The sequence below is a fragment of the Christensenella tenuis genome (genome assembly GCF_014287795.1).
GTDB classification, from domain to species: Bacteria; Bacillota; Clostridia; order Christensenellales; family Christensenellaceae; genus Christensenella; species Christensenella tenuis.
In genome coordinates, this window is record NZ_JACOON010000006.1 from 230,687 (window position 1) to 288,357 (window position 57,671).

Below are 57,671 nucleotides of genomic sequence, written 5' to 3' on the forward strand. Positions count from 1 at the left end.
CGTCCGCCGCGAGTTCAAAATCGAATACTTGGGCGTTATCTGCGATTCTCGACGGCGTGACAGATTTGGGCAGCGGCAGTACGCCGTTTTGCAGCACCCAACGGATGCAAATCTGCGCCACGGATTTACCATACTTCTCCGCGATGCCCTTCAATGTTTCGTTGCCGAGCATTTTTCCCGTGCCAAGCGGGCTGTATGCCTCAATCAACATGCCTTCCTTTTGTGAATAGTCTGCGGCCTCTTTTTGCATCAGGCCCGGATGGTATTCAATCTGGTTCACCATCGGCATGATTTCCGCCGTTTTTTTCAATTCCTCTACATGGTGCGGCAGAAAGTTGCTGACGCCGATCGCGCGGATGCGGCCTTCCTTGTACAGCTCCTCAAAAGCTTTCCAAGTCTCCGCATTTTTTTTCTGCCAGTCGTTTTTGAACTTTGCCGGAACGGGCCAGTGGATCAGGTATAAATCCAGGTATTCGAGCTCAAGGTCTTTCAGCGTTTTATCGAACGCGCGCAGCGTACTTTCATATCCATGCTCGTCGTTCCAAAGCTTGCTGGTTACGAACAGTTCGCCCCGCTTTACGCCGGAATTCGCGATCGCTTTCCCCACGCTCTCTTCATTTCCGTAAATCGCCGCCGCATCGATGTGGCGGTATCCGTCCGCAAGGGCCGCCTCAACGGCTTTTACCGCCGTTTCGCCGTCGGGCGTCTGCCATGTGCCAAACCCTATGCACGGAATCTGAACTCCGTTTGAAAGGGTAAACGTATCTGCTAAACTTTTCATTTGAATCCCTCCTTTTATGTACGGTCATTCGGATAATAAATGCCCGGTTGTTTTAATCATAAACGTTTTTCCAAAAGAAATCAATGACAATCATAGCAGGCAGCATGTATAATAACAAAGGAACTTATTTCAGGAAATACGGGAGTATTACTTTATGCAAAAGCAGAAAACAACGCAGTTTTATATCATCGTTCTTCTGGCTACTTTTATTTGTTATGCGCTGTATGTCGTGCTGTTTGGCACGCTTTCCACTACCATGATGGATTTTTACAGCATCGGCACCAGCGCCCAGGGCGTATTCACCATGGTTGGCAGCATTGGCGGAATTGCGGCGGCGCTTTTCTGCGCGCTGCTTGGCGAACGGTTTTTCAAGCCGCGCGTCGTTGCATTCGGCGTGTTGATCCTCGGCGCGGCAACCATGCTCGTCGGGTTTGCGCCTCCTTATCTTATCGTGTGCGCGGGCGCGCTGCTGGCCGGCATCGGCTATACGGTAATCGATGTGATGGGCCAGGCGACCATTACGGAATACTTCCCGCAAAAAAACAAAACCCTGCTGCCCATGGTGCAAATTTTCTTCGGCGCGGGAACGATGGCGGGCCCCATTATGATGGCCGCCATGCTCGTCCCGGGGGACTCGCGCAGTTTTGTGAATCCGTTCCTGTTTGTGGGAATCCTTTCTCTTGCCGTAACGCTTGTTTACGTGCTTTCCCTGAAAAAAACAGCGCCCGAACTTTCCAAAGTGGACCTGACCGCCATTGCGCAAAACGCAAAAGAAAATCCGGCGGAAATCTTTAAATCCCCAAAATCATGGGTGATTCTTTTGGGCTGCGGCCTGTTTTCCTGTTTCACTACGACTATGGCGGCATGGTATCCGGCGTTTTTCTCCACCGTCCGCGGATTCTCCGTAGACAGCGCGGCGCTTATGCTCACGCTTTATTATGTGGGGACGCTTGCCATGCGGCTTTTGGGGCCCCTTATCTTCCGCAAAATCCAGCCGCAGCGCGTGTATGTCTTATTCAGCATCATCAGCATCGCGTGCATGTTCGGCGCGGTTAACGTCGCATCCCAGCCGGCCGCCATGGTGCTCACCACCCTCGGGGGCGCGTTCTGCGCGCTCAATGTGGTAAGCGTTGTGATGATTTCCACCGCGCTTTTCCCTACGCGCAAAGCATCTGCAACTTCCCTTGCCGTATTCGCCTACAATATCGGCGGTATGACAGCGCCTGTGCTCGTGGGTGCAATCGCCGAAACGTCCGGCCTGCTGCTGCCGCTGAACGGCCTGATTGCCATTTTTGCCGCAAGCGTCGTGGTTATGGGTATCCTGTGCGTCCGGTGCAGGAAAGAGCTTGCGAATGCATGAGGCGAAATAGATTCGCAGAGTATTGTCTTAAACGGCAAACACGAAAGGCAAATGCCTTTCGTGTTTTTTGATACTTATTTTTTGCTTCGGATATTTCATATTCCCCGCCGGTTAAAGCCATAGGGAGGACGGCAGGGCCTGTGTCATAATCCAAAATATACTTTTTTATTCGCTGAACACATATTCCGGCTGATTCATCGGCATGGGCTCGGGTCTTTCAAATGTGCTTTCCATTTCATGATATGTCCCGCTTTCAGCCGCGTCGTGAATCCCTTGCATGATTTCAAGCGCGTGCAGGGCCATGTTCCCGTTCGCCCTGTGCTGCCTCCCTGACTCAATGGCGGCGCACATATCCGCAAGCCCAAGGATACGGCTGTTTTCGTTATAGCCGAACGCGGCAGGGATCTCCCGCCATGCGGTCGCTTCCTTCCTCGGCAGTGTGCTTGGGAAGTCATTCCAGTCGGCTTCGTCGCTCCGTCTGAGAAGGATCGGCCCCTCGAAAAGATTCGGACCTGCGAGCGGATCGGCATCCGGAAGTGTAAGTGTTCCTTCCGTTCCATATAGCTCAAGCCGTGGGAGGTGGGAATCCCAGATATCGAAACTCGTGATGATCGTCGCAATCGCCCCGATATCAAATTCTACCGTTCCGGCGATGTGCGTAGGCACTTCGACAGCAACGATCTCGCCAAAGCACGGCTCGCTTGTGATGCGCCTCTGCTCAAATGTCTTTTGTACAGAGCCGCAGACCCGCCTCGCAGGTCCCAGCAGTGAAAGTAATGCCGTTACATAGTACGGGCCCATATCAAACATAGGGCCGGCCCCGGTCTTGTAATAAAACTGCGGGCCGGGATGCCATATTTCATGGCCATGGCAGGTCATAAACGCCGTTGCCGCAATCGGTTTTCCGATCCATCCTTCGTCTATCAGCTTGCGGCAGGTTTGCAATCTCCCGCCCAGAAAGGTATCCGGCGCCGCGCCAACCCGCAGACCCTTTTCCTTTGCCAGCGCAATAATCTCTTGTCCTTCCTGGGTTGTAATGGCAAGTGATTTTTCCGTATAAACATGCTTTCCGGCTTCAAGGGCCATCATATTGACCGGGTAATGCGCATTCGGGTTGGTAAGATTGAGTATGACCTCGATCTCGCCATCCGCCATAATATCCGACACAGTATCATATACTTTCCCGATTCCATATTTCTCAGCCTGCGCTTCGGCCCTTTCCCGGATCTGGTCGCAGACAGCGACGATCTCAAGCACGTCGTACTTTTTGCCGTTTGTTAAATAAATGTCACTGATATTGCCGCAGCCGACAACACCAACCTTTACCTTTTTCATTTCTCTTTACCTCGTTACTATTTTGCCGTCCAAAGCAGCGCGCGCCTTGTCACTTCCAGATTCGGTTTTTCCATGAAGTGGCTGATGGAATGTCCGCAGGAATTATAGAAGACCCTTCCCTGTCCAAAGTATTTCGTCCACATAACCGGCATATCGAAAACCCCGTTTGTAATATGCGGCCCAACCGCTTCCATGGAATCGTTGAACTCATTCTCGTCGAAATTCCATACGCCGTAGGTTGAATCAGGATCAATGGACGTATCCCCAATATTTGTGTAAGCTCCTTTCCCAACCGGCATCCGCGTTGTCGCAAGGACATGTACCGCCGGATCGACAAGCAGGTAATAATGCTCGGAAACCGTTTCAAAATCTTCCAACCCTTGTGTGATCGGATGGGTCTTGTCTACATAGTGCACCTGGAACCGCACATGCTGCCCATTGGGGTGGGCTACCCACTGGCCGCCCGTCATAAGCTGCCAGTCCATGCAGTCATGGAAGGAGTCGCACATCCCGCCGTGGCATCCGGCAATTCCCACACCGCTTGCTACGGCCTTGATAACCGGGCCGTGCTGCTGCGGCGTGATCTCGCCATGGCTCCAGCACGGAACAATAATGTTAAGGCCCATCAGTTTCTCTTCATCTTCGAAGGCGGAAAGCGTATCCGCCATCTCTACGTCAAAATTTTCCGATTCAAGAATGTCTTTATATGCGTGCGCAACCTGTTCCGGATCATGACCGTCCCAGCCGCCCCACACGATCAGCGCTTTCTTTTTCATGATTCATTTCTCCTATCTTTTCTTTTGAGCAAATTATTTATATGTCTTTTTGTCTTCGGTGTAATAAGCAACCAGGTCATTCTATTTTTACACTGAAGTTACTCTAAATAATTGTCTACATTGTCAATCGTCACCAGTTGGAAAGGAACGTATGTTTCCGATTCTACTTCTTCTCCCTTTACCATCTTATATGCCATTTCTACCGCCATCGTCGCCTGGCCGTAAGCGTCCTGGAATACGGTAGCGTCAAGCCTCCCGTCCTTTACCGCCTGAAGCGCATCGGGAATCGCATCCACTCCTACGATAATCATGTTTTCCTTCATATTGTTGTTTTCCGCAGCCTTGAGCGCACCCATTACCATTTCGTCGTTCTGTGAGAAAATAGCGTTGATTTGGTCTCCATAGGACTGAATCCAGTTTTCTGTAAGAGCCATCGCTTCTTCCCTCGACCAGTGCGCCGTATCCTCCGCGAGCAACGTCATATCCGGATATTGTTCCAACACCGCATATGCCCCGTCGCTTCTCTTGATTTCAGCGGACTGCCCCGGATTTCCATGGATCATGCAGATATTTCCCTTGCCGCCCAATTTCTCGGCGATAAATTCAATCGCGAGTTCCGAGGATTCTTCGTCTCTCGACCCGACAAATACATCCGGCGCGGCAGTTGTGACCGAGTTCACATTGATAATCGGGATCCCGGCTTCCTGTGCCTTTGTGACTGCGGGCGAGCTTGCATCCGCATCGCAGGGATCCATGATGATCGCGTCAACTCCCTGGGCGATAAACGATTCTACCTGTGAGATCTGTTTATTCGCATCCATATCCGGATCGTTGCAAATGACTTCAATGCCAAGTTCGGCACACTTGTCTTCAATTCCCTTCTGGATTTTTACCATAAATTCATTCGAATTCGTTATGGTTGTAAATCCAAAGACCAGCCCTTCCCCGTCTTCCGCAGCGGCAGTATCTTCCGCCCCGGTTGCCGCCGATGCGCTTTCGGTCGCCGTCTCCGGCTCCGCCGCAGGCGCGGCGCACGCCACGCATCCTACTACTGCAAATATAACAGCCATTACCAATACTACTATTTTTTTCATATTACCCTCCGCTATTTTTTATCGTTTCGTTATCCTGGTTACTTGGATTGCTTATCATAAATGATTCCCTTACCTCTTTTGCTTTGTTTTTACATCCAGCAGAACCGCGCCGATGATAATCAGTCCCTTAATAATCTGCTGGTAGTACGACGATACGTTGAGCAGGTCCAGCCCATTGTTGATGAAGCCAATAATCAATGCGCCGATCAGTGTCCCGACTACTGTTCCAACCCCGCCGGAAAGGCTGGTTCCGCCTATAACCACGGCGGCAATCGCATCCAGCTCATATCCAACGCCAATGCTTGGCTGCCCAACTTCTATGCGCGCGGCCTGCATCACGCCGGCAAGCCCCGCAAGCCCGCTGCAAATCACATATACAGACATCTTCACCCGGTCGACCTTAACGCCCGATGCGTAAGCCGCATCTTCGTTTCCGCCGATCGCATATACATACCGGCCGTATTTCGTCTTATTCAGAACAAACCACACGATCAGGAACACCGCCAGCATAATTAATATCATCACCGGGAACCCTATTTGCCCTTCGGCCCCGCCGATTTCCCCATTACCAATCCAGTTAAAGGCCGGATCAAGGTTGGAGACCGGGCGGCCATCCGCAATGAGCAGCGCGCCGCCGCGGGCGATTGTCGTCACGCCCAGCGTTACGATAAAGGAAGCGACATTTGCCTTTGCAACGATTACGCCGATAAAAAGCCCGAAGAGGACGCCGACGCCAATACCGACCAGAACCGGTACGACTATGGGATATTCCCCCGGATGTGCAAACATCGCCGCGGATACGCCGGTAATCGCCACCACCGCACCCAGCGAAAGATCGATCCCGCCGGTCAGCACCACAAAAGTTGCCCCGATTGCCAAAATCGCGCTGATTGAGATTTGCCTGAATACGTTCAGGAAGTTCTTTACTTGCAAAAAGTTTGGCGTAGCAATGGATAAAACTACGATAAGAACGACAAGCGCGATCAATATTCCATATTTTGACAGCAAACTTTTTGCGTCATTTCTTTTTAACATATTGCTCTTGGCATCTAAATTCTGAAACATTTTTTATCCTTTCGTCTTATTACAAGATATTTTTACTGGGCGAATGCCCACTTCATGAGCGTTTCCTGGTCAAAGTCTTCCCTTTGGACTTCCCCCATCATCTCCCCTTCGTGCAAAACGATGATTCTGTCGCACAGCCCCAATAGTTCGGGCATTTCAGAAGAAACCACGATAACCGCTTTTCCTTCCTCCGCCAGCTCGCAGATCAATTTATAAATCTCTGCTTTTGCGCCGACATCGATTCCACGCGTGGGTTCGTCCATGATGAGTATTTCCGCTTCATCCAGGAGAAGTTTTCCCAGCACCACCTTTTGCTGATTGCCGCCCGATAAGTTTTTGACAAGCTGTTCTTTCGATGGGGCTTTGATAGCCAGCATCTGCATCATCTTGTCCGCAAGCTCCGCTTCCTTTTTATTTCCGACAACAATTCCATTAAAATATTTATTCAGGTTTGATAATGTGAGGTTTTTTTTGATCGACATCGGCAGGACGAGGCCCACTCCTTTTCTGTCTTCATTTACAAGCCCGATCTTATTTTTAATTGCATCTCCGGGATTTCTGATTGTGATTTGTTCGCCCCGGACATAGATCTCGCCTTCATCCAGTTTATCGATCCCATAGATCGCACGCATAATTTCCGTCCGTCCCGCGCCCATCAGTCCTGCAAAGCCCAGTATTTCGCCTTTTCGCAGTGAAAACGAAATGTCATGGAATACGCCTTCCCGCTTGAGCCCTTTCACCTCAAATACCTGTTCGCCGATCTCATTGTTTTTTTCAGGATATACCTGCGATAACTCCCGCCCTACCATCGCAACGATAATCTGGTCGATATCGATATTCTCTGTTGGAAAAGTATCGATAAAGGTTCCGTCCCGCAAGATCGTTACTTCGTCTGAGATTTTTAGAACTTCATCCATTTTGTGCGAAATATAGACGATTGCTACCCCTTTTGCTTTCAGATCGTTCAGCACCGCGAAGAGCTGGTCCACCTCTTTGTCCGTTATTGCGGATGTAGGTTCGTCCATGATTACGATTTTGGCGTTATAGGAAACGCATTTTGCAATTTCAACCATTTGCCTCTCGGAAACGCTGAGATCTTTCATCAGAACTTTGGGATCCAAGCTGACGCCGACGCGTGCAAGAAGCTCTTTTGCTTTTTCGCACATCGCGGTTCTATCGATTATCCCGTTTTTCAGTATTTCCCTCCCAAGGAACATATTTTCTGCAATCGTCATATGGGGAATGTATGAAAGTTCCTGATGCACCATGGTGATCCCCATCCCGATCGCCTGCCCCTGGCTGTACCTGGAGATTTCCCTGCCGTCATAAATTATCTTTCCGCTATCCGGTACGTACATCCCCATGAGAACCTTCATCAATGTTGATTTTCCGGCGCCGTTCTCTCCCATCAGCGCGTGGACCGTCCCACATTTTAATTTCAGGTTTACATTTTCAAGTGCCTTTACTCCCGGAAATGATTTACAAATATCAACCATTTCCAAAATATACTCATTAGCCAATTTAATTTACACACCACCTTTTAATGAAAAAAATTTTATACGTCTTGAAATGATTGTAAATGCTCTTTAATATGTTTCACATTTTACCACCGTTCTACCCATTAGTCAAGTGGCTTTTTAAAGTCATTTTAATTTAAATCAAAAAAATAAGCCTCTCTTTCTTCGAAAGAGAGGCCCGGCGTCATAAAATCAATACACTTTTTCCACTTCCATAAAAAGGTTGAGCGGTATGATGGCGGCCCCCATCACAGAGGCGTTCATCCCCAGTTCAGAGACTACAATCCTGACATCTTTTTCGGAAAAAAGCTTCTCGCCGTTGAATGTGCGCTTTCTTACCTTTTCAATAAAGCTTTTCGCATAATTTGCCATTTCTCCGCCAAGAACAATATAGCGCGGATCAAATATCAAAATAATATTCCTCAGGCCAGCTGCCAGAAATTCGATATATTCATCCATGACTTCAGCGGCAGTCTCATTTTTTTGGTCGTACATTTCAAAAAACGCCCGCACAGATGAAGCTTTTTTCCCAGCTTTTTCGCGGTACAGGTCCAACAGGGCACGTTCGGAAATATAGGAGTTCCAGCACCCTTTGTTTCCACACACACACATAGCTCCATCCTTCACGATTGTCATGTGCCCCAATTCTCCGGCCCGTTTGTTATATCCCTTGTAGACCTTGTTTCCGGAGATAATTCCCGCGCCAATACCTTCATTGATAGAAATATAGACCATGTCATTCTTATTATGGCATACGCCGATTTTATATTCTGCAACTGCAGCGGCATTGGATTCATTTTCGACATAGATCGGAAAATCAAACAGCGCTTCATATTTTCTGAAATCTATGTTATCGATGTTCAGATTAGCGGCAAATTCAAGAATTTTGTCCTTTTCATTCACAGTTCCGGGAAGCGATATCCCCATTCCGATAATCCGGGAGGAATCGATATTCATGATCTTCAGCATTTCGTCAATTTCGCTTTTTACATCGGACATCATTTTATCCATATCGCGAAGAACATCGAATTCTATGAGCCGATCGCAGATAATTTCATAATTCATGTTAATAAGAACAAAGCGAATCCTGCCTATTTGAAAATCTACGCCAATCGAATATTTCGCATTTTTTACAAATTCGACAATCGTCGGACGGCGTCCGCCCGTAGAGCTTGCGACCCCAGCTTCTTTCAATACGCCAATTTCGATTAGCTCATTGACGTTAGAGATGACCGTGGGCAGGCTGACGCTGATCGCCTTCCCAAGTTCGCTCTTTGTCATTTTCTTTTTCCGCCGCAGCAGGCTCATAATTTTTCGCCTGTTAATATCTTTGATAACGCTTTGATCTACCTTCAATCATTTAGTCCTCCGCCTTAAGTTAATAACATTCTATAATATCCCCAATAATTTTTCAAGGCATTTAAGTAAGTTGTTTTAAAAACAAATGCCCATTTTTCACGAATCATTACGAATGCAATCGGCTGTATTTCCCGAGACGACACCTACCGCTTTCCATGCTTCATCATTCCGCAAATTCGTACGCAAAAAGGATTTGGCATGTCTGCCAAATCCTTTATCGCTTTTAAAGAAACCGGTGGAGCGAGGCATATGCGCCGCCCGAAAGCACCATAGATTCCATCCGGGATTCAAATTCACTGTTCCGTCCTTTCGCGGGCTGTTTCCTTTCCCTGCAAAATGATGGATTCCCGTTGCCCAACGGCAGCCCGCACCTTCGGCGCAGGGCGCATCCCGTCGCCTTCCTGCACGCCGGGCACGGCACAAAATTCCCCCAAGCCGCTGCACCGCGCACATATTCCGGCGCGTGTACGTCCGCAGCAGCTAGCAAAAGTATCTCCCAAGCTAAAAACCATTGCCGTACTTCTTACCTGAACCTGCATCCAGTATAAACATACTTATCCAAGCAGTTTCCTTTTTTTTCATAAAATGAGCCATTTTCCTTTCCATTCCGTATATTCTAATATCAAGGAGGTAACGATCATGGCAACTTTTACAGATGAAAACGGCAAAGTATTAACAGATGAGGAGCTTGAGCGGGCTGCGGGCGGATTTGGGATTTTTAATGGGAAAACAGGCCGGTCTAAAATGAGGTGGAAAGTTTGTCCCAAATGCGGCGGTACCGATTTCAAAGTCGATCCCGATCCCACTATAACAAAAACCGGCAGAGAGAATGGTCTTTATTACGCATGTAAAAAATGCGGTTGGACTGGCTGGATAGGCAATAACGAATAACGGCGCCTTCCGGGCAGCGGCAAGCGGTTCCACTGCCGCCATGTTAAGCGGCGGCTTTCTTTTTCTACTGGCCTTCCATTTCCGTATGCACGAATTTCCCGCCTTGTATCACCAAATATTCGTAATCATACGGATCACTGTAGGAAACATCCGGCAGGCCGGTGAGAAGATCCGGAACAATATTCCCGGCGATGCCCTCTGCGCGATCCGCGTTCGCGCGCAGATTGGCAGGCAGCGTTTCATTGCTGCCGTCGTAATTTGAGGCGATCAGGTTCACAATGTCATAACCCTGTACCGCTTCGTTTTCCGGCGCCTCCCCATACTTTTCTTCATACCGCCGCGCCCATTCCGTATATTCTTCGCTTTGGTCAACCGGGTACATCGCGGGCACAACCGTTCCATCGAGCCCGCCCAGGGAATCGACCGTCTCCTGGCTGCCGAGCGTGAAGCTGGCGAGCAGTTTCATTTCCGGAAACAGCTCTTTGATTGCCGCAAGAATATCCGCGGCCCAATAAGACCTATAATAGGGAACATAGGCCGTATCTATGCCGAGCGCCCTCCAGGCATGCATTTCGTCCGCGAATTCCTGCTGCGTAAAGGGTTCGGACAGCGAGCCGGCCGTACTTGCGCCGCCTGTCCCCGACAGCAGTCCGCGTTCGAACGCATTTGCCTGCGCGATTTCAAACGGCGTTCCGCTATGTATCACCCCGACGTTTTGCGCGTTCCCGGCATTTGCGTAAAGCCCCATTGCAAACCCGAGGTGGCTCGCCGGAAGCGAGAAGGGAAAGAAGGAGGAATATCCTTTTCCCACTGTTTCGTCATAATACCCCTGTACTGCAAAAAATGCTTTATGAAAATCGTCCATTGTCTTTGCCGCAGCATCGATGACCTCATAATCCTGCAAGCTGACGACGGCAGTGATATTCGGGTCCTCCGCAAGCTTGTTGTCCGTTTCCAGCGACCCTTCAAATTCCTGCGCATCGCCATAAGTTTCCACACTGATTTGGTAAGGCCCGGTATATTCTTCGATTGCCATCTGCATTCCTTTTTCGTAGCGGGAGGCGTTATATTCCATGCCGCTGCGGTAAACGAGCGCAATCCTGATTGCGTTTGCGTCCTGCTGCACCGGCTGCTGCGCGCAGCCTGCAAACAGAACGCCCGCCACAACCAGGATGCATACCAGAATAAATATTATTTTTCTCATATCATTACCACCATAGCCCGCCGCGCTTTATTTGATTTGGCGTGCGGCAAACTCATAAAACAGTCCTTTCTTTCCCATGAGCTCGTCGTATGTTCCTTCCTCCGCAATCCTGCCGCCGTCAATCATCACAATCCGGTCGCATTTTTTTACGGTGGACAGACGGTGTGCAATCACGATCCGCGTGCACCCGAGCTTTGCAATATTTTCAGCAACCTCGTTTTGCACAACGTTATCGAGGGCGCTTGTCGCTTCGTCAAACAAAAGCACTTGCGGCTTTCCGGCGAGAGCGCGCGCAATCAGAATCCGCTGCTTCTGGCCGCCGGAAATTCCGCCGCTGCCTTCGCTGATCATGGTATACATACCCATGGGCATCTGCCCGATGTCTTCCGCGATCCCCGCGAGGCGCGCGGCCTCCCAGGCCTCGTCCAGTGTGCTCCACGGCGCAGTCAGTGTAATATTGGAAAAAATATCCCCTGCGAACAGCTTTCCGTTTTGCAGGTCAACGCCGATCCTCTGGCGCATGCTTCGCAGGTCAAGCTCTTCGATGTCTTCGCCGTCGAAATAAACCGCGCCCGCTTCCGGCTTCTCAAAGCCGATCAGCAGCCGCATCAGCGTAGATTTCCCGCACCCGCTTTTTCCCACAATTCCAACGTATTCCCCCGGTTTGATGTGCAGGCTGAAATCGTCGAGAACAACGGGCAAATCTTCACGGTACCGGAAGGTCACGTGGGAAAGCTCCACCTCGCCCCGGAGCTCTGCCACCTGCTTTTTGTTTTCGCCGGTTTCCGGCTGCGCGTCATAAATCGGCTGGACCATCTCCAGCAGCGGCCCTATGGACGCAAGCTGGGCCGTAATGCCCGCAAGCGCCAGAAGCGCGGCAGAAACCGCTCCATAGGCGGTTGAAAAAGCAATATAGTCCGACTGTGAAACCTCGTTTTCTCCAGCAACGAAATAAAGGAGGATTGTGCCGCCGAGCGTGACAGCCGCTGAAATCGCGGTGCTGAACTTCAAAAACAGGGGCGGATTGTAGGAAAGCCTTCCCTCCTGCGAAAACAGCTTTGCCCATTTGGCAAACGCCCTCTTTTCCGCCCCGGCAAGTTTGATTTTCTGGATCCCGCCAAACAGGCTGAATACCAGGCCGTTCAGCTTGATGGAAATATCCGTTTTCCGCTTGGAAACATGAATTTGGACAATTGCCGTGAGGACAATGACCGCAAGCATAGCTGCAATGACGAGCATCCCCGGCCCCACGAGCGTAGGGGCAAAGGAGGCCATCTGGAAAATATACACAAATGAAAACAAAGCGGAAAGCCCGGTTGTAAGGACTGTTCCGGAAAGAATCTCCCCGATCGCGTTCATGCTGCCCACGCGTTCGGAAAGTTCGCCCGCCGAATAGTCTTTAAAAAAGGAAACGGGCAGGGAAAATACCCGTGACATCACCGCGTTTTGCGAAGCCACCGACATTTTATCCATAAACCGGCGCAGGATGAGGCTGCGCGATATGCCGAAAAGCAGGCTCCCGACCGTGGCCCCGACAAGAAGGGCCGTTACCGGAAAAACATCCGCCGTCAGGCCGCCGGGAATGATATTATCAAAAATCAGCTTGTTGATCTGCGGAAGGACCATCCCAAGGAGGCTTACGCACAGCGACGCGACAAGCACCCAGATGACATCCCCCACGGAAAAGGAATGCAGGCGGAACATCAGCGTATCGATGAGCTTCAGCGGTTTGGCGGGAAACCCGCGGTAAAAGCAGAGCGCCTGCTCCAGAAGCTCCCCGGCTGTTTTTTCGTTGATCCGTACTTTTCCGTTTTCGTCATGGTAAGCGTAGCCGCCAAAGGCCATAGGCAGCAGCGCCACCGGCGTTCCGTCTTTTTTTGCGCCAAGCAGCGGCCCTGTCGCGTCCTTCCACCATTTTCCGGTCAGCTCCACGCGCCGGTGCATGACGCCGGTCGGCCGCAGCACATATTCAACCCTTTCATATGGATCTTCAATTTTGTCCGGCACTTCCCCCGCTTCGATCTTCCAAAAACGAAGCACCTCCTGCAACGCGCCGTCGATTCCCTTTTTTCGGTCAGGCGCGCTTTTTCCCGCGTGCGGTTTCTCAAAAATCGAAAGAAGGTCCCGGAGCGCTTCGTCCATTGCCTTTTGTTCCTCTTTTCCCACGTTCCACTCCTCCTTCCTTCTTCAATCGTCCAACAATTTTTCGTAGGTTCCATGCCTCGCGAGCAGGCTTTCATGCGTGCCGCGCTCCGCCACGTTCCCATGATCCAGGACAATAATTTCCCCGCAGTCGCGGATCGTTGAAAGCCGGTGGGCAATGATAATGAGCGTGATCCCCTTCTCTTTCAGGTTTTCCATGATTTGCTGCTCTGTTTTGGCGTCCAGGGCGGACGTCGCCTCGTCCAGAATCAAAACGGACGGTTTCCTGACCAGGGCGCGGGCAATCTCAAGGCGCTGGCGCTGCCCCCCGGAATAATTTTTCCCGCCGTCCACCACCATATCGTCGTATCCGTCCGGACGCAGCATAATATCCTCATGGATTTCGGCGGTCTTGCATGCCTCGACCACATCCGAAAAGGGAATGCTCCGGTCCCACATTGTAATGTTATTCAGCACCGTATCCTCAAACAGGACGATTTCCTGATCCACCACGCTTACGGAATCCGTAAGAATGCTCCGCGGGATCTCCCCGCGCGGGGTTCCGTCGAACAAAATACGTCCCTCCCACGGCGGATACAGCCCGGAGATCAGTTTAGCCAACGTCGATTTTCCGCTACCCGAAGCACCGACGAACGCAATGCTCTTTCCGCATTCCACGTGCAGGCTGAATTCCGAGATCAGCGGCGGCGAAAGTTTCGCGTACCCAAACGTCACGCCTTCCATATCGACCGTCCCCCGCAGTTTTCCGTCCGCTTCCCCTTCTTCGGATACGTCCGGTTTATAATGGAATACGTCGTCGATCCGTTCCATTTGTGTGCGCATTTCAAAAAACGTCGTGCCTACCTGCACAATTTCGTTGACCGGCGCGAGGAAAGAAGACAAAATTCCCTGGAACGCAAGCAGGGTACCTATGGTGAAGCTGCCGTCCAGAATGAGGTATACGCCGAGCATCAGCACCGCGATATTCGCAAGCTGCTGCACAAACTGCGGAATCATATTATAAAACTGGTTTGCTTTTTGCAGTTGGATTTTTCCGTTGTTGGCGCGGGCATACGTCCCGCTCCAGCGTTCAAAATACCCGTTTTCCGCCCCTGCCGCCTTGATGCTTTCCGCCATATCGAAGCCTGCCGCGGTAACGCCCGAAAGAAGGCCCATATCCCGCTCAATCACCCGGCTGGCATTGACGCGTTTTTTGGCAATGATACGCATGACCGCCAAATTCACCGCAGCGGCGGCAATGCCCACAGCGGAAAGAAGGACGCTGTAGCGCAGCAGGACGATCAGGTACAGCACCAGCAGGCACACGTTGACGGCAAGCGGCGCGATCCTTCCGATCAGCGTAGAGGCGATTCCTTCATTGCTTGCCTGCCGCGCGGCAATATCGCCGATATAGCGCTGTGCAAAAAAACCGACCGGCAGCCGCAGCACATGCCACATGAAGGACGAGCTGGCCACCGTTGCCATCTTCCCCTGAATACGCATCCAATATACATTCTGGATGGACGCCGTTACAAACTGGAAAACCAGCACCGCCAGCATGACGGAAATGAGAGGCGTCAGCCATTCCGGATTTTTCCCGGATAAAATGTTGTCCATAAACACCTTGGAAAACAGGGGAATTACAATGGCAATGGCCGCAGCAATGAGCGACCACAGCATCACAAACACAACCGCCCCCCGGCTCCCCCGGAGTCTTTTCCTTGCAAAATCCATAACGCTCGCGGGCTTTCCTTCCCGCCGGAACGCCTCCGCCGGTTCGAAGCAAAGGACAATTCCGGTGAACGAGCGGTCAAATTCCTCCATGCCCACGGATATCCTTCCGCGCGCCGGGTCGTTTATCACAGCTTTGTCTCCTTTGAACCCGCACAGCACAACGAAATGGTTAAAATTCCAATGCAGGATAGCCGGAAAGCCACACTGTTTTACATCCTCGATTTCCATCCGGTAGCCCGCGGCCTCAAGGCCGTAGGCCCTCGCTGCCGTCACGAGGCTTTTCGCGCTGCTGCCGTCGCGCGATACCCCGCAATCGCCGCGCACCTGTTCCAGCGACAGCCATTTCCCATAAAAGGCAAGCACCATCGCCAGGCAGGCGGCTCCGCATTCAAGCGCCTCCATCTGCATAACCACCGGGACCTTTGCCACCTTCATATGCCGCCTCCTCACGAATTAAGCAAAAGCTCGTAAGGCTTCTGTTCGTCTATGACGACGAGGAGGTCGCAGACGGTTCCCGTTGAAAGCTCGAGCGTATTTCCTTTTGGGTTCGACCACGCCGCGGAATTTCCCGCACCGCTGTATTCCGCGTCAAGCGAAATAGACACCCTGACTTCGATGCTGTTGCCCTCTTCCATGATCTCCGCTACATATTGCTTGTTTCCCACGGCGGCCGTAATATCGTTATCCGTCACCGGATACTCCCCGATTTCGGAAATATAGCCTATCATATATCCATATTCCTCGCGCGAGACATAAGACGGGCAGGCCTGCACCTCCATCCCTTCCGAAAGCTTGCGCGCTGTATCCACAGGCACATAACACAGGATTTCATAACTGTTCGTGCCCTCCTCGATCCGCGCGAGGCTGGCAACCTGTTCGTTCTCCCCCACAATATCGTTCACGTGCACCGTATCCAGCACGATTCCATAAACCTCCGAACGGATGACCGAGGCGGCGGCATATTCATTTTGTTTTTGCATAATCAGCGTCTCGTCCTTTTCTTCCGCCGCCTGCAGCTGTTCGAGTTCGGCCGCGAGTTCCGGCTGCGGGATCACTGCCAGAATATCGTGCGGCATGACCATATCCCCAACGCTTACGCGCACGTCATGCACCTTCCCGCCGCCTGTCGAGAGCACGGAAACCGTGCCGTCCCCCGGGAACACTACTCCCTTCATTTCAAGGGTATCTGGAATCGTGCCGACGGCAAACCAGACGGCCGCCGCCACCACAACGGCAATGCAGGCAACCAGCACGCTCCATATGCCGGGATTTGTTATTTTCACATATTCATCCAGTTTTTCCGGGGAAGCTGCGTTTTCTAGCGATTTCTTCCGAAAAAGGTCTTTGGCCATAGCAATCTCCCAATTTGTTTTATCCATATTGCCCCGCCCGCGCCGCGGGCAGGGGAAGGGCTGCGTACAAACGCCCCTAATCCATTAAATCACGAATTTCCTCTGTACGCAATTTTTTTAACGTCCGCCCGAGAACTGTGCCTACCGTGCTTTCGTTCATGCCAAGCCGTTTTGCGATCTCTCTATTTTTATATCCTTCAAAGTAACGATAGTATAGGATCATGCGCTCCTTTTCTTTCAGGCCCATAAGTTCCCGCAGCAACGCCCGCCGCTTAGGCAAAGCGATCCTGTCAAACTGAACGTCGAAATCCACGGCAATTTCCACCCGTGCGTTTTCGTCGTCCAACGAGGCCTCTTTTTTCTGTTTCCGGTAAAAATCGGTCAGGGTATTTTTTGCGATATGGAATATCCAGGTTTTAAACGAAGCCTTCTTTTCATCAAACCGGTGCATATTTTTTGCAGCCTTCATGAAAGTTTCGCTTACCAGGTCTTCCGTATCCTCCCTGCGAAGGATGCGGTAAAAAATATAATTGTATATTTTGGGAAAATATTCTTCATACAGCTCTTCAAAAGCTTTGACGTGCGTCATTCCGAACTCCATTCATTCCTGCGTTTTATGCATTCGTATCCTTTGTTCGCGGCAGACCGCCCTGCCAAAAAAATTTTTGGCAGGAAAAACCATTTCCGCAGCTTTTTCAGGTCATATTGAGCTATCTTTTTTCTCCAGACGTATATCCTTTATGGAGGCGCAGAACCAAAGGGGTCTCCGTGGAAAAAGGAACCTCTGCGCGGCACAGGCGCGAAGCTTCAAAAAACCGCGGCTATACTCCGGCGGAGGGCCGCAACGGTGTGAAATTTCCGCATCCGCGGGCGGTTTTGCTATGCCGGAAAAATAAAATCCGGCCTTCCGGGGGCGGATGTTTTCCGTTCTGTGCAGCCGCTCCGTGGCTTTTGCACTCTTCAGCGCACGGTATCGTCCTTGTTCCTGTCCATATCTTCCATTGGGCAGGGCACACCCGCCGCATGGATCTCTTCCAGTTCGCTGTCCGCCAATTGACGGAAGCACTTTTTTTGAATCATCTGAAGCAGGTCTTTCTTCAGCCCGCTGTCCAGCGAAAAATCCGCAAAATCCGGAACCCCGTTCCTGCTTCTTTCACCGTCTGGAAAGGAAAACAGTTTTTCTCTCTTGTTCATCTGCTCAATCTCCCCCATTGCTATTTATATCCTATACGCGCGATGCAATGAAGCGGCTCATTTTCACAGGAAAATCCGGTTTTACCCGTGGGGATTCGTCCGGCCCGGTTTGCCTTTCCGGGTGCCGTTGCGGGCCTTGGCCCCGGCTTCTTCGCACGTTTGGCTGCGGCAGGGAAATAAAACGCGCATTTTAACATCGTTTATTATATGCCGGCCCGCCCCCTATTGTCCTTTTCCCGGATATCCGGTATTCGGAAAAGGGGCCTTTTTACCATCCCTCTTACAGCCAAACCGGCCACAGCCGCGCACAGGCCTTTTGCCCGCCGTCCGCTTTTTCCCGATGCGGGGAAGGCCGTCAGCCCATAACCACTCCCGAAGTTTCCATACACGCAATCACCGTGAACAGCACAATACTGATTACCGTGTAAAGCGCAAGGCTCGTCGCCACATAGGCGTTGTCTTTTTCCCCGCTGATAAAAAGCGGCAGGATATAGGGCGCGGGCAGGGAAAACACAAGCACCAGGCCCCAGAACAAATATTCGTTGAACGGAAGAAACAGGAAGATGACGTTTACCGCAAGGAAGCAAAGCAGCGCCATCACGCAAAAGCGCAGCCCGGCCGCGACCAGCGCATCCTTCATGTACTCCTTCGTCCACTCGAGTTCATAGCCCACTACAAACAGCATCAGGATGCCTGTCGGCGCGCTGATATACGCAAGCACCTCCGAAATGGCCGGCCCTATGGGCGACGCGTCGAGCATCCGCCCAATCCCGGTCGCCCCGAGGGCGATCCCTGCCACAACCGCCCAGATCATCGGCGTTTTCACCATAGACCGGAGGGAACTTTTAGCGTCTACTCCTTTGCGCGCATTCAGCAGCCCGATGTAAATCGTGAACGCAAATGCCGCCTCTCCAAGGTCAATCATGGCGAAATTTGAGACCTGCGCCTGGGAAAACAGCATGATGTAGAGCCCGTAGCCAAGCATTCCCGTTTCATATGAAGTGACAAGGAAGGGCAGCAAATCCTGCTTCTGGCGCAGCAGCCACCGCAGGAGTTTTCCCAACAGCAGCCCGGTGAGCCCACAGCAGAACATCGTAATCACGACGACGGCCATATCCGTATCTACCGTGACCGTATAAAACGCGCCGATAATAACGGCAGGCAGCGCAAAATTCATCACCAGGGCTTTCATGCCCTCTATCCCGCCGGGCGTGACGAGCCTTTTGCGTTTGGAAAAATAACCAATCAGAAGCGCGATAAATACGGGCGCAACAATAGGTAGCACTGAAAAAAATTGTTCCATTGCGGTTGTCCTCTCTTTTTACCTCTCCAGGATGGGACATGCATTTTATTTATCATATCATATTTCATTTTTGCTGAAAAGCTTTGCCCGGGCAGTCTTATTTGCGGGCTGCGCCGCCGTCAGGGCACGGCCAGGTATGCGATTACCGAGAATAACACAATACTGAACACTGTATAAAGCGCGAGGCTCGTCGCCACGTAGGCTTTGTCGTCCCCGCTGCGCGTAAATAACGGAAGCAGGTAGGTGGACGGGAGGGAATACATCAGGATAAAGGACCAGAATAAATATTCATTGAACGGGATGAACAGGAAGATAAGGTTTACCACCGCAAAGCAGAGCAGCGCCATCACACACGCGCGCAGTCCGAGGGCGGCAAGGCCGCTTTTGATATACCGCCTGTTGAGCTGCATTTCGTACCCCACGACAAACAACATCAAAATTCCGGTGGGCGCCCCGACATAGGAAAGCACTTCGCCCACGGTGGGTCCGGCAGGCGACGCGTCGAGCAGGCGCCCGAGGCCTGTCGCCCCGAGGATCAGCCCCGCGGCGGTCGCCCAAATCATCGGGGTTTTGAGCATGGCACGAAGCGAACTCTTCACATCCGTCCCCACGCGCATATTCAGCAGGATACTGTATACAGTAAAGACAAAAACCGCTTCCCCGATATCCGCCATTGCAAACCAGGAAAATTTTTCCTGTGAAAACAGCAAAATATAGAGCCCATACCCAATCATCCCCGTTTCAAAGGTCGTCATCAGGAAGGGCATTGCCTCGTGCCGGATGCGCAGGAGCTTTTTCAGCAGCTTCCCGGCCAGAAGGCCTGCAATTCCACTGGAAAAGATGATTGCCGCAATCACCAGAATATCTGTTGAAATATCGATATTGTAAAACGCCCCGATGATCACTGCCGGAAGCGCGAAATTCATGACCAGCGCTTTCATTCCCCCCACTCCTTCGGGGGAGACCAGCCCTTTTCTTTTAGAAAAATAGCCGATCAGAAGCGTAACGAAAACAGGGGCAATAATCGGTAAGATGGAAAGAAAACGATCCATACGCCACTCCTCACACGAAAAAAAACGATGTTGTACAGTAAATCATTTCCCGGCTGGAACCAAATCGGATATTGGTATTATAGCACGGTCAGCGCCTCTTTTCCCCCCAATGGCAACATCGGGCAATAATACGCCAAAAATTCGAAATTATACTGACTGTTTGTTCCTGTTTTTTGGAATTTGCGCAGTATTCTGCCGTATTGGCTCCCTGCAGTCCGGCAGCAAGAATCAGATATAAAATCCAAAACATGCCGCGGCCTGCATAGACCGTGAGCGCCAGCCGATCCGGCATCTGAGCAAAGTCCCGCCCGTTTGCCTTTTAGGTTCATCACGGTTCCGGCATCCGGCGCCAGGGCGCCTTGGATTTCCCATGCTGAAAAGCATCAAAAATGCCGCATCGTTTCCGATGCGGCATTTGAGAAGAACTTCATTGCAAAGCAAGCTTTTTCCGGCGGCAAACTCGCCGCAGCAGGTTACTTTTTGGCCGAGGCCACAATTCCCCATTCGATGATGCTGAAAATACCATAGATCGTCAAGCAGGTGCCGAGCAGCACGCCAAGCGCGTTCCCGCCCGCGATAATTCCTACGATGATTATAATACCGAGCACCAACTCCGCAAGGCCGCTGATGAGCGCCACCTTCCATGCGCCCGTGCTGTAGTCCTTCACCTGCGACGCTTCCATCAGGCTCATGACGCCCGTAATAACCGCCCATACGCCGATGATAAACGGCAGGATGATATTGGCTACACCTCCGCGGAAGATGATCAGCAGAACACCGATGATGATGGCGATAATCGGGACGGCAAGCCCCGCATTCGCGTCACCCCTGTTTCGTTTTGACAGGTTGATTAATAACTGGATTACGCCGTAGGCAAGCACCACGATGCCGATGATTACAACAATCACTTCCATTGCAAACTGCGGTGCGCCGAGCAGGATAAGTCCAATAATCAAAAGAACAATGCTCAGGATCAGCCGTATCATTTCCCTGGATTTCCAAGACTCAGAATTCATAACTTCCCCCTCCTGTTTTCATATGGATTATGTTTTAATAATACCCTGCAAACGCCTCTTCAAACCACTTTCATTAATCACATCTTATCATATTCTTTCGGGATAAGCAAAAGGCTCAGAACTGCGGCGACGGAAGTCAGTGCAAAGATTACCCAGAAGGCCATATCCATGGACGCCGCCTCGATCACGTTGCCCACGATGACCGGCCCGAGGAAGATCCCGATGGCAAAAATGGACTGCAGGATACCCGTTGCCGTAGACCGGTAACGCGGTTCCACCGCCTTAATGACAAAGCCCGCAAGCGCGCCGCACGTAATTCCGTAGCAAACGCCGGACAATGCCTGCATCACATAGATTACCCCAAGGTTCATGTGGTAGAACATGGGAATACACGAAACTGCGCCCAGCACAAATGAAATGGTAATGCACTTAATCCCGCCGATTTTTTTATATAGTTTGGTGCCGACAAACATGGACGAAAGGCTTGTTACCAGAAAATAAACAACCATCAAAAGACCCAGCTGCGAGGAGTCCGCGCCGAGATCCTGCGCCGCAACCGACGTGAAATAACTCGGCAGCGCAAAGCACAGCAGCTGGGAAAAAACAGCAAGGATAGAAAAAACGATCAGATGCTTGTTTTTCATCAGGGCCGCAAGCTCCCTGCCGCTCGGCGGAACGATCTTCTGTTCTTCCTTCGGCGTTTTAAACATCATAATACAGCCGATGCCCACGAGCGCGACCAGGAAGGCAAAGTAAAAGGGCGCGTGGAGGCCGAACGCCTGCGCAAGGAACCCGCCCACGAGCGCGGCGACCACCTTGCCCATATTGGACGACGCATTGAGGATGCCCTGCGCTTTCACTTGCTTGTCTTCATCGTTGTACTTGGAATAGGAGGCGCAAATCACGACCCACCACGCCGCAGCGGCTCCGCCCACACCGCGGGCCATCATCACCCAGAAGGTGTCTTTGGCCACAATGAACATCAATCCTGAGACTGCAAGAATCACAAAGCCAACCAGCAGCAACAATTTATCCTTGCCGATCTTATCTGAAATGATCCCAAGGGGCACACGCAGCGCAATCTGCATTACGCCATAGGCCCCGCCGATCGCCCCTACCACAGCGGCCGTCGCCCCTAGGGACGTCGCATATGCGGGCAGCGTCGGCACATAGGAATACATGGACATCCACAAAAATGCCGCTACAAGGTTGATGATGACGATATTTCTTTTCATAGCTGCGTTTCCACCTCGAAACTGCCCCACGGAATATTCACGTCTTTTCCGTTGTTGATGATATCGTCCACATGCAGCATCAAGGGAAAATCCGCGGCCGTTGCCTTTCCCCCGGCAATCAGCTTTCTCACCGCGCGTGCCGTGCGCGTCGCTATCACGATCGATTCAAGCGTGATTCCTTCGAGCTCCGCCATTGCGTCTTCAAAACGCATGCCCCGTCCGAGCAGTACGCCGATCTTGCGGGTACGTCCGCCGAATACCGTCACGTACAGGTCGCCCGCGCCAAGTACGATGTTGTCGTCGCCGCCGCCCACGAGCTTAAGCAGTTTGCGCATTTCGCGGACACTCTGCCCAAACAGCGCCGCCTGCGAATTATAATGTTCTTTCCCGGGCACCCCTTCCCGGCGCTCGGCAAGCCCCACCGCGAGAGACACCGCAAGCGCATAAGCGTTTTTCATGGCAACCGCGCATTCCACGCCCACAACATCCGTGGAAAGGCTGATGTGGTAATACGGCGCTTCAAACAGTGCCTTAATTTTTCGCAGGGTTTCCATATCCTCCCCGCAAAAACACACTTCCGTAGGATCGTGATCGGCAAGCTCATAGCTTGTGCACGGGCCGCCGACCGCATTCAGCGAAAGCTTCCTGTTCAATTTTTGCGCATAAAGATGCGGATAGGGAATCAGTTTCCCTTCCTCTGTATCCTGCATTCCCTTCGTTACCGCGAGGACGGGCAGCGTTTCCGGGATTACCGGCAGGATTTCGGCAAGGAACCAGTCTACGCCGAAGCTTGACACCCCGCTTACCAATAAATCCGCGCCCAAAAGCGCCTCTTCGAGTTCTTCTATCTGGTAATACCGGTAGCTGCCGGGAAGACGGCGTTTTAAGGTCAGGTGTTCCCCTGTTTTGCGCGCGTGTTCAATGATTTCCCTGTCAAGCGGCGTACCCACCAGCCGTATTTCATGCCCATTGCCGCTTGCCGGGAAACCGATGGCCGAACCCATCATTCCCGCCCCTACGATTGTAATAATGCTCATCGATTGCTCTCCCTTGATATTGTATTCCCTGTTTCAAAAGGCTGTGGAGGGGAACCGTCCCGCTCCCTGTGCCCCAATGGCAAAAAGCAGATTTGCCCTATTTATTTTACTCCCATTCTCCCGCAATGGAAAGCCCTTCACGAAAAAAGGCCGCTCGCCGCGGCCCCTTTCCACCGTTATAAATTCTAATAAATGTTTAGAATGCCTGTACGGGCATATGCCCTGTTTCCGTTTTGTCTTCGAGGTATAACAGTACGTCTTCTACCGTATCGAGCAGCCGCAGGTCCCTGTCTGGGATTTCAATCCCAAATTCATCCTCAAATGCCATGACCACCTCCATCAGCCCGAATGAATCCATTTCCAAATCGCTGATCAGGTGCTTATCCGGAGTAATCTCCTCAATTTCCTTCGGACAGGCCATTGCCAGAAGCTGCTGTACCTTTTCCAGCTCCACCATCGCGGTTTCCTCCTTTCGTCAAACTGATTTATTTTCGCCTGGTTTCGGAAGGGTTCCCTTCCGCAAAACTTCCGCCCATACCGGGGTCTCGCCCGCTTTACATTGCAAAGCGTTTAATTGATTTTTTCGTTGTTTTTTCAAACTCCTTGTCACGCACATGGAAATGCCCGACGTGTTTAAAAATGGGCAATGTTTTATTGACCGCGGAAATATCCTTTTCGAGGGATTCCCCGATCTCTTGCGCGCTATGGGCCGCCGTATACTCTTCCGTCACAAAAATCTCCGCGCAGAGCTCCGTTTCGCTAAGTCCGTCCGAAGACGGCGCATACACGACCACTTCTTTAATATACGGGATGCGCATCAAATATTCCTCTATTTCCTCGGGATAAATATTTTTTCCGCTCGGAAGCACGATCAGGTTCTTTTTGCGGCCCGTAATATGCAGGAAGCCCCCGCCGTCTATGTGACCGATATCGCCGGTGTTGAACCAGCCGTCTTTCATTACTTCCCGCGTGCCTTCCTCGTTTTTATAATACCCGAGCATCACGTTGGGACCCTTAACCCAGATTTCACCGTCTCCGTCCTCGTCCGCATTTTCCACCTTCACATTGCAGCACGCAATCGGGATTCCTACGGCCCCATCGCAATAATAGCGGTTTTTATTGACCGAAACGAGGGGTGCGCATTCCGTAATCCCGTAACCGTTCAAAAGCAGGATGCCAAACTCCCGGAATTCGCGCATCAGCCGCGCGGACAGCGGCGCGCCGCCGCAGATGATAAGCTTCAGGTTCCCGCCAAACGCGTCGTGGATATTTTTAAAATATCGATCGCGGTTGTCTTCGCCCGCGCGAAGCTCCGCATTGCTTTTTTCGACCAGTGCGCGCAGCGCGTCTGCCTGGCCGTTTGCTTCCGCGTTCTGCCAGATTTTGCGGTGCATCATCTCTACGAACAGCGGCACAAGGAAAATCATATCCGGCCTGAAAAGCTGCAAATTCTCCATGAAATGCCGCAGGCTGTCGTTTATGCAGATCGTTGTGCCGTTCTGGATCATCATGGTGATGCCGTGCGTACTTTCAAAGGAATGGTGTACGGGCAGCACAGACATACATACCTGCCCGAGATCCAGCAGGGAAAGCCCTCCCTCCGATGCGGAGAGGATATTCTTCTGCGTCAGCATCACGCCCTTGCTCTTTCCCGTCGTGCCCGACGTATACAGCAGGGCGGACAGGGCGTTTTCGTCGATTTCCCGCCGCTCATACCCGCACTCTTCCGCTTCGCGGATCAACCCGCGGAAACCGAGCGTTTTTTTACCGTCTTGCTCCGCGTGCATATTAATATAAAATCTCACAGCCGCAAGGCTATCGCGGATATTTTCCACCGTATCCGCATATTCACCCGAAAAGACCAGCGCCTGCGCGCCGCTGTCTTCGAGGATATTCGCAATCTCGTCGTCCGGCAGTTCTTTGTCGATGGGAACGATGACGCCCACGCCGCACTGTACGCCATAGTAAGTAAGCAGCCATTCGTAGCTCGTCGGCCCGATGACCGCAATGTGCGCGTCCGCAAGGCCAAGCCCTAAAAGCGCGTTCCCGAGCGCGTTCATATCACGCAGGAATTCGCCTGCGCCGATCCCGCGCACCGTTTTTTCCTTTGTGCGCACACGCAGCATATCCCGTCCGCCGTACGCCTCTTTTGCAGCGGCAAGCATCGTCCGCATATTCTTTTCATTTTTTAAGGGATAATTGGGGTAATTTTCCATATCACAACTCATTCCATTCGTTCATCTGGAAGCCATTATAGCACACTGGCGGGATTTTTTCCATACGTGTCGTGCCGCCCCGGTTTGCTTTTTCGCGCAAGCGCCGGCGGACGCACACCATTTATAGGCGCAGTCCGCCGGCGCAAAGCCTGCCGTTTTCGCATAAAAAAACAGGAGGTTCCCATCCTGTGATGTTCCCATCCTGTTTTTCTTTGCAAACTCTTATGAATTCGCCGCTTTTTTGACTGAGGCCGTGCTCTTCTTAGCTGCCGTCTTGGTGGCGGAAGCGGTCTTTTTTGCCGCTGTTTTGGTCGCCTCGCCCGTCTTTTTGGCGGCTGTCTTCGCAGCTAAGCCTGTTTTCTTAGCCGCTGTTTTTGTTTCTGCTCCCGTTTTCTTGGCAGCCGTTTTCGCGGAGGAGGCCGTTTTTTTGGCTGCTGTTTTGGCGCTGCCGCCGGCTTTTTTGGCCGCCGTTCCCGTTTCCGACGCCTTCTCCTTCGCTTGATCCATCTTTCCTGCCGCTTCGCCGTCCGCCTCAGATTTCACCCTGTCGATCTCTGCTTCGATCTTTTTCAACTCTGCCTCGTTGTTTTTGATGCGGTCCCCATGCTCCGCGAGGTCTTTTTTCAACCGCCCCGCATCATAGGTCGCCTTGCCGATTGCGCGGTAGCTCTCGTTGATCTCGTCGGTCAGCTTCGCCTTTTGCGCATTCAGCTTTGCAACGTCCATCATTTCCTTCGACCGCGCCGCAACCGTTCCTCCCAGTGCTACAATGCTGTCCTTTGCTTTGCTCAAAACATCGCCGATCTTTTCACCGGCGCTTTGCAGCGTCGATTTTGTGCCGCTCTTTTCCTGTGCCATTTTTGTTACCTCCTAACCGTCTTTGCGGTATCCTATGAATTTTCTCAGAATGTCCCGGAATTGTTTTGTCCCGAAACCAAGTTACATTAACATACACAGCCCGCTTTTTCATAAAACGCCTTTTTTATATTTTAATCTTTTTCCAGTCCCGCAGATTTTGGAGGGCAGGCAACATCCGGGCACAAAAAAACGGCCCTCTCCTGCAGGCCGTTTTTTCCATAAACCCCTGGATTATCTGGTTTCCAAATATTCTTTCACCGCAAGCAGATTTTCCGGCGGTGTAAATTTCGGGACTTCGCAGCCCGCGGAGCTGATATAATGGGATCCCCCCTTTTGGGTGCACTCTTCCGCCGCCTGCTTTACCGACTCGGGCGTCCCCTGCAGCAGCACCGCAACAGGATCGTAATTTCCGGATAATACGGATGTGCCGCTGTACTTTCTCACTTCTTCAAGCGGCACCATCCAGTCCACATCAAAAATATCCACTACATCAAAGGGAATCCATTCGAGCAGCGGCCTCGTATTCCCGCAAATATGCAGCTTTGTTTTTGCGCCCATTCCACGAATTGCGGTAAGCAGCCTGCGTTCATATTCCCCTGCCAAATCCTGATAGGCGTTTGGCCCGGCGACGGAGGCGATCGCGTCGCCCACGCCTATGATATCTGCGCCAGCCTCGACCTGTGCCCGCGCGTACAGGATCGCCTGCTCGAGGCAAAACTCCAGCAGCGCGTGTATGAACTCCGGATCGTCGTATAAATCGATCAGAAACTCATTGACCCCGCGCAGGTCGGCAGCCTCTGCAAAGCAGCCTTCCACCCAACCGACAACCGGGTAATCGTTCCCCACTTCCCTTTTGTAAAACTCAATCGCCCGGACAGTTTCCGTCATCCGCCGGCCGTTTGACGGTTCTACCAGCCTTAGTTTTTCCAGCCGGGATTTATCCGCCAGCAGAGATACCTTTGCATACGGCACATCATCCTCAGGAAATTCCACTTCCGTTCCGAGATCGTGCGCTTCCCGCATCGGGTCCGACATTGTCGTCACTACGTCAATCCCATAGCGCTGCGCGCACAGTATATTTCCCCGGGCAAGCGCCTCATGGTTCCTGCAATATTCACGAAAGGAAACGCCGGCTTCCCGGGCCGCAAACAGCATGACAATATTCAAGTTGGGAATGCGGTCCGTTTCTTTTCCCATCAGTTTTTGAAAAACTCGTTCTTTTGCGTTGCACATCACTCTCTCCTCTTTCCCCTTGTATCCGTTTTTCCGCCGTATTTACCGTGTATACGCGCTCTGCGCCATTTCCCCACGCGCCTTTGCAGACGCGGTGCGCCGGAAACCGGATTTTTATTATTCTCAGGATTTATTATAGCATTACCGCTGCCCGAGTTCACTAAATTTTTTCAATCTCTTCCCGCATGATTTGTACCCACCGCGCAGCGTTTTGAGGATTGCCCCCAAGGGTGTTGTTGTCCTTCATAATAAACTCACAGATTCCGCCTTTTGTTTTTTGCACCGCCTCCCTGCAATCCCGTCTCACCGTCTCCTCATCTATACTGTGAAAGGCAAGCGGCGCAGGATTTGGTTTCACGGATGCAATATAGTTTTTTCCGAGGTATTCCGGGACGGTACTCAAATCCGCCCAAGGCGAAACCGACACCCGCCGCAGGTGCGGGAGCGTTTTCACATAGTTCCATCTTCCGTGGTATCCTTCGCAGCAGCCGTAACAGGAAAGGCCAAACCGTTCCAGGATTTTTTTGTGATAAGGCAATACAAATTCCGCATATAGCTCGGGCGCCATTTGGGCCGTCTCCTGCGCATCGCAAAAGCCCCACATGTCCTGTGTCCGCACGGGGTCCGTTCCTGCCCGCGGCAGTTCATCCGTAAATCCAAATCCACCCGATCCTACGTAGGTTCCGCCGTTATTGCTTGCAAGCAATCCATTTTCTTCAAGAAAATCCAGCATAGCGAGCTTGCCGTCGCAAATAAGCTTGAACATCCTGTGGACCCATTCCGGCTCCAAGAGGCAGTCGCACATGAAATCTTCCATGCCGCGCAGGTATACATAGTCAAAGCACAGCCCCAGCGTCCACCACCATACGTTCTTCCTGCGCACTGTAAGGATCCCGTCAAACAGGCCGGTGGCAAGATCCATAAGCCGCCCGGACTCCTCTTCATCTAAAATAATTTGCGGGGCGTGAAGCTTTTCAAAATCTGTTTCATACTGCTCAATCGCTTTTTTGATGTGGTAAGCGCCGCCGTTTTCCCCGCCCTCAAGCACAGGATCAATGCCCCAGCCGGTGTCCGTATAACTATAAGGGACATCGAAAAAGGGCTCGATCACCTTATCGTCGCGCAGGACTGTGGCCCAGTAAACCTGTTTTCTCAAATGCATTTCCCATACCCGTGCGAGCGGATCGCTGCAAACGAGGCCCGACGGTGGGATGATCTCGTTCCAGCCGTTTTCAGGATCGATAAACACAAGCGGCTCATCTGATTTCAGATCGTTATGCACCGTCCATTTTTCAGCTTTTTTCTTCATTTCCGGCTGCGCCGCAAGCCCGGCAACCTCTTTTGCGAGCCCACGCAGTGTCGTTTTTTCCTTCGCAGAAAAAAGGAACGCCGTTTCCATTTCTTTTACCTGCGGGTATCCCGCCGCGGTTTGCATCGCGGCGGGATCTTTCCTGATATCGATCTTTGCCATAGCTTCCTCCGCCTCAGAAATAGAGCTTTCGTTTTTCCTCAATTACACTGCACACAAATTTGGCGAGGTCTTCCTTATTCCTCTCCCGCGCTTCATATTTTCCCCGAACCAGTTCGATCGCCGGTGCGATATATGAAACCACGATCATTCCCTTCTGCTCGATGCTGCCATAAACGGTATCGTAATACGCTTCGATGTTTTCTGTTCTCGGCGTAAAATCGCACAGGCAGTATACCTTTCCGTTTTCAAGGCAGGCCCTGCGCACCTCCTTTGCATGCTCAAAATCATCCAGATGGAAATTATGCAGGCAGTTGAGTCCCTTGGTGTTCATATAATTTTGGGTGTTCTGGTTCGAACAGCCGCAATAATGAATCCCGCCCCCGCCGAACTCCAGCAAAACGCGCTCATTATACGGTTTTACAAATTCCGCAAACAGGTCCCCCGGCATAATCACGGAATCATCGTCTGCAATCCACACGCCGCCTTTCCCCTGCGGCATCCGTGCTCCGATAATAAACGAAGCTTCATCCGGTTTTACACCCATATGCTTTTTTTGTATTTTGATCCAGTCAATAAGGGCGGTTGTACACATATCCATCAATTGATGGATTTTTTCAGGATAGTCGTACATCCAATACATGTAATTTTCATATCCGATGACGCTGAGCGCCGTAGTAAGCGGCCCCTGGCAGTCCGTTACGCCAATAGGAAGATCGCAGTTTTCACGAAAATAATCAATCTGCCTGAGAACCCGCGGCATTAGTCCGCTCCGATACGGATCGGGCATAGCAAGCGCATCGATCTCTTCCGGGTTGCGGATTTCGCTCATGTTGACGGCGGGATCCATCTTATACAACATTTCCACCGCAGTCCCGAAGCCGGATGCAAGCACGCCCGTTCCAAACCATGGCATGAGAAACCCATAATAAATGTCTTCATCAAATTCCCGCGTATTGTAGTGTTGGTTAATCTGTTTGAGCTGGTACTGCATCATTACATCCGGGTCATCCCCGCAATAGTCCTCCGGGATTGAGTTTTGCTGTTCTCCGAAGAGCCAATAGTTGGTATCATAGATCATATAGGGGGCCTGCCTGTTTTCAAACCGGTAGGCTTCTTCTATTTTTTCCAGCTTGCGCCGATTCAAAGCTTCATACTTTTTTTTCAGTTCAATCATCTTTTTTCCTCCCTTCAATGTACGACCGTTGCGGCGGCCATAATCTTCTCCTGCGATACTTCGCTCTTTGTAAATTCTGCCCGGATTTTGCCTTCGCTCAGCACGAGGAAACGGTCGCACATGGCAATCAATTCCGGCATTTCCGAAGACGCCATAAGAATGCCGATCCCCTTTTGCGCCATGTTGTTAATGAGTTTGTAGATTTCCGCCTTTGCACCCACGTCGATTCCGCGTGTCGGTTCGTCCAGGAGCAGTACGCGCAGGTTTGTCATCATCCACTTGGCAAGGATTACCTTTTGCTGGTTTCCGCCCGATAGGTTGACGACATGCGTATCAATTCCGGGCGCTTTGATGGCCAGTAAGTCGGAATATTGCTGTGCAAGCAAGCGTTCTTTCCTTGCATTCAAAACCTTTCCGTTCGATATTTGGTCAAGGCTTGCCAGCGTCGTATTCTCCATAATGCTTGCGCTGCCGATATATCCGTTCTTTTTGCGGTCTTCCGTAATATAGCCCATCCCCGCGGCCTTCATCTGTTTGGGGGTTTCGGCTGTTACCGGCTTTCCGGCAAGAAATACTTTTCCGGTCACGCCTTCTGCCGTTACCTTAAAAAGCGCGTCCATCAGCTCGCTCCGGCCCGCCCCGACAAGCCCGGCAAGCCCAAGCACCTCTCCTTTGTGCAGAGTAAAAGATACGTGATCGACAATATTTTTATCTTTCATATACGGATGGGGAACGCACAAATCTTCCACACGAAGCAGTTCTTCCTCCGTCGCGCAGCACACCTTGGGGTACATTACGTTGATTTTCCTGCCCACCATGTCTTCGATCAGTTTTTCGCTGGTCGCTTCCCGCGTATCATAGGTCGAAATATATTTTCCATCGCGCAGCACAGTAATCCGGTCTGCAATTTCAAACACTTCTTTCAGCTTATGGGATATATACAGGCAGGATACTCCTTTTTCCCGCAGTCCTTTGAGGAGCCCCAGCAGCTTTTCTGTTTCCGACTGCGTGAGGGCGGAGGTGGGTTCGTCCAGTACGAGGACACGCGGATTTTTTAAAATTGCCCTCGCAATAGACAAAAGCTGTTGCTGCGACGTACTCAAAGTCTTGACTTTTTGCGTGGGTTCAATTTGTTCAAGCCCTACCAGCGCCAGCGCTTCTTTCGCATCCGCATTCATCTTTTTCCAGTTGATCGTGCCGAAGCGTCCCCGTAGGAGCTTTCCCATGAAAAGATTCTCCGCCACGGAAAGGTCCAGATGGAGGCTGATTTCCTGATAGATCATTTCGATGCCGCTTTTCTCCGCATCCCTGGTGCTGTGGAACCGCTTTTCTTCGCCGTCCATCAGGATTTGTCCTTCATAGCCGCCAAAGGGATCGCTGCCCGATATGATTTTCATCAGCGTCGACTTTCCTGCGCCGTTCTCTCCGCATACCGCGACAATTTCACCTTTTTTCAGGTTCAGTTTCACCCTGTCGAGCGCTTTTACACTGATGAACTTTTTGGTTATATGATTCAGTTCAAGAATATACATAGTACCACCTGCCTAACTGGAGAGTCCGAGCCGCTTCCTTCTGTATTGGTCCAGCCCCACTGCAAATACCATAATCACACCCACAATCAGGCTTTGCCAATAGGCCGAGAGCTTCATCAGCAGCATTCCGTTTTCAATTACCGTCATCAGCAGTGCGCCGATCAGCGTGCCGAGAATGTTACCCGAACCGCCGAACATGCTCGTGCCCCCGATCACCGCCGCGGCAATTACCTTCAGTTCATAATTGTTTCCCGCGCTTGGCTGCGCCGAATTGAGCCGGCCGGCCATCAGAATACCCGTAAGCGCTGCGGCAATGCCGGACAGGACATAAACCGAAATCTGCACTTTATTGGTGTCGATTCCGGAAAGGCGCGCCGTCTCGCGGTTTCCGCCCACCGCATATACGCTTCTGCCATATTGCGTTTTTTTAAGCACAAACGCTCCAATCACCGCGAGCACCGCCGCAACGACGACAACGTTCGGAATGATCCCCACGCTGCCCTGTCCCATCTGCTTGAAATCGTCGGGCAGCGGGTAAACCGGCGTGCCCTGCGTGATAATCAGCGAAAGTCCGTCGCACACATACATCATTCCCAAGGTGACGATGAGCGAAGGAATATTCAACTTCACAACCAAAAGCCCGTTTACAATGCCCACTGCCGCGCCAAATGCAAAGCCTATCAGCATGCTGGGAATCAGCGGTATACCGTTTGTGGCAGCCAGTGCGGCGAGAATACCGCCGACCGCCATGACGGAACCGACCGAAAGATCCAGCCCGCCCGTAATCAGCACAAAGGTCATTGCGATACCGATGATAAAAATATATGAGGTAGAGCGCAAAACATTAATAATATTTTCCTGGGAAAAGAAATTACTGTTGCTGATTCCAATAACCACGACCAGCGCAACCAGTACGATCACAATTCCCAGTTGGTCGAATTTTGTTATATTCCTGAATGGTTTCCCTTTTTTAATTTCTTCCATATCTTCTCCCCCTTGGCTGAAAAACACCCGGGCAGAGGCCCGGGTGTTTTTGCATCCTTAGAACCTGTTTTTGTATTCTTCCAGATTTTCTTTTGTTACAAGTGTGGTACCCGAATCCTGCACAGAAGGCACGCTTTCCCCGTTGTGTGCCGCGGCAATCATTTTAACCGCTTCATAGCCCATCTTATAAAAGTCCTGTGTCATCGTTCCCCAAATTGCCCCCTGGTCGATCAGGTCAAGGACGTCCGTCGTATCGTCGATCCCCAAGATAACAATCTCGTCCGTAAGCCCACGCTCCGCAACTGCCTGTGAACTGCCGAGCGGCGACGCGGCTTCGAGGCACCAGATCGCGTCAAGGTCGGGATAAGTGTCAATGATTGCACTGGTTTTATCCGCTGCCTGCGCCGTATCGGAGTTCGTAACTTCTGTCACCACAATTTTTACGTCCGGTGCGTTTTGCTCCAGCCATGCCTGCCCTGCCTTCATTTCAGACATTTGGTTTTCGGAATCAAGACTTGTCACCAGTACCGCTACATTTCCCTTCCCGCCGAGTTTTTCAGAAAGGTTTTTCGCCGCCTGTTCACCAAAGTTCGTATAGTCCGTCCCGATATAGGCCGTCCTCGTATCTTCGGCGGAATCCACTGCCGTATTGACGATCTTGATGTTTTTGTCGAGCGCCCTCTTGTACACATCCTCAAAAATGACCGGGCTTAAAGGGCAGGAAATAATCCCGTCTACATTTTCTGCAATCGCCAGTTCTATCTGGCGTACCTGTTCGTCCATATCAATGCTCGACGGGCCGACCCATGTTACTTGCGCGCCGATTTCTTCGGCGGCAGCTTCCGCGCCATATTTGGCGTTGAGCCATACTTCCATCCCCAACAGCGGTGAAACAAACGTAATGACAAGACCGTCTTCCCCATCTGCCGCGGCTGTTGTTCCTGCCGATCCTTCCGCAGGACTTTCCTGCGCCTGCGCAGTCTCTGCCGTCGTGGTTTCGCCGGAAACAGGGCTTCCGCATGCCGCGAGAACCATGGACAGCAACATTACGGCTGTCAAAATCAGCGCAATTTTCTTTTTCATAATTTCTTCCTCCTTATGATTTGCCATCTTTTGTGGCTATATCCGTATCCTATCCGTGAAACGACTTCTTTAAAAGAGACAATTTTGCGTTTTGCTGAATACATTTGCCATCGGCGGTATGGGCAAAAATAGTATCGCAAAATTGTCTTTTTGGCCGCAAAATTGTACTGTCACTTTTAATCATGGATTTTGGTATAATATGATATAATTAAGAAGAATAATCCCAGGAGACTAAAGTTGAAAAAATTTTTTGCATTGTTTTTTGTATTGTTATGTTTTCTATTATCCCTTTCCGCCTGTTCTTCTATCCAGTCCGTCCAGAACTACAATAAGGAAATGAAGCGGATTGCGTTCATTTCGCCCCAAACAGATTATCCGGTATGGCTGCAGGCAAAGGTTGGTTTTCTTTCCGCCGCGGAAGATTTCGGTTTTTACGGGATGTGGCTCGGGGGAGGCAACTGCAATATTGAAGATATGCTTCGGGAAATCGATATCGCCATCTCCGAAAATGTAGACGCGGTTATTACATGCCCGCTCACCCCCGGTAAATTCACAAAAATATTTGAAAAACTCAAAGAGCATGAAATTCCCCTCGTCACCATTGCGGTAGACGCCGCGTCAGAGGATCTGCGCACAGCCTATGTGGGCTCGAATTACGAAGATATCGGCCGCAGGCAGGCCGAAGCACTGCATGCACAGGTGGGGGACGATATGACCATCGGGGTGATTATGAGCGGCCTTACCACGCAAAACCAGGTCATCCAGACCGCACAACTCCAGGAACTCGTTGAAACACTGCCCCATGCGGATATCGTCAGCTATGAAGAAGACTGGGCCGATCCCGTCGTTGGGATGCACGTATTTTCAAAAATGTTGAATTCGCATCCCGATATCAACGCCGTCTTTGTCACTTCCGGCGGAGCGATTGGCAACTACGGAAAAATCCTCCAGCAAAAGGGCCTCACCGACGAGGTGACGCTGATCGGTATGGATATCAGCCAGGAAAACCTCGACGCAGTTGCGGCGGGAACGATTTATGGAGTGATGAGCCAGGATTATTATTCGATGGGCTATCTCGGTGGCCGGTATGCGTTTGATGCCTCGCTGGGAAAAACTGTGCCCAACGTTACCTATACGGAATCAGAACTCATTACAATGGATAATCTGGATTCCGTCACCGTGGTCGATGTTGCGGAGGCGTCATGAAAAAAATACCTTCCCTGAAAAACCGCTTGTATTCATTCATTTTGCTAATCATTGTGCTTTTCAGCGCCATCAGCCTCATCCTGTTCGCTACCATGCTGAATACCAATTCAAACTATAATTATATCTTGAACGGCCTGTTTGAATACACCGATCTTTCCCACCAGATCAACCAGGCATACCTCGAGTTTGATAATTACGTGCAAAGCGGCTCCAGCGAAAATTACACGAAATATCTTGCGCATATGGATTCCGTTCGCGCATCTGCCGCCTCTATCCGGCAGAACGCTTCCAATGAGGATATGTATTACAGTGCGGTGGGCCTTAGCGAACTGATTGACTCCTATGCGGCGCAGAATACCGAAATACACAGCCGGCTCAATACCGTTTCCTTCAATCAGATTTACCCGCTTTTTACGGAATCCCGGACAATTTACAGCTATATCACCACGCGTCTTACGGCATCGATGCGCGACCAAAGCCTGCTTTCAAACGCCGCGTTTTTAGAATTGGCACAGAATACGGGAACCACGATCCTCCTGGTTGTTATTTGCCTGATTGCCCTTTTCCTCTTTATCCTGCTGTTTAGCCTTCATATTACCAGAGATATCTCTTCCCCGGTTGAACGCATCGTCGATTATGCGCGCGGGATTTCCCGCGGGAATTTTGAAACCGAGGATGTGACGATCACCAACTTGCTGGAAATGCAGGTCTTGGGGGATACGCTGAATCATCTGAAGCACAAGGTAAATGGGATGATCGTCGATCTCAAAGACCAATCCGAGCTTGAACTCAAGCTTCAGGAGAGCGAGATGCACAACCTTAAAATGGCCAATGATCTCAAAAATACGGAGATTCAGATCCTGCAGGCACAGATCAATCCCCATTTCCTTTTCAACACGCTGAACAGTATTAGCCGCCTTGCCCTTGGCAGCGGCAACAGCGATATCGTAGACCTGATTGAGGCGCTCTCCCGTATGCTGCGCTACAATCTCAATAAAATCGACAGGCCGATCACTTTGCGGGAAGAACTGGATAATCTCAAGAATTATATCTATATCCAGCAAGTTCGTTTTAAAGGCAAGCTGCAGGTTGACTATCACATTTCTTCCGCTCATTTGGATCTTTCCGTTCCTTGCCTTATCTTGCAGCCCTTGGTGGAAAATTCTATTCTCCATGGGCTGGAACCTTACAATTACGAAGGAGAAATTATCATCGATATACGCGACCAGGATAACGCGACATTCGTGTCTATCCGGGACAGCGGCGTCGGAATCCCGGAAGAAAAACTGCAAAGTCTCCTCACCCCAGGTGCCGCAGGTAATACGCCTGCCTCTCCGCATCATTCCATTGGCTACCATAATGTGGCCGGCAGGCTGGAAGCGTTTTTTGGGACGGATCACTGTATCAGTATTTCAAGCGCGGAAGGCGCGGGTACAACGGTTGTTATCCGCCTGGAACACAGAAAGGAAGACAGGTGAACATACGATGTATCAAATGTTGATTGTAGAAGACGAAGAGCTTGAGCTCGCATCCCTGGAAAAAATTGTGCGCGGAAACTGCAGCGCGATTTCCGCTGTGATGACTGCTGGCAGCGGCGATGCCGCGCTTTCCGTCCTCGAGTCCTTTACCCCTGATCTCGTTTTGATGGATATCCATTTGGGCAATTTCAGCGGCCTTGATCTTTCTTCCCTGATTCTCGAAGAAAATCCTGATGCAAAGATCATTATCATCACCGCATACGACCAGTTTTCCTATGCCCAGCAAGGGGTCAAAATCGGGATTGCCGACTATCTTTTGAAACCGATCGGCACACCCGACCTTCTCGCCGCCATCGAAAAACAAATTGCGGGGATTGAAGAACAGAAAACTTCCGTGCTTAAGAACACCCGGCTCCAGGCGAATTTTTCCAATATGAAGGATGTGGTCTCCTGCTGCCTTACGGGAAGTATTATAAACGGCCTCGTAACACCCGGGCTTTCCGAGATCCTCGTATCCCTTCACATCCCATACAAAACGATGTGCGTATTTACGCTTTCCTTTTCTTTAAAAGATATCGATCTGACGCGCTCCGAAGAAATTGTTTTGAAAAAAATGATTGTGGATGCGGTCCTCGAGGATGCGCACGATTTTCATTTGTTTTACGACGTCATGAATTCCAGCCATATCACACTGTGCTGTTTTTATCCGGCGGGGCACGGGCAAAATAATATTGCAACGGCCCGGGATATTCGGCACCAGATCATCACCAAGCTGCACCTGCCTGTGAAAATCGGTCTTTCCGAAACGGTTTTTGCCCTTTCCGACCTCAGTGCCGCCTACCGTCATGCGGCGCTCGCTTTGCGCATCGGAAACGACTCCATCAACCAATATTCCGACTATCTGGCGACGGGGCAATCTCCCGGCGAAACGGAATTTGAATCCGGAAGCCTCGTATCCTATATTGTCCGCAATGATATTCCGGCCTTGGCCACATATATTCACGATGCTTTTTCCAGCAGGTCCATGGCCGGCGCCGCGTTCGCCGCAATCAAAACAGATTGCATCCGTCTATGGCTTTCCCTCGCCGCCGAACTCAGCCATCAGGTTCCCCTGAAAAATTTCGATTATGACAGGGAAATTATGCAGCCTGTTCTTAATATGCTTGGCGCAGGCTGCACGACCGACCTCGCGGAGCTTTTTGTCGCTGCGGCGCAAAAAATCGCCGAAATTATTTCCGTTGCAATCCGCAATCAAACGAATTATACGACCCTGCGGGCACGCGAGTATATCGACGCGCACTATAAAGAGCCGCTTACCCTGACCGTCGTTTCAGATAAGCTGAACATTAGCCCTTACTACCTGAGCCATATTTTCAAGGACGAATTCGGTGTGAACGTCATCGAATACCTCAACCATACCCGCATCAGAAATGCAAAACATCTGCTGTCAAAAAGCGGGCTCGCCGTGAAAGATATTGCGCTTAAAACAGGTTTTTCCGATCCTAACTATTTTTGCCGTATTTTCAAAAAACTTACGGGTCTTACTCCCTCGGCATACCGGTCGTTGAATCAATAAAAAAACAGGACCATCCGCCCGGCGCGCTGCGCTTTTATGCTATAATAACGGCGGATATTCTTTCCCGAGAGGTGTTTTATGAAAAAATCCCAGCTCAAATATTTCGCAAGGCTTGGGGCGGAGAGCTTTGCGGAGGATCCGCTGTACGTAAGCTACATTCCCCGCAAAACAAGGCGGAAAAAATTTTTATATCATTTGATGATGGTCCGCCTGGCCGTTTCCAACCGTGAGGATATTCTCGTAGCCGATAAGCAAGGGCGCGGACTATGCGTTTTTCGTTCGGCCGCCAAAAAATATTCCGCGGGGGACTTTTTACGCTGCGTCAACACCCTGCCCCTGATGACGGGATATCTCTTGCCGTCTATGCGGATTTTATCGTTTTCAAATAAGCTCGACACTGCTGTTTTCGGCGAAAACACGCTGCTCATCGAGCCGGTCTTTGTCGGCCCGGACTACCAGGGCCAAGGCGTTGCAACCAGGCTGATCTCGGAAAAAATGAAAGAACTGCTCGAGGCGGGGATTCCCTGCGGACTCATGACCCAAAACGGTAACAACGTGGGATTCTATGAAAAATTAGGATTCCGGGTAATCAAAAAAGAGTCTGCCGCCCCGCACGGGTTCCATAACTATTATATGAAGGCGGGCTGACCACGCCTGTACAAAAAAGGGACCATACGGTTGTGTACGGCCCCTTGCCTTTATTCCGCTTACATCACGCGGGAACCAACCGCCCGCAGTGCATGTTCGTATTTTTCTTTACAGTCTTTGAGCTCGTATTCTTCTTTGACGTCTCCGCGTGCCAGTTCGCCCATATGCTCGCGCGCCGCCTTGTTCCGAAGCTCCATCATGCAGTCGCAGCAGCGGTCTACATTGCCAATTTTCACGAGATACCCGGTCACGCCGTTCAGAATATATTCGCTTGCGCCCACCGTATCCGAAGCCACTACCGGTACTTCGCACGCCATGGACTCGATTCCCGGTACGCCGAACGCTTCCGCGCTTCCCATCTGTACCGTTGCGTCCATCGTGTTCAGCACCGCCGGGATCTCCGCATTTTTCACATAGCCTGTGAATTCCACCTTGTCGGCGATTCCCAGGTTCTGCGCCTTTTGCCTGAGGTTATTTTCGAGGGAACCCGTACCCACAATCTTAAGGGTGGCCGCGCCCGTCGTTTTTTCGAGATACTTTGCAAACGCATCCATTACGAGGTCTACGCCGTTCCCATATTCAAGTGCTTTCAGCGACCCGAAACACATTGAATCTTCCGGCTTTTCCACGCCTGTCTTTTTGAATATGCCGGTATCTACGCCGAACGGAACCACAAAATACTGCTGCTCTTTTTTATAAACGGACTGGACGCGCGTAATGACGTTCGGGGCCGCAGCGAGTACGCCGGACGCGTGCTTGACGCTCTTTTTCACGAGGCCTTTGCCCCCGCGGTCCACACCCTCGTATACGTCGGGGCCGAGCACCGTAAGAAGCACGTTCGGCGCCTTTGCCTTTGCCGCAAGCACGCCGTAGGTGGTCGCTCCGAATGCGTTTACCACGCCGAAGCCGCCGGACGCAAGCTCGCTTTTCACCTGTGCCGCGTTTTTCTTATAGCCGCCCTGCGCCGTGGTGAACGGAAGGTATTTAACCGTTACCTTTTCATTGAATTCGCCCTGTTCGTCCTTTTGTTCGGGCAGGGAAAAGACCGTAACGTCGTGATCCTCCGCCAGCGCGTTCGCCCATTTGATTGTGTGCGGCGAGTTTGCCGCCGCCAGAAATGCGATTTTCATGATGATACTATCCTCTCCTACTTTAAATTTGCAAGGCGTTCGATCGCCTTTTCCGTATTTTCTTTCGTATTAAACGCAGTCAGCCGGAAATATCCTTCGCCCGCGCTGCCAAAGCCGCTGCCCGGCGTTCCCACAACGTTTGCCTCCGAGAGAAGCTTGTCGAAGAAATCCCAGCTTTTCATGCCGTTCGGCGTTTTCAGCCATACGTAAGGGGAGTTTATCCCACCGTATGCCGTAATGCCGATTTTCTCAAGGCCGCCGCGGATTATCTTTGCATTTTCAAGGTAGCCCGCAATGGTCTCATTGATCTGTTTTTTTCCTTCTTCCGTATAAACTGCCGCCGCGCCGCGCTGCACAATGTAGGAAACGCCGTTGAATTTTGTCGTATGCCTCCGCAGCCACATTGCGTTCATGCTTACCTTTTCGCCCGCGCTGTTTTCCCCCATCAGTTCTTTTGGAACGACGGTGTACGCGCAGCGCGTACCCGTGAAGCCCGCCGTTTTGGAAAAGCTGCGGAATTCAATTGCGCAGGTCTTCGCGCCGTCAATTTCATAAATGCTGTGCGGCACATCTTCATCGGTAATAAAGTGCTCGTACGCGCCGTCGAAAAGGATCAGCGCGCCTGTTTCGTTGGCCCAGTCCACCCAGACTTTGAGTTCCGCTTTCGTCATCGCCGTGCCCGTCGGGTTGTTGGGCGAGCACAGGTACATCACGTCTACCCTCCCTTCCGGCAGCGCGGGTACAAAGCCGTTTTCCGCCGTGGTGGGAATGTAGGTGATGTCTGTGAACTTTGCCGTTGCTTCATCAAACCTGCCCGAACGGCCTGCCATCACGTTGGTATCCACATATACGGGGTATACCGGGTCCGTTACGCCGATTTTGCAATCCTGGGAGAGTAATTCCTGAATGTTACCCGTATCGCACTTGCTGCCGTCCGATACGAAAATTTCATCAAGGCCGATTTCCACCCCGCGCGCCGCATAGTCGTTTTCGCGGATCGCGGCACGCAAAAATTCGTATCCCTGCTCCGGCCCATAGCCCATGAACGTCTTCGCGTCGGACATCTCCTGTGTGGCGGCGTCGATCGCCTGCAGCACCGCGGGCGCAAGCGGGCGCGTTACGTCCCCAATGCCGAGGCGGATGATCTCTTTATCCGGGTTTGCTTTCGTATATTCGTTTACCCTGTGCGCGATCTCCGAGAAAAGATAACTTCCCTGAAGCCGCCCAAAATTGTCGTTTACCTTAAACATAGTTCCTTCTCCTGTAAATTCCATGGGCGCGCCGGCGCCCGGTTATTCAGCCAATACAGTGTTATTGTACCCTATCTTCCTCATAAAACTCAATAGATTTCATGAAATTATCACGCGAAACCACACCTGAGGCGTTCCTTTGGGAAATTCCTGCGGGCTTTCCCAAAAATTCCTTGCGAAAAAAACAAGCATGTTGTATGTTTTATAGTATAAGGAAAAAAGGATGGGGCATTGGAATGAAATATGCAATTATCGGTACTTCGTGGATCACACAGGCCTTTATCGACAGCGCGAACACACAAAAAGATTTTACGCTTGGCGGCGTTTATTCCCGCAGCCTTGCGCATGCGGTGGAATTCGCTTCCAAGAACAACTGTGATTACGCTTACGACGACCTCGTGACGCTCGCCAAGAGCGGCGTGGACGCGGTTTACATTGCGAGCCCAAACTCCCTGCACTACGAGCAGGCCAAACTCTTCCTGACGCACGGCAAACACGTAATCTGTGAAAAGCCCGCTGCCGTATGGCCGGAGCAGCTGCGCAGGCTGCACGATCTCGCGCATGAAAACGGCCTCGTTTTTATGGAGGCCATCATGATGCTGCACCAGCCCCACCTCAAGACAGTGAAGGATTCCCTGGAAAAGCTGGGCAAAATTGAAACGGTGCGCCTCGATTTCTGCCAATATTCCTCCCGTTACCAATCGTATCTGGACGGCAACCTGCCGAATATTTTCAATCCGCAATTTGCCACGGGATGCATGATGGATCTTGGCGTGTATGTCGTTTATCCCGCTTTATACCTGTTTGGCCGCCCGAAGGAAATCATCACGCGCGCAAACTTCCTGCCTTCCGGCGCGGATATCAGCTTCTCCAGCCTGTTTCTCTATGACGACAAGCATATTGTGCTCACCGCCTCCAAGGCTGCGGAAAGCCGCATCGGTTCCGAAATCCTCGGGAATAAGGGTACTATGACCATCGGCACGCTGTTCCAGCTTGCGGATATCGGCATTGAATACGTTGACGGCAAAAAAGAGGCGGTCATCGGGGAAGTTCCCCGGCTTGAACTTATGGCAAACGAGGTCAAAGATTTCATCCGTTATGTGACGCATCCGCGCGAATCCGCGCAGGAGCTTGCGCAGGCACAGCAGCTTTCCCTTACCGTGCTTGAAACCATAGCGGAAATGCGCAGGCAGGCGGGTATTTCCTTCCCCGAATAGGCCCCGTCTGTTTTACGGCTGCCGTGCCCCTACGCAGTCTGTTTGCCCCGATAAAGCCCGGCGAAATCGTTTCGCATATTCCGGCGGAAATTTTGCTTTCAGGACAAAAAGGAAGATTTGAAAAAAATCGTCCTTTTTATTTTTTCCGCGGCTTTTTTGCATACCTATGCGCTTTTTACAGTTTCACCGGTTGTAAAAAACGCATTTTTTTGTTAGAATAAAATTAAAGTTATTCATAGCAAACTGTTTCAGCAAGCCGTTTGTTGTCCATGTATGAAGAAAAATGAAAAGGGAAGGTCTATTATTTGAACAGGAATTTAGCGGCAAAATTCAAGGAAGCCCTCGTATCGGTACTGCCGATCACCGCCATTGTTTTGCTGCTCAATTTCACTGTCGCCCCCATGACTGGCGGTACAGTCGCGCTTTTCCTTGTGGGCTCGGTGCTCCTGATCGTGGGCATGGCCCTGTTTTCGCTCGGCGCGGACATTGCTATGATGCCCATGGGCGAGCGGATCGGTTCGCAGCTGACTAAAACGCGCAAGCTTGGGCTTCTTATTGCGGTTGCGCTCATCATGGGCATCGCCATCACCATTGCAGAGCCTGATTTACAGGTGCTCGCGGACCAGGTGCCTTCCGTTCCGAACATGGTTCTTATCATCGCGGTTGCGGTAGGCGTGGGGCTGTTCCTCGTGCTTGCCCTCCTGCGTATTATTTTCCAGAAAAAACTCGCTATTATCCTGATCCTGCTTTATGCGGTCGTTTTTGGCCTTGCTGTTTTTACCTCCGAGGATTTCCTTGCCGTGGCGTTCGATTCGGGCGGCGTGACCACAGGCCCCATTACCGTGCCCTTTATCCTTTCGCTTGGCGTGGGCGTGGCGGCAGTGCGCGGCGGACGGAACTCGCAGGAAGACAGCTTCGGCCTTGTGGCCATCTGTTCGGTTGGGCCTATCCTCGCGGTGATGATTATGGGCATGCTGTTCAATTCATCGGGCGGTTTCGCGGCCGACCTCTCCGTTCCCGAAGTAACGGATTTTTCCAGCCTCATGCATGCCTTTGGGGAGGCGTTCCCCGAATATTTCCGCGACGTTGGCATTGCCATCGCACCCATCATTGCTTTTTTCATTATCTTCCAGATTATATTCCTTAAGCTGCCAAAAACCCAGCTTTTAAAAATGGCTGTCGGCATGGCATATACCTATATCGGCCTCGTGCTGTTCCTTACGGGCGTAAATGTGGGTTTCATGCCGGTGGGCAACTATATCGGGGCACAGATCGGTTCCCTCGATTACAATTGGGTGCTGATTCCGCTCGGTATGGTTATGGGTTTCTTTGTGGTTATGGCGGAACCTGCCGTACACGTGCTGAACAAACAGGTAGAAGAAATCACCGTTGGGGCCATTTCCAAAAAGTCCATGCTTTTAAGCCTTTCCATCGGCGTTGCGGTTTCTGTGGGGCTTGCCATGGTGCGCGTCGTGACCGGCCTTTCCATCTGGTATTTTCTTGTGCCCGGTTACGCGATTGCCCTTGGCCTTTCGTTCTTCGTACCGAAAATCTTTACGGCGATTGCCTTTGACTCAGGCGGCGTTGCATCCGGCCCGATGACCGCCACCTTCCTGCTTCCCTTTGCCATGGGGGCATGCAGCGCGGTGGGCGGAAATATGCTGACGGACGCGTTTGGCATTGTTGCCATGGTCGCTATGACTCCGCTTGTTACCATTCAGATCATGGGGCTTTACTACAAAATTAAAACAAAGAATGATTCGGCCCAGCTTGCCGCGGGTATCAAAGAAGCAGCAGCCGCGGACGAAGAAGAAATTATCGACCTCTAAAGAGGGGAAGGAGATTTTTTATGGCGGAACCTGTACATAAAAAAATCAAGATGCTGATTACCATCGTCGACCGTGAAAACGGCGAGGATGTTGTGCGCGCTCTGCGCCGCGAGGGATTGCATTATAATATGATGCTTATGGGCCGCGGCACCGCGTCTTCCGAGCTCCTCGATATTTTGGGGCTTGGCGAAACGGAAAAATATGTTATACTGAGCTTTATAGCGGAAGAAAAGATCCCGCAGGTCATGCAAATGCTGGAAAGCGACCACGACCTGCGCGAAGCAGGAAACGGCATCGCTTTTACCGTTCCTGTCGGCAGCGTTGGCGGGCCGAGAACGCTTGCATTTCTCTCACAATTGATGGAAAGGCTGAAGGAAGAGGGTAAGGTTCATGGAAACATCTCAAAGGGAATTTGAACTGGTTATTACGATTGTGAACCGTGGATTTTCGGGCGAGGTTATGGACGCGGCAAAAGCTGCGGGCGCGACCGGCGGCACCGTGCTGTATGCGCGGGGTACGGGCATCCACGAGGCGGAACAGTTTTTCGGCATCACCATCCAGCCGGAAAAAGAGGTCGTCCTCATTTTGACCAAACACGAAACCCGGAATGCCATCATGAAGGCGATCTGCAAAGGCGCGGGCCTCACCACCGAGGGGCACGGTCTTTCCTTCTCTTTGCCGGTAGACGATGTAATGGGCATCGTACACATGGGCCGGGGGGATTGATTTCCCTTACCGCTGTTCCTCGTTTACCGTCCCGTTTCCTTTCCACAAAGGGAAACTATCCTACAACAAATAAAAACCGCTTTAAAAAAGCGGTTCCGGACTATTGGCACTCCCTTGGGCGGGGACAAAGGGTAAGCCCTCATTCCACCGCCTGCGGGCAAAAGCGGCATACACGCCCGCCTTGCCTGTTTATATGGTAATTTTATAGTAACACGGCCTGCCGGGCCGTAAAACTGCTGCAATTTCAAAAAGTGTCCGGCCGCACAGCGGCGAAATTGTTCGGGTAAGCTCAAACCGCTTTTCTAAAGCGGTTTTTTCGCTCTCTTTACTGCTGTTCTTTTTGCTGTTCGACCTGCTCTTCGAGCGCCGCTGCCGCCACCCGGAACGGTTCTTTCCCGAAACTGCCGAAACCTTCGCCGATCAGGCAATAGGTAAAACCGTCGTCGCCCCATTGCGCAATCTGTGTGCCGTCGAGATAACCGAACCATATCTCATGCTTCCCGATCTTGTGCATCCCGCCGTCTTTCGCGCCTTCCACACCGCAAATATCGTCGTTTATCTTTTGCATGCGCAGCCGGAGCACCCTGCCGTCCGCATTTTCATAGATAATCTGCCCGAGCTCTCCGTCAATTACCTGATAATTTTTCGCTTCATACCCGTCAAGACTAAGCGTGACCATGGAAAACCCAAGCTGCCCGGATATTTCATCCACCGATGAAAGCTCCGTAACAGGCGCGACCGTAGGCGTTTCCTCCGCAGGCGCGCACGCAACCATTACCCCCGCCGCGACCATTACCCCAACGATCACAGATAAAATCCGTTTCATAATCTTTCTCCTGATTCCCTGATGTCTTTTTTCATTATATCAATAATCCAAAAGCGAAGCTGTAAACTTTTTATGAAGATAATCTTAAGACGGGCTTCCCTTTTTTCCGCCTGTGCGCGGAAAAGCCCTAAACGCCCGGTATATTTTGATTGACGCACACCCGTTTGCTGCGCTATAATGTGACAAGACTGACCAGTCAGTCATTTTGTGCGGGATCAAAAAATTTAAGATAGATTTTATAAACGGCAACGGAGGAACGGCAATGTCAAAATTCAGCGTTAAAAAACCAATGACCATCTTTGTGGCGGTCGTTTTGGTGTGCATCCTCGGCTTCATTTCGTTCACGAGCATGACCACGGACCTGCTGCCCAAAATGGACCTGCCCTATGTGATGGTCCTTACCACCTACCCCGGCGCAAGCCCGGAAAAAATTGAACAGTCGGTCACAAAGCCCCTCGAACAGACGCTCGCTACCACAAGCGGCGTGAAAAACATCACCAGTTCATCCAACGAAAATTCAAGTATGGTGCTGCTGGAATTCACCCAGGGTACCAATATGGACAGCGCCATGATCGAGATGAGCGGCAACATCGATATTGTCAAGGCAAGCCTTGACGACGCGGCAGGCACGCCCACGCTGGTCAAGATCAACCCGGACATGATGCCCGTTATGGTCGCCAGCGTGGATATCGACGGCAAGGACATTACGGAAACATCGAAAATTGTTTCAGATACAATCCTGCCCGAATTTGAGCGCATCGACGGCGTGGCCTCCGTAAGCGCTACCGGACTTGTGGAGGATTCTATTGAAGTCACCTTGAGCCAGGAAAAAATCGACGAACTGAACCGCCGCGTGCTTGCCTCCGTGGATGAAAAGCTTGCGGAAGCGCAAGAGAAGATCGACGACGCAAAATCCCAGATTGAAAGCGGAAAGCAGCAGCTGAAAAGCATGAGCCAAACACAGGCGCAGCAGCTCGTGGATATGGGCCTGCAGCTTTCCGCAGGCAAGGACCAGATTGAAGCGGCCCTTGCAAGCCTGCCGCAGGCGCAGAAAGATCTGGAAACACAGCTTACGGACCTTAACGCGCAGCTTGCGGACCTTGAAACACAAAAAAGCTCGCTCACGGCCCAGCTTTCCGAAGCCAAATCTGCGGAAAGCCTGCTTGAGCAGCAGATCGCCGCGCTCGTAGCGGCGGGCCAGCCCGTGCCGGATGAGCTCACGGCCCAGCTTGCAGCGCTCAAAGAGAGTATTCCGCAGCTTGAGGCGGGCCTGCAGCAGATTGAAGCCGGGATTCCTCAGCTCAAGGACGGTATTGCCGGGATCGAGGCGGGCCTTTCCCAGCTTCCGGAACAGAAGACGGTGCTGGAAGAAAAATTGGCCGAGCTTTCCGAAGGAGAGCGGCAGCTTGAAACGGGTAAAATGACGCTCACAAGCGAGCTCGCCCAGGCCTCTGGGCAGCTTGCGGGCGGGGAAGCGCAACTTTCCGCGCAGGAAGCGGAGTTCGAGGCCCAGAAGGACGCCGCTTACAAGCAGGCAGGCCTTGACGGAAAGATCACACAGGAAACCGTAAGCCAGATTCTCGCGGCCCAAAACTTTTCCATGCCCGCCGGCTACATCAGCGAAGGCGACCAACGCTATCTGGTCAAGGTGGGCGATCAATTCCAGGATATCGCCCAGCTTAAGGATCTGGAGCTTTTCAATATTGAAACGGGCGATATCGGAGTGGTGACGCTTGCGGACGTCGCCGATGTGGAGATGACGGACAACCGCGACGATATGTACGCCAAGATCAACGGCAACGACGGCATCCTGCTCACCTTCCAGAAACAGAGCACCTCTTCTACCACCGATGTTTCGGACCGCATCAATGAGGTGATGGCGCAAATCCAGGCAAACAATCCTTCCGTACACCTGACCGCGCTCTCCGACCAGGGCGTGTATATCGGCATCGTACTCGATTCCGTCATCGACAACCTCCTGCTTGGCGCGATCCTGGCAATCGTGATTTTATTCCTGTTCCTAAAAGACTTGAAGCCCACGATTATCGTGGCGATCAGCATCCCGTTCAGCTTGCTCGCGGCGTTGACGCTGATGTATTTCTGCGGCGTTACGCTGAACGTCATTTCGCTGGCGGGCCTTGCGCTCGGCGTGGGCATGCTGGTGGACAACAGCATCGTGGTCATTGAAAACATTTACCGCCTGCGCTCGCTCGGTATTCCGCCCGCAAAGGCGGCTGTGAAGGGCGCGCAGCAGGTCGCGGGCGCAATCTTTGCATCCACCCTTACTACGGTGTGCGTCTTCCTGCCCATCGTCTTTACCGAGGGGCTCACGCGCCAGCTTTTTGCGGATATGGGCCTTACCATCGCGTTTTCCCTGCTCGCGAGCCTCGTGATCGCGCTGACGCTGGTGCCGGCCATGGGTTCCACCATGCTCAAAAAGACAAAAGAAAAAACACATCCGTTGTTTGATAAATTCACCGCAGGCTACCAAAAGCTGCTTTCGGGTTCGCTCCGGCACAAATGGATCGTGTTTGTAATCGTGATCGGCCTGTTCGCGTTCAGCGTGGCCAACGTCTTTTCCATGGGAACGTCCCTCATGCCCAAAATGGACAGTTCGGAAATCATGATTACCATGGAAATGCCCGAAGACAGCACAACGCAGGAAACGCGCGATATGAGCGACGAAATCCTCGCGCGCCTGACAGAAATCCCGGATGTGGAAACCATCGGTGCGATGGAAGGGAACATTATGTCTGCTATGGGCACGTCTTCCTCCGGCGGGGGCAATAACACCACCATGATGATGTATGCCCTGCTGAAGGACGAACGCACACGTTCCAGCGCCGAAATCGCGGAGGATATGCGCAGCGCTACCGCGGACCTTCCCGCCACGGTAGATGTGAGCGACTCCACGATGGACCTGTCCGCGCTTTCCGGATCCGGCCTCGAGGTGGCCATCAAGGGCGACGACCTCGATACACTGAAAGGAATCGCGCAGGATGTTTCGGCCATGATGCAGGAAACGGAGGGCCTGACGGCAATTGACGACGGCCTCTCGGATGCGTCAATGGAAACGCGCATTGTTGTGGATAAAAACAAAGCCATGGATTTCGGCCTTACCACGGCGCAGGTATACCAGCAGGTTGCGGCGGAAATCTCCTCGGGCACGACGGCAACCACCGTCACCTTCGAAACGGAGGATTATCCGGTCATCGTCAAAAACAGCCCGACGGATACAGTATCCCTTGAGACTCTCGAGGACTTTACGCTCACAGGTACAAAGGATGGAGAGGACACGGATGTGAAACTTTCCGAGATCGCCGATATCTCGCAGGAACAAAGCCTTTCCTCCATCAGCCACGACGGACAGGTGCGTACGATGTCCGTTACGGCGGGTGTGGACGCCGACCACAATATCGGCCTTGTGAGCAGGGATTTCTCGGCGAAGCTTGCAGATTACTCCGTGCCCGCGGGATATACCGTGGAGATCGAGGGAGAAAACCAGACGATCACGGATACCTTCACAAACCTTATCTATATGTTTATGTTGGCGGTAGTGCTGATTTACCTCATCATGGTAGCGCAGTTCCAGTCCCTGAAGTCGCCGTTCATTATCCTGTTTACCATTCCGCTGGCGTTCACGGGCGGGCTGCTTGCCCTGCTGATGACGGGCGCGGACCTCAGCATGATCGCGCTGCTCGGCTTCCTGATCCTCGCTGGCATCGTCGTCAACAACGGTATTGTATTCGTCGATTATGTGAACCAGCTGCGGCTTTCAGGCATGGAGAAACGCGAGGCCCTGATCAAAACGGGCAAGGCGCGTATCCGCCCGATCCTGATGACCGCGCTGACCACGGTACTCGGCCTTGTGCCCCTTGCCTTTGGCATGGGGCAGGGCGCGGAGATGCTCCAGCCCATGGCTGTCGTGACCATTGGCGGCCTTATTTACGCAACGTTCATGACGCTGTTCTTCGTGCCCGTGCTGTATGATGTCCTGAACAAAAAAGACCTGAAACCGGTCGTGATCGAGGAGGGACTTGACGATGACATCCCCATCCTATAAGGAAAAAGAACTCCTGATTATGCGCGCGCTGCTGCGGCTTTTGTCAGGCGGTATGAGTATCGCGGAGATCAAGGCGTCGGATATCGCACAGGAGGCAGGCATCGGCAAAGGCACGCTGTACAATTATTTCGACACCAAGGAAGAGATTTTTGCCCGTACGATCATCTACAGCATCGATACGCAGCTTCACGCGATATTCGAACAGATGAACAAGGTACGGGACTTTAAAGGCAAATGCTACACTGTCCTGCGTATCGCGCATGAAATTGCGTCGAATGAAAATTCGGATTTCCACTTGCTCCTCTTTAACCTTGGGGGCAAGGATATGAAACAGTTGATGGGCGGAGATATGTCTTTTGTGTGGCGGTACCTCTCCATCATCCGGGACAAAGTGACGCTGCTCGCGCAGGCGGGTGCGGCGGAAGGATTGTTCCCGCCGCCCTGCGACGAGGAATATGCCTACAGCGCGTTTGCTGCCGCCCTTATGAGCTTTGTGCATGCGCGCTGCCGGATGGACCTCCCGACGGATAAAGCGCTCGAGCGCGCAATGGACAATGCTTATACGCTGTTATTAAAAGCGCTCAACTAATCCATCAAAAATAGTGCAACAAAAACGCTGCCCAAAAGGCAGCGTTTTTTACGCATCCATTCCTTCCCGGTTCATATCAGCGTTGCCTGCTGCCGGTCACAGCTTTTAAAATACAAATTGCACCAACAGCATATAACAAACGGTGCCGCCCGCAATGGAAAGCAGCATTTGACGCTTCCACAAATGCAGCCCCACGACAAGGGCAATCGAAATCAGTTCCGGGATGCCGTGGCTGCCCGAAAAAAGGGAAACATCCTTCAGGCAATAAATGACGAGCAGGCCAAAAACCGCCGCCGGAAGGACTTTTCCAAGGTATTGGACAAATTTGGGCGTGGGTTTTCCCGCCGGGAACAGCAGAAAAGGCAAAAAGCGCGTGAGCATCGTTCCCGCAACCACCATCGCAATCGTGATAATCTGCTGTGCCAATGTCATGCGGAATCACCCTCCTTCGCAAGGGGCTTCCGCAGGAGCGTCAACACGCCGAGGATTGCCAGCATAGCGGGAATGATAAAATTTTCCGCTCCAAACGCAACAAGGAACAGCAGCGACAGGCCAAGGCCGAGAAGCGCGCTGGTATGGTTTTTATCCTTTAGCCACTGCTCGAGGAAAATGACGACAAACATGGCAGTCATCACAAATTCCAGGCCTTCGGTGTTGAAATGGATCAGCGAGCCGAAAATGCCGCCAAGGGTCGATCCGGTAAACCAGTACATATGGTTGAGGCAGGTTACGAAAAACATAAACCATCCTTTATCCACATCCGCGGGAATTTCGGCGGTATAATTGATGGAAAAACTTTCGTCGCACATCCCGAAAATGAGGTATGGCTTTTTCCAGCCCGTCCCCTTGTACCGATCCAGCATGGAAATGCCGTAAAACAAATGCCGGGCGTTAATCATCAGCGTCATGGCAAGCGCCTGCAACGGGTTGAACGCGCCCAGCAGAAGGTTTACCGCCACAAATTCCACCGATCCGGCAAAAATGGTCAGGCTCATCAGCATCGGATACCAGAAGCTGAAACCGGACACATTCATGTAAATACCGTAGGTAAGGCCCAGGAACCAAAATCCCGCAAAAATCGGGAGCGTCTTGGGAAATGCCGCGAGGAAGGCCTTTTTTACCGTTCCCGCGGGGCGGGTATTTATTTTTCCGGGAATCGACTTCATAGAGCAGTATCCTTCCGTTTTCCGAATACTATTTTACCTTTCTTTCCCCCGCAATTCAATGCGTTTCCCGAAGAATCCTTTTTTGGAATGTGATGGGTTCCGCCGCAGGTTGCGCCGGGCAGGGCAGCGGGCACTTTGCGATAGAGCGGTAAAAGCTGCATTTCCTGAAAAAATTCCAAAACAATTGTTAGAACACGTCCTTTTGTGTCCACGAATGAAGCAGGAATGGAGGGAAACAAAATGTTTGAAAAAATATTCGGCCATATCAACGAAGTAAACAAAGACCTGATCCTCGGCGCGCTCGAAGAATGCGATACGCCGGAGGACATCAGCCGCGTTGCACAGGCGTATAACGTAGAGATTTCCGATGCGGAAATGGATTACCTTTTAAACCGTAAACACGGCGAATCGTGCTCGGACTGACGCACCGCCCATACGCGCGGCAAAGGCGCCCGTGACGGGCGTTCCGCATATTTTTGCGTTAAAAAAGGCTGCTTTCCTCTTTTGTCCGGAAAGCAGCCTTTTTTCTTTCTATCATTTTTCCGCCCAGTTCAAACTCCAACGCCTTGTATTATTTTTCCTGCCTTGCAGAGCCAAAGCCAAATTCCAAGCGAAATTTGAAATGTGGCAAACCCGCTATGTCCGTACCGCCTTGCCGCTGGCGCAATGAGAATGGAAACGGTATAAAATTACGGTGCGTTGGCATAAAAATTCTCGAATTCCCTGCGCAGTCTTTTTTCTCAGCCCATTTCCTTCTTAATCATCTGTGCAAGTTCGCCGGATGCCGGGATTCCCATATATTTCTCGATCACCGCGTCAATTCCATCCGTTTTCAGCGCTGTCTGGAGCTCCGCCGCGGCCTTATCGCCTTCCGGCGCGAACCGCAGGGCCGCCGCAATGCCTGTCACGATACTGGACGGGTCGATTCCCTGCTCCATGCAATAAAGCGCCGCGCCCACAAGCCGGTCGTCACGGCGCAGCTTGCGTACCGGGTCTGCGCCGACGCGCACCGTCGTATCGCGGAGCGCCTTGTTGCCAAAACGGAAAAGGAGGTCGCGCACATGGTCCAGAAGCTCGCTTTCCGGCACACCGTATTCTTTGCTGAGCGCCGCCGCGCTTCCGTCCATAGCAGCCTGCGCCTTGCTTCTGATCCCATCGTCAGCCACTGCCTCATAGATATATTCATACCCCTTCAGCCAGCCAAGATATGCGCAGACTGCATGCCCCATATTGTGCACAAACAGCTTGCGGCGGATATAAAACGAAAAGGGTGCATACGGAACAAGCCCTTTGATATCCGGGATGCCGCCGCAAAACGCCTCCTTATCAACGGGAAGCTGGCAATATGGCTCCACCGCAATAAGGAGCGGGTCGCCCGCGCGCTCTTCCGGGGAAAGCGGGGGCACCATGCGGCCGATGGACGCTTCCACCAGGCCAAGGTTTTCGTCCGCCCACTTTTTCTCGTCCTCGCTGAGGTATTGGTAAATATATCCCCGCATGATCTTGTCTGCATCAAGCTGGTTTTCCGCAAGGATAATGTCAAGCGGCCTGCCGCTTTCCTGCATCCGCAGGCGCATGCCCCTGGCAATATTTTCCGCGATATGCGGCAGCACATTCACGCCTACCGCGCTTGCCATGATATCGCATGCCGCGATGGTTTGGATCGCTTCTTCCGTATTCGCGTCCACTGCGCGCACATGTTTGACTGTATCGAGTTTCTGGCCTTCATTCGAGACGATGCGCACCCGGTATTCATGATCCTTGTTGAACGCTTCGATCACCTCCGGTACGATATCGAGGAAGCAGACTTCGTATCCGCTTTCGGAAAGCGTTTTTCCAATAAAGCCCCTGCCGATATTTCCCGCTCCGTACATTACCGCTTGTTTCATTCTCTTGATTCCTCCGCTGTTTTTCACTCAGGTCCGTCCTGCCGTAAGTCTATAAGTCTATTATAACAGCAAAAGCATTGGCCGTAAGCGGCCAATGCTTTTGCTTGGGTTTCTTAAGTTCAGCCGTTCAGCAGCAGCTCGATCACATACATTTCGAGTTTCTCGAAATTCTGCGTCTTTACGCATTCTTCCTGGAACTTGTAATCAAACTTCTTGACTTTTTCAAGCAGCAGCTCAAAGGTACGCTTGCTGTTGATGATGTGGCGGTAGCAGTCTTCCGCGGGCTGGGTACGCATTGCCTTTACATCGAGGCCTACGCATTCGCCGTTGTCGCCGAAGTTGTTTTCATACAGCACCTTAACCTGGTTGAAGTCTGCACGCAGGTTTTCCGCCCCGAAGGTCTTATCCTGGTCGTAACGGATCCCGTTCTGGTCGTTGAGGTGAACGCCCCACAGCTTGCCCCACGCGATAGCAAACGCCATATCGGCAGCCGGATCAAGCCCTGCGAGGATGGAATGGGCGCTCTCGATGCACAGGCCCACACGGGACGGATCGACCGTCTGCGCGCCTACCGCAAGGGCATGCCCCGCCGTTCCGCAATAGCTCCTGTCAATCGGTTCGTTGGGCTTGGGCTCGATCAGGATCTGTACGTCCGGATCGTATTTCAGGATCGTATCAAACGCATCGCGCATCTGGATGATCTTTTCTACCGGGTTCTTGCCTTCCGCGCACAGCGTGCCTTCGCGCGCCAGCCAAAGCTGCACTTTTTTGGTGCCGAGCGCTTTTGCGATATCGACGGAGCGCAGCGCGCGCCAGATCGCAAAATCGTAGTCTTCTTTCCTGCTTGCCGTGAAGCCGCCGTCATTTGTGTGCGCATCGAACCAAAGGCGCGGCGCAACGAATTCCGCGAACAGGCCGTATTTGTCGAGCATCGCCTTTACGTCTTTTGCGTAATCGATGATCGCCTGCTCGGTCATGTTGTTCATGTCCGGAACTGCGTCGTCATCATGGAACTGCACGCCGTCCATGCCGATTTCTGCAAATGTTTTGATTTTTTCCTCAAGCGGTATCGACGGGCGAATCCCCGGTCCAAACGTTTCATTTCCTTCGTGAACGTTCCACGGTCCTACTGTAAATCTGAATTTAGCCATGTTACAATCCCTCCTATTTATTTGTCTATGGATTTTCAATGTTGGCCTCTTGCTTGTGTTTATTATAGGAAATCCCTTCCGGTTTATCCGGGATATCTTTGCTATTTTTATGGGACAGCTTTGTGCTCACGCGGCGCGTCTCCGCGTTCGTCCAGAAACTCCAGCGCACGGCTTACCTCCATAACCGTATGCTGTTCGTTCTGTTCGTCTACCCGCTGTGTGCGCATGCGGTATTTTTTGCGGTATTCGCCCGGCGTGCTGCCAAACTCTTTCATAAAAGTCTTGTTGAGGTATTTGTAATCCGAAAACCCGCATTCCATGCAAATATCGATATGGCTGAGGTCCGTATGCAGCAGGAGGTATTCCGCCCGTTCCACGCGCATACGGTTTAAATAGCTCTGAAAAGAAATCCCAAGATGCGTCTTAATAAAGTGCGAAAGGTAATACATATCGAGGTTTTCATGCTCCGCGATTTCTTTGAGGGTAATGGGGTACATATAATTTTCGCGCATATACTCGATGATACGGCGCAATCTTGTCATATTGCGGTTTTCTGCCGCCGCCGTTTTTTCGTCGAGCACTGTATAGTCGTCATACCGCAGCATACAAAACAGCATATGGTTCAGGAGCGACATCATCTCGATCGCGTATCCTTCTTCCCTGCCGCAGTAGCAGGAAACGATTCCGTTCATGCACTCCCGAAACATGCCCCAATATTCGGGCGATGTACTTTTCAGGATGTGCGTTTTATTGAACCGCACGCGGGAGATGCGCGGATAATATTCCTTGCACAGGTTGGGGTCGAACTGGAGCACCATCAGCAGGTTATTCTCCTGCGTGCGGCGCAGGCTGTGTACGGCGTTGCGGTTGCAGAGGAAAATATCGTTTTTCTTCAGCAAATGCCTTTGCTGTCCGTCGTCGATGTTCACACTGCCCTGGAGCACCAGGAAGATCTCCATATCGCTGTGGAAGTGCAGTTCCCGCCAATTGATGGTGACAACAAAGGTTTTCAGGCTCGTTCCTGCAATATGTTTTATGAACTCATATTCCATAAGATTCCCCGCCGGTGACAAATACATCTTAAAAAAATAGCAAACCTATCCTGTTTTTTGTTCGCTTACTCAACTAAAATAGATTATAATTATATTATAACACTATTGTATCGGCATGCGAATTTTTTTTATTCGGTTCCGCCGGTCTTTCTGAAGGAGCAAAAAATGAAAAACGGTATTTGTGTCGCCGGAAACGCGATCATCGATATTTTATATCCGATCGAGCGCTATCCCGGCAAAGGAGAACTTACCACGATCACCGAGGGCATCATGCAGGCTACGGGCGGCGCAATGTGCAACGTAATTATGGACCTTGCACGGCTCGACCCGGCGCTTCCCCTGACGGCGATCGGGCGGATCGGCGACGATCCTGAGGGCAGGATGATTATGGAGGAACTGGCAAAGTTCCCGAATATCTCTACGGATCAGATGATATATGAAGGAAAAACCTCTTTTACTGCCGTGATGTGTGAAAACGACACCAAGCAGCGCACCTTCTTCCAGTACCGGGGCGCAAACGCGCAGTTGTGTGAAGAGGATTTCGACTGGAGCCGTATCGACTGCAGGCTCCTGCACATCGGATACATCCTCCTGCTGGATACGCTGGACGAAGAACATGCGGAATACGGCACCAGGATGGCGAAGCTTCTGCATAGCGCGAAAGCCAATGGAATTAAGACGTCCATTGACGTGGTGAGCGAGACAGGCGACCGTTTCGCGCGGCTCGTTCCCCCGGCCCTTAAGTATACGGATTATTGCATCATCAACGAGATCGAAGCGCAAAATGCGACGGGGATTCCGCTGCGCACGGAAACGGACGCCCTCGTGAAGGAAAACCTCGAAAAGGCGCTGCACCGCTTGTTTGAGATGGGCGTTTCCACATGGGCCGTGATCCACTGCCCGGAGGGTGGCTTCGGTATGGACGCAGACGGGAACTATATCGATCTCCCGAGCCTCGTGCTTCCAAAGGGTTATATCAAGGGCACTGTGGGCGCAGGCGACGCATTCTGTTCGGGCGTACTGTATGGCGCATATGAAGGACGTTCGCTTGCGGATGCGATCCGGCTGGGGATTGCGTCCGCCGCATGCTCTCTTTCGCGCGAGGGTTCCACTGAGGGAATGCGTACCGCAAAGGAAGCCATCGAGCTATATGGCAGCATGTCAGGCAAGTGACCGCCGCCCTGCCGTCTTGGGCACACAAGGCTGGTTTGCCGCAAAAAAGGCTGTCCGGAAAAACAGTTCCGGGCAGCCTTTTCGTATTGCTCTGTCAAAGTTTTCCCGCACATGGCGGCCGGGTCAGCAGGCCCCGCCCGTTTTGAGACGCGCGTGGAGGGTGCGGTATTCCTCAAATTTTTCCTTGTAAACCTCCCTGTATTCACGGTTTGGCTCCAGTGTATCCGTTATGCGGGCCATATGCCCTGCCGCTTCCTCTACCGAGCCATACGCGCCGAGGGCAACCGCGCACAGCGCGGCGCAGCCGAGCGCGCCGGCCTCACGGCACAGCGTGGTGGAAACCGGAAGCTGCATGACATCCGCCTTCACCTGCAGCCACGGCCTGCTTTTGCTGCCGCCGCCTACACAGATGAGGCTTTCCGCCCGTACTCCCTGCGCACGCAGCAGCTCGAGGTTCAGGTATTGATCGAGCGCAAGTCCTTCCAGCACGCCGCGGTATAAATCGAAGCGCGTCGTTTCAAGCCCCGCTCCCGTGACGGCGAAGCGCGCGTGCGTATCGAGATACGGCGTCCCGCTGCCCGTGATATATGGCTGTACCGCCAGCTTTGTCGGTTTCTCTGGAAAATTTTCCTCAAACAGCGCAAAGGGCGGGCCGCCCGCCGCCGTCTCCGCCGCGGCAAACGTCCTGAAAAACCATTCGATCA

The 57,671-nt window shown here is 51.8% G+C and carries 52 protein-coding genes (2 of these 52 running past the window's edge); 15 read left to right on the forward strand and 37 right to left on the reverse strand.

Annotated elements, in window-relative coordinates:
• Positions 1-781: the 5' portion of an aldo/keto reductase gene (locus tag H8S18_RS12055; protein WP_186858516.1), read on the reverse strand. Its footprint begins 71 nt before the window's first position; only the first 781 of its 852 coding nucleotides appear in the window; the start codon lies at positions 779-781; the stop codon falls past the left edge of the window.
• Between the two features lie 154 nt (positions 782-935).
• Between H8S18_RS12055 and H8S18_RS12060 the strand changes: the two genes are divergently transcribed.
• Positions 936-2,141 carry an MFS transporter gene (locus H8S18_RS12060; protein WP_186858517.1) on the forward strand — a complete coding sequence of 402 codons (1,206 nt, stop codon included), beginning with the start codon at positions 936-938 and terminating at the stop codon, positions 2,139-2,141.
• Between the two features lie 165 nt (positions 2,142-2,306).
• Here H8S18_RS12060 and H8S18_RS12065 read toward each other — a convergent pair whose 3' ends face one another.
• The 7 genes from H8S18_RS12065 to H8S18_RS12095 form a co-directional block, all read right to left on the reverse strand.
• Positions 2,307-3,476 (reverse strand): Gfo/Idh/MocA family protein, encoded by a 1,170-nt coding sequence (locus tag H8S18_RS12065; protein WP_186858518.1) that lies wholly within the window; start codon positions 3,474-3,476, stop codon positions 2,307-2,309.
• Between the two features lie 17 nt (positions 3,477-3,493).
• Positions 3,494-4,252, reverse strand: coding sequence for a ThuA domain-containing protein (locus tag H8S18_RS12070; protein WP_186858519.1), 759 nt, complete (start codon positions 4,250-4,252; stop codon positions 3,494-3,496).
• Positions 4,253-4,350: 98 nt separating this feature from the next.
• A complete protein-coding gene (locus tag H8S18_RS12075; protein ID WP_207721758.1) occupies positions 4,351-5,346 on the reverse strand; it encodes a sugar ABC transporter substrate-binding protein in 996 nt (331 codons plus the stop codon).
• 69 nt (positions 5,347-5,415) lie between these two features.
• Complete coding sequence (locus tag H8S18_RS12080; protein ID WP_243165151.1) at positions 5,416-6,411, reverse strand: ABC transporter permease; 996 nt, start codon at positions 6,409-6,411, stop codon at positions 5,416-5,418.
• Between the two features lie 32 nt (positions 6,412-6,443).
• The gene (locus H8S18_RS12085) at positions 6,444-7,931 is read right to left on the reverse strand and encodes a sugar ABC transporter ATP-binding protein (protein WP_186858520.1); all 1,488 of its coding nucleotides are present in this window, start codon (positions 7,929-7,931) and stop codon (positions 6,444-6,446) included.
• Positions 7,932-8,120: 189 nt separating this feature from the next.
• Positions 8,121-9,284 carry an ROK family transcriptional regulator gene (locus H8S18_RS12090; protein WP_186858521.1) on the reverse strand — a complete coding sequence of 388 codons (1,164 nt, stop codon included), beginning with the start codon at positions 9,282-9,284 and terminating at the stop codon, positions 8,121-8,123.
• Between the two features lie 296 nt (positions 9,285-9,580).
• Positions 9,581-9,799, reverse strand: coding sequence for a hypothetical protein (locus H8S18_RS12095; protein WP_186858522.1), 219 nt, complete (start codon positions 9,797-9,799; stop codon positions 9,581-9,583).
• 127 nt (positions 9,800-9,926) lie between these two features.
• Between H8S18_RS12095 and H8S18_RS12100 the strand changes: the two genes are divergently transcribed.
• On the forward strand, positions 9,927-10,178 hold the full coding sequence (locus H8S18_RS12100) for a hypothetical protein (RefSeq protein WP_186858523.1): 252 nt from the start codon (positions 9,927-9,929) through the stop codon (positions 10,176-10,178).
• A 64-nt stretch (positions 10,179-10,242) separates the two neighbouring features.
• Here the strand turns inward: H8S18_RS12100 and H8S18_RS12105 are convergent, their stop codons facing one another.
• The 20 genes from H8S18_RS12105 to H8S18_RS12200 form a co-directional block, all read right to left on the reverse strand.
• Entirely contained in the window at positions 10,243-11,382 is a 1,140-nt protein-coding gene (locus tag H8S18_RS12105; protein ID WP_186858524.1) for an ABC transporter substrate-binding protein, read from the reverse strand.
• A gap of 27 nt (positions 11,383-11,409) precedes the next feature.
• Positions 11,410-13,548: an NHLP bacteriocin export ABC transporter permease/ATPase subunit gene (locus tag H8S18_RS12110; protein ID WP_330598773.1), complete on the reverse strand. Its 2,139-nt coding sequence runs from the start codon at positions 13,546-13,548 to the stop codon at positions 11,410-11,412.
• A gap of 21 nt (positions 13,549-13,569) precedes the next feature.
• Positions 13,570-15,693, reverse strand: coding sequence for an NHLP family bacteriocin export ABC transporter peptidase/permease/ATPase subunit (locus H8S18_RS12115; protein WP_186858525.1), 2,124 nt, complete (start codon positions 15,691-15,693; stop codon positions 13,570-13,572).
• Positions 15,694-15,704: 11 nt separating this feature from the next.
• Complete coding sequence (locus H8S18_RS12120; protein WP_186858526.1) at positions 15,705-16,637, reverse strand: biotin/lipoyl-binding protein; 933 nt, start codon at positions 16,635-16,637, stop codon at positions 15,705-15,707.
• 49 nt (positions 16,638-16,686) lie between these two features.
• Positions 16,687-17,199 (reverse strand): RNA polymerase sigma factor, encoded by a 513-nt coding sequence (locus H8S18_RS12125; RefSeq protein ID WP_186858527.1) that lies wholly within the window; start codon positions 17,197-17,199, stop codon positions 16,687-16,689.
• A gap of 371 nt (positions 17,200-17,570) precedes the next feature.
• Positions 17,571-17,804 carry a hypothetical protein gene (locus tag H8S18_RS12130; protein ID WP_186858528.1) on the reverse strand — a complete coding sequence of 78 codons (234 nt, stop codon included), beginning with the start codon at positions 17,802-17,804 and terminating at the stop codon, positions 17,571-17,573.
• A gap of 355 nt (positions 17,805-18,159) precedes the next feature.
• Positions 18,160-19,107 (reverse strand): AEC family transporter, encoded by a 948-nt coding sequence (locus H8S18_RS12135; protein WP_186858529.1) that lies wholly within the window; start codon positions 19,105-19,107, stop codon positions 18,160-18,162.
• Positions 19,108-19,226: 119 nt separating this feature from the next.
• Entirely contained in the window at positions 19,227-20,159 is a 933-nt protein-coding gene (locus H8S18_RS12140) for an AEC family transporter (RefSeq protein WP_186858530.1), read from the reverse strand.
• A 473-nt stretch (positions 20,160-20,632) separates the two neighbouring features.
• Complete coding sequence (locus tag H8S18_RS12145) at positions 20,633-21,175, reverse strand: DUF308 domain-containing protein (protein WP_186858531.1); 543 nt, start codon at positions 21,173-21,175, stop codon at positions 20,633-20,635.
• Between the two features lie 77 nt (positions 21,176-21,252).
• A complete protein-coding gene (locus H8S18_RS12150) occupies positions 21,253-22,410 on the reverse strand; it encodes an MFS transporter (protein WP_186858532.1) in 1,158 nt (385 codons plus the stop codon).
• Positions 22,407-23,447, reverse strand: a complete 1,041-nt coding sequence (locus H8S18_RS12155; protein ID WP_186858533.1) for a glycerol-3-phosphate dehydrogenase — start codon at positions 23,445-23,447, stop codon at positions 22,407-22,409. Before H8S18_RS12155 ends, H8S18_RS12150 begins: the two co-directional genes overlap by 4 nt.
• Positions 23,448-23,643: 196 nt before the next feature.
• Positions 23,644-23,904 (reverse strand): acyl carrier protein, encoded by a 261-nt coding sequence (locus H8S18_RS12160; protein ID WP_186858534.1) that lies wholly within the window; start codon positions 23,902-23,904, stop codon positions 23,644-23,646.
• Positions 23,905-24,001: 97 nt separating this feature from the next.
• A complete protein-coding gene (locus tag H8S18_RS12165; RefSeq protein ID WP_186858535.1) occupies positions 24,002-25,663 on the reverse strand; it encodes an AMP-binding protein in 1,662 nt (553 codons plus the stop codon).
• A 222-nt stretch (positions 25,664-25,885) separates the two neighbouring features.
• The gene (locus tag H8S18_RS12170) at positions 25,886-26,521 is read right to left on the reverse strand and encodes a hypothetical protein (RefSeq protein WP_186858536.1); all 636 of its coding nucleotides are present in this window, start codon (positions 26,519-26,521) and stop codon (positions 25,886-25,888) included.
• Positions 26,522-26,752: 231 nt separating this feature from the next.
• Positions 26,753-27,754, reverse strand: a complete 1,002-nt coding sequence (locus tag H8S18_RS12175; RefSeq protein ID WP_186858537.1) for a uroporphyrinogen decarboxylase family protein — start codon at positions 27,752-27,754, stop codon at positions 26,753-26,755.
• Positions 27,755-27,914: 160 nt separating this feature from the next.
• Positions 27,915-29,225: a uroporphyrinogen decarboxylase/cobalamine-independent methonine synthase family protein gene (locus H8S18_RS12180; RefSeq protein WP_186858538.1), complete on the reverse strand. Its 1,311-nt coding sequence runs from the start codon at positions 29,223-29,225 to the stop codon at positions 27,915-27,917.
• 13 nt (positions 29,226-29,238) lie between these two features.
• Positions 29,239-30,399 (reverse strand): uroporphyrinogen decarboxylase family protein, encoded by a 1,161-nt coding sequence (locus tag H8S18_RS12185; protein WP_186858539.1) that lies wholly within the window; start codon positions 30,397-30,399, stop codon positions 29,239-29,241.
• A 14-nt stretch (positions 30,400-30,413) separates the two neighbouring features.
• Positions 30,414-31,931, reverse strand: a complete 1,518-nt coding sequence (locus H8S18_RS12190) for a sugar ABC transporter ATP-binding protein (RefSeq protein WP_186858540.1) — start codon at positions 31,929-31,931, stop codon at positions 30,414-30,416.
• A 12-nt stretch (positions 31,932-31,943) separates the two neighbouring features.
• Positions 31,944-32,915, reverse strand: coding sequence for an ABC transporter permease (locus H8S18_RS12195; RefSeq protein ID WP_186858541.1), 972 nt, complete (start codon positions 32,913-32,915; stop codon positions 31,944-31,946).
• Between the two features lie 57 nt (positions 32,916-32,972).
• Positions 32,973-33,998 (reverse strand): sugar ABC transporter substrate-binding protein, encoded by a 1,026-nt coding sequence (locus H8S18_RS12200; protein ID WP_186858542.1) that lies wholly within the window; start codon positions 33,996-33,998, stop codon positions 32,973-32,975.
• A 237-nt stretch (positions 33,999-34,235) separates the two neighbouring features.
• Here H8S18_RS12200 and H8S18_RS12205 point away from each other — a divergent pair, with 237 nt between their 5' ends.
• From H8S18_RS12205 to H8S18_RS12220, 4 genes are all read left to right on the forward strand, one after another.
• Positions 34,236-35,204, forward strand: a complete 969-nt coding sequence (locus H8S18_RS12205) for a sugar ABC transporter substrate-binding protein (protein WP_186858543.1) — start codon at positions 34,236-34,238, stop codon at positions 35,202-35,204.
• Positions 35,201-36,682 (forward strand): sensor histidine kinase, encoded by a 1,482-nt coding sequence (locus tag H8S18_RS12210; RefSeq protein ID WP_186858544.1) that lies wholly within the window; start codon positions 35,201-35,203, stop codon positions 36,680-36,682. The genes H8S18_RS12205 and H8S18_RS12210 overlap by 4 nt, the downstream gene beginning before the upstream one ends.
• 7 nt (positions 36,683-36,689) lie before the next feature.
• Positions 36,690-38,258, forward strand: coding sequence for a helix-turn-helix domain-containing protein (locus H8S18_RS12215; RefSeq protein WP_186858545.1), 1,569 nt, complete (start codon positions 36,690-36,692; stop codon positions 38,256-38,258).
• A 78-nt stretch (positions 38,259-38,336) separates the two neighbouring features.
• Positions 38,337-38,906 carry a GNAT family N-acetyltransferase gene (locus H8S18_RS12220; protein WP_186858546.1) on the forward strand — a complete coding sequence of 190 codons (570 nt, stop codon included), beginning with the start codon at positions 38,337-38,339 and terminating at the stop codon, positions 38,904-38,906.
• A gap of 59 nt (positions 38,907-38,965) precedes the next feature.
• Here the strand turns inward: H8S18_RS12220 and H8S18_RS12225 are convergent, their stop codons facing one another.
• Together H8S18_RS12225 and H8S18_RS12230 are read right to left on the reverse strand one after the other, a co-directional pair.
• Complete coding sequence (locus H8S18_RS12225; RefSeq protein WP_186858547.1) at positions 38,966-40,036, reverse strand: glycosyltransferase; 1,071 nt, start codon at positions 40,034-40,036, stop codon at positions 38,966-38,968.
• A 17-nt stretch (positions 40,037-40,053) separates the two neighbouring features.
• Complete coding sequence (locus H8S18_RS12230) at positions 40,054-41,286, reverse strand: LL-diaminopimelate aminotransferase (protein WP_186858548.1); 1,233 nt, start codon at positions 41,284-41,286, stop codon at positions 40,054-40,056.
• A gap of 236 nt (positions 41,287-41,522) precedes the next feature.
• On the opposite strand from H8S18_RS12230, the gene H8S18_RS12235 reads away from it, so the two are divergent.
• The 4 genes from H8S18_RS12235 (at position 41,523) to H8S18_RS12250 (ending at position 45,058) form a co-directional block, all read left to right on the forward strand.
• On the forward strand, positions 41,523-42,503 hold the full coding sequence (locus H8S18_RS12235) for a Gfo/Idh/MocA family protein (protein ID WP_186858549.1): 981 nt from the start codon (positions 41,523-41,525) through the stop codon (positions 42,501-42,503).
• 305 nt (positions 42,504-42,808) lie between these two features.
• Complete coding sequence (locus tag H8S18_RS12240; protein WP_186858550.1) at positions 42,809-44,332, forward strand: DUF1538 domain-containing protein; 1,524 nt, start codon at positions 42,809-42,811, stop codon at positions 44,330-44,332.
• A gap of 20 nt (positions 44,333-44,352) precedes the next feature.
• Positions 44,353-44,748, forward strand: coding sequence for a hypothetical protein (locus H8S18_RS12245; protein WP_186858551.1), 396 nt, complete (start codon positions 44,353-44,355; stop codon positions 44,746-44,748).
• Positions 44,723-45,058, forward strand: a complete 336-nt coding sequence (locus H8S18_RS12250; RefSeq protein WP_243165152.1) for a P-II family nitrogen regulator — start codon at positions 44,723-44,725, stop codon at positions 45,056-45,058. Before H8S18_RS12245 ends, H8S18_RS12250 begins: the two co-directional genes overlap by 26 nt.
• Before the next feature lie 325 nt (positions 45,059-45,383).
• Here the strand turns inward: H8S18_RS12250 and H8S18_RS12255 are convergent, their stop codons facing one another.
• Positions 45,384-45,884, reverse strand: coding sequence for a hypothetical protein (locus tag H8S18_RS12255; RefSeq protein WP_186858552.1), 501 nt, complete (start codon positions 45,882-45,884; stop codon positions 45,384-45,386).
• Between the two features lie 262 nt (positions 45,885-46,146).
• Between H8S18_RS12255 and H8S18_RS12260 the strand changes: the two genes are divergently transcribed.
• Complete coding sequence (locus tag H8S18_RS12260; protein WP_186858553.1) at positions 46,147-49,947, forward strand: efflux RND transporter permease subunit; 3,801 nt, start codon at positions 46,147-46,149, stop codon at positions 49,945-49,947.
• Entirely contained in the window at positions 49,928-50,536 is a 609-nt protein-coding gene (locus H8S18_RS12265) for a TetR/AcrR family transcriptional regulator (RefSeq protein WP_186858554.1), read from the forward strand. Before H8S18_RS12260 ends, H8S18_RS12265 begins: the two co-directional genes overlap by 20 nt.
• A 105-nt stretch (positions 50,537-50,641) precedes the next feature.
• Here the strand turns inward: H8S18_RS12265 and H8S18_RS12270 are convergent, their stop codons facing one another.
• Both H8S18_RS12270 and azlC read right to left on the reverse strand, forming a co-directional pair.
• Complete coding sequence (locus H8S18_RS12270) at positions 50,642-50,968, reverse strand: branched-chain amino acid transporter permease (RefSeq protein WP_186858555.1); 327 nt, start codon at positions 50,966-50,968, stop codon at positions 50,642-50,644.
• Positions 50,965-51,702 (reverse strand): azaleucine resistance protein AzlC, encoded by a 738-nt coding sequence (azlC, locus tag H8S18_RS12275; protein WP_186858556.1) that lies wholly within the window; start codon positions 51,700-51,702, stop codon positions 50,965-50,967. The genes H8S18_RS12270 and azlC overlap by 4 nt, the downstream gene beginning before the upstream one ends.
• A 240-nt stretch (positions 51,703-51,942) precedes the next feature.
• On the opposite strand from azlC, the gene H8S18_RS12280 reads away from it, so the two are divergent.
• Together H8S18_RS12280 and H8S18_RS12285 are read left to right on the forward strand one after the other, a co-directional pair.
• A complete protein-coding gene (locus H8S18_RS12280) occupies positions 51,943-52,125 on the forward strand; it encodes a hypothetical protein (RefSeq protein ID WP_186858557.1) in 183 nt (60 codons plus the stop codon).
• Positions 52,126-52,156: 31 nt separating this feature from the next.
• Positions 52,157-52,372: a hypothetical protein gene (locus H8S18_RS12285; RefSeq protein WP_186858558.1), complete on the forward strand. Its 216-nt coding sequence runs from the start codon at positions 52,157-52,159 to the stop codon at positions 52,370-52,372.
• 70 nt (positions 52,373-52,442) lie between these two features.
• Here H8S18_RS12285 and H8S18_RS12290 read toward each other — a convergent pair whose 3' ends face one another.
• The 3 genes from H8S18_RS12290 to H8S18_RS12300 form a co-directional block, all read right to left on the reverse strand.
• Positions 52,443-53,591, reverse strand: coding sequence for a mannitol dehydrogenase family protein (locus H8S18_RS12290; RefSeq protein WP_186858559.1), 1,149 nt, complete (start codon positions 53,589-53,591; stop codon positions 52,443-52,445).
• Positions 53,592-53,710: 119 nt separating this feature from the next.
• Positions 53,711-54,742: a TIM barrel protein gene (locus H8S18_RS12295; RefSeq protein WP_066523512.1), complete on the reverse strand. Its 1,032-nt coding sequence runs from the start codon at positions 54,740-54,742 to the stop codon at positions 53,711-53,713.
• A gap of 107 nt (positions 54,743-54,849) precedes the next feature.
• Complete coding sequence (locus H8S18_RS12300; protein ID WP_186858560.1) at positions 54,850-55,794, reverse strand: AraC family transcriptional regulator; 945 nt, start codon at positions 55,792-55,794, stop codon at positions 54,850-54,852.
• Positions 55,795-55,959: 165 nt separating this feature from the next.
• Here H8S18_RS12300 and H8S18_RS12305 point away from each other — a divergent pair, with 165 nt between their 5' ends.
• Positions 55,960-56,967 carry a carbohydrate kinase family protein gene (locus H8S18_RS12305; RefSeq protein ID WP_186858561.1) on the forward strand — a complete coding sequence of 336 codons (1,008 nt, stop codon included), beginning with the start codon at positions 55,960-55,962 and terminating at the stop codon, positions 56,965-56,967.
• Positions 56,968-57,090: 123 nt separating this feature from the next.
• Here the strand turns inward: H8S18_RS12305 and H8S18_RS12310 are convergent, their stop codons facing one another.
• Positions 57,091-57,671 carry the final stretch of an FGGY-family carbohydrate kinase gene (locus H8S18_RS12310; protein WP_186858562.1) on the reverse strand. 901 nt of this gene lie beyond the right edge of the window, so only the last 581 of its 1,482 coding nucleotides appear in the window; its start codon lies beyond the right edge, outside the window; its stop codon occupies positions 57,091-57,093.

Bases quoted from the DNA above. Each gene is read 5' to 3' on its own strand.
- H8S18_RS12060 (WP_186858517.1), top strand. From the start codon at position 936: ATGCAAAAGCAGAAAACAACGCAGTTTTATATCATCGTTCTTCTGGCT.
- H8S18_RS12065 (WP_186858518.1), bottom strand. From the start codon at position 3,476: ATGAAAAAGGTAAAGGTTGGTGTTGTCGGCTGCGGCAATATCAGTGAC.
- H8S18_RS12070 (WP_186858519.1), bottom strand. From the start codon at position 4,252: ATGAAAAAGAAAGCGCTGATCGTGTGGGGCGGCTGGGACGGTCATGAT.
- H8S18_RS12075 (WP_207721758.1), bottom strand. From the start codon at position 5,346: ATGAAAAAAATAGTAGTATTGGTAATGGCTGTTATATTTGCAGTAGTA.
- H8S18_RS12080 (WP_243165151.1), bottom strand. From the start codon at position 6,411: ATGTTTCAGAATTTAGATGCCAAGAGCAATATGTTAAAAAGAAATGAC.
- H8S18_RS12095 (WP_186858522.1), bottom strand. From the start codon at position 9,799: ATGGTTTTTAGCTTGGGAGATACTTTTGCTAGCTGCTGCGGACGTACA.
- H8S18_RS12100 (WP_186858523.1), top strand. From the start codon at position 9,927: ATGGCAACTTTTACAGATGAAAACGGCAAAGTATTAACAGATGAGGAG.
- H8S18_RS12105 (WP_186858524.1), bottom strand. From the start codon at position 11,382: ATGAGAAAAATAATATTTATTCTGGTATGCATCCTGGTTGTGGCGGGC.
- H8S18_RS12115 (WP_186858525.1), bottom strand. From the start codon at position 15,693: ATGAAGGTGGCAAAGGTCCCGGTGGTTATGCAGATGGAGGCGCTTGAA.
- H8S18_RS12120 (WP_186858526.1), bottom strand. From the start codon at position 16,637: ATGGATAAAACAAATTGGGAGATTGCTATGGCCAAAGACCTTTTTCGG.
- H8S18_RS12125 (WP_186858527.1), bottom strand. From the start codon at position 17,199: ATGACGCACGTCAAAGCTTTTGAAGAGCTGTATGAAGAATATTTTCCC.
- H8S18_RS12130 (WP_186858528.1), bottom strand. From the start codon at position 17,804: ATGAACAAGAGAGAAAAACTGTTTTCCTTTCCAGACGGTGAAAGAAGC.
- H8S18_RS12135 (WP_186858529.1), bottom strand. From the start codon at position 19,107: ATGGAACAATTTTTTTCAGTGCTACCTATTGTTGCGCCCGTATTTATC.
- H8S18_RS12140 (WP_186858530.1), bottom strand. From the start codon at position 20,159: ATGGATCGTTTTCTTTCCATCTTACCGATTATTGCCCCTGTTTTCGTT.
- H8S18_RS12145 (WP_186858531.1), bottom strand. From the start codon at position 21,175: ATGAATTCTGAGTCTTGGAAATCCAGGGAAATGATACGGCTGATCCTG.
- H8S18_RS12150 (WP_186858532.1), bottom strand. From the start codon at position 22,410: ATGAAAAGAAATATCGTCATCATCAACCTTGTAGCGGCATTTTTGTGG.
- H8S18_RS12155 (WP_186858533.1), bottom strand. From the start codon at position 23,447: ATGAGCATTATTACAATCGTAGGGGCGGGAATGATGGGTTCGGCCATC.
- H8S18_RS12160 (WP_186858534.1), bottom strand. From the start codon at position 23,904: ATGGTGGAGCTGGAAAAGGTACAGCAGCTTCTGGCAATGGCCTGTCCG.
- H8S18_RS12165 (WP_186858535.1), bottom strand. From the start codon at position 25,663: ATGGAAAATTACCCCAATTATCCCTTAAAAAATGAAAAGAATATGCGG.
- H8S18_RS12170 (WP_186858536.1), bottom strand. From the start codon at position 26,521: ATGGCACAGGAAAAGAGCGGCACAAAATCGACGCTGCAAAGCGCCGGT.
- H8S18_RS12175 (WP_186858537.1), bottom strand. From the start codon at position 27,754: ATGTGCAACGCAAAAGAACGAGTTTTTCAAAAACTGATGGGAAAAGAA.
- H8S18_RS12180 (WP_186858538.1), bottom strand. From the start codon at position 29,225: ATGGCAAAGATCGATATCAGGAAAGATCCCGCCGCGATGCAAACCGCG.
- H8S18_RS12185 (WP_186858539.1), bottom strand. From the start codon at position 30,399: ATGATTGAACTGAAAAAAAAGTATGAAGCTTTGAATCGGCGCAAGCTG.
- H8S18_RS12190 (WP_186858540.1), bottom strand. From the start codon at position 31,931: ATGTATATTCTTGAACTGAATCATATAACCAAAAAGTTCATCAGTGTA.
- H8S18_RS12195 (WP_186858541.1), bottom strand. From the start codon at position 32,915: ATGGAAGAAATTAAAAAAGGGAAACCATTCAGGAATATAACAAAATTC.
- H8S18_RS12200 (WP_186858542.1), bottom strand. From the start codon at position 33,998: ATGAAAAAGAAAATTGCGCTGATTTTGACAGCCGTAATGTTGCTGTCC.
- H8S18_RS12210 (WP_186858544.1), top strand. From the start codon at position 35,201: ATGAAAAAAATACCTTCCCTGAAAAACCGCTTGTATTCATTCATTTTG.
- H8S18_RS12215 (WP_186858545.1), top strand. From the start codon at position 36,690: ATGTATCAAATGTTGATTGTAGAAGACGAAGAGCTTGAGCTCGCATCC.
- H8S18_RS12220 (WP_186858546.1), top strand. From the start codon at position 38,337: ATGAAAAAATCCCAGCTCAAATATTTCGCAAGGCTTGGGGCGGAGAGC.
- H8S18_RS12225 (WP_186858547.1), bottom strand. From the start codon at position 40,036: ATGAAAATCGCATTTCTGGCGGCGGCAAACTCGCCGCACACAATCAAA.
- H8S18_RS12230 (WP_186858548.1), bottom strand. From the start codon at position 41,286: ATGTTTAAGGTAAACGACAATTTTGGGCGGCTTCAGGGAAGTTATCTT.
- H8S18_RS12235 (WP_186858549.1), top strand. From the start codon at position 41,523: ATGAAATATGCAATTATCGGTACTTCGTGGATCACACAGGCCTTTATC.
- H8S18_RS12245 (WP_186858551.1), top strand. From the start codon at position 44,353: ATGGCGGAACCTGTACATAAAAAAATCAAGATGCTGATTACCATCGTC.
- H8S18_RS12250 (WP_243165152.1), top strand. From the start codon at position 44,723: ATGGAAACATCTCAAAGGGAATTTGAACTGGTTATTACGATTGTGAAC.
- H8S18_RS12255 (WP_186858552.1), bottom strand. From the start codon at position 45,884: ATGAAACGGATTTTATCTGTGATCGTTGGGGTAATGGTCGCGGCGGGG.
- H8S18_RS12260 (WP_186858553.1), top strand. From the start codon at position 46,147: ATGTCAAAATTCAGCGTTAAAAAACCAATGACCATCTTTGTGGCGGTC.
- H8S18_RS12265 (WP_186858554.1), top strand. From the start codon at position 49,928: ATGACATCCCCATCCTATAAGGAAAAAGAACTCCTGATTATGCGCGCG.
- H8S18_RS12270 (WP_186858555.1), bottom strand. From the start codon at position 50,968: ATGACATTGGCACAGCAGATTATCACGATTGCGATGGTGGTTGCGGGA.
- azlC (WP_186858556.1), bottom strand. From the start codon at position 51,702: ATGAAGTCGATTCCCGGAAAAATAAATACCCGCCCCGCGGGAACGGTA.
- H8S18_RS12280 (WP_186858557.1), top strand. From the start codon at position 51,943: ATGTTTGAAAAAATATTCGGCCATATCAACGAAGTAAACAAAGACCTG.
- H8S18_RS12290 (WP_186858559.1), bottom strand. From the start codon at position 53,591: ATGAAACAAGCGGTAATGTACGGAGCGGGAAATATCGGCAGGGGCTTT.
- H8S18_RS12295 (WP_066523512.1), bottom strand. From the start codon at position 54,742: ATGGCTAAATTCAGATTTACAGTAGGACCGTGGAACGTTCACGAAGGA.
- H8S18_RS12300 (WP_186858560.1), bottom strand. From the start codon at position 55,794: ATGGAATATGAGTTCATAAAACATATTGCAGGAACGAGCCTGAAAACC.
- H8S18_RS12305 (WP_186858561.1), top strand. From the start codon at position 55,960: ATGAAAAACGGTATTTGTGTCGCCGGAAACGCGATCATCGATATTTTA.